A 55,884-nucleotide genomic window follows, 5' to 3' on the forward strand; every position below is an offset into this window, starting at 1 on the left:
TGCAATCGTCTTCTACTGGGGCGGCCTTGCTGTCCTGCAGGCAGCATAGGCGTCCGAAGCGGACTCTCCCGGTCGGGGCGGCCCGCGCCCCGAACGAAATATTACTCGCCAGTACACCCAGTTCCCGCACGCTAAGCAAGCGCTTTGCACTGTGATCCTAGTCGCGCAGCGAGCTGAAGCGGCCCTGGTGGTAGACGAGCGGCCGGCCGGTCCCTGCGTGGTCCCCGACGACGGCTTCGGCGAGCACGAGTCGATGGTCGCCCGCGGGTACGCGCGCGATGACCCGGCACACCATCCAGGCGAGGACACCGTCGAGGACGGGCACCCCCTCCGGACCGTCGTACCAGCGTGTGGGCTCCCCGAAGCGGTCCGCGCCGCTCTTCGCGAACGTCGCGGCGAGATCCTGCTGGTGCTCGCCGAGTATGTGTACGCCGATGTGCTCGGCCTCGGAGACGGCGGGCCAGCTGGAGGCGCCCAGGCCGATGCCGAACGAGATGACGGGCGGTTCGGCCGACACGGAGGTCAGGGAGGTCGCGGTGAAGCCGACAGGGCCCGCGCCCCGGGCCGTGATCACGGCGACTCCGGCCGCGTGCCGCCGGAAGACGGAGCGCAGCAGGTCGGGTGACGCGGTCGTGGCGGTGCGGAGATCGGGGATGGCCGTCATGGAGTTGTCCTTCTGCCAAAGGGGTGCGGGCGGGGTCCGTGGCGCTTCAGGAGCCGGGACAACGCGCACTCGCGCAGCGGGCGAGGTCCACGTGGACACGCTCGTAGAGAAGGAGTTCCGTGGGCATGAGGTCAGGCTGACGATGCGTGGCGGGTGCAGTCAAGTGCGTACCGTCATCTGGGAGATGCGTCACCACGGGGTCACCATCCGTCAGACCGCGTCCCCGAGCGCCGCGATGACGTCCGCCCTGCGCGGCTGACCCGAGGCGCGGCGCACGATGTGTCCGCTCGCGTCGAGGACGAGCACGGCGGGCGTCTTGAGGACGCCGAGTTCGCGGACGAGGTCGAGCCGGTCCTCGGCGTCGATCTCCACGTGTGCGACGCCGGGGACCATGCCGGCCACCTCGCCGAGCACGCGGCGGGTGGCCCGGCACGGGGCGCAGAAGGCGCTGGAGAACTGCACGAGCGTCGCCCGCTCCCCCAGCTCCTCGCCCAACTGCCCCGCCCCGAGCGCCGTTTCGCCCTCGCGCACTTCGTCCTCCCGCTCCGCCACCGCTGCGTCGGCCTGTACGCGCCCGCCACGGTGGGCGCACTTCCGGTCATCGTTCCAGTGCAGCATCCACGAGCCCGCGAAGATTCCCGGAAGGCGGGTCGCGGCACGATTTCGCTGATCAACGGGCCCGCGCGGACCGTGCCGGAGTGACGAGGATCTCGCGCCCTGCGGGAACCAGGACTGGCCACTCAGCCGTTGATGGGGCACGATCTGCGCAGGCCACTAAACCTACGGCTGCGTAACTTCCCGCCGGGAGCCCCCTCCCCAGGCAGAGATGAAGGGTCCTCCCCCTCCATGGCAGAGCTCGTCTACCGTCCGGTCATCGGCGCGGCCCGCACGATGTTCAAGGCGCTCGATCTGAAGATCGACGTCAAGGGCGCGGAGAACATTCCGCGTTCCGGCGGCGCGGTCCTGGTCAGCAACCACATCAGCTACCTGGACTTCATCTTCGACGGGCTCGCTGCGCTGCCGCAGAAGCGCCTGGTGCGTTTCATGGCGAAGGAGTCGGTGTTCCGGCACAAGATCTCCGGCCCGCTGATGCGCAACATGAAGCACATCCCCGTGGACCGCAAGCAGGGCGAGGACGCGTACGCGCTCGCCCTCGACTCGCTGCGGTCCGGTGAGGTCATCGGGGTGTTCCCCGAGGCGACGATCTCCCAGTCGTTCACGCTGAAGAGCTTCAAGTCGGGCGCCGCGCGCCTGGCCCAGGAGGCCGGTGTGCCGCTGATCCCCATGGCACTGTGGGGCACCCAGCGGCTGTGGACGAAGGGCCACCCGAAGAACTTCAGGCGCCAGCACATCCCGGTCACGATCCGGGTGGGCGAGGCCATGGAGGCCCCGCGCGACCAGTACGCCGGCGCCATCACCCGGCGGCTGCGCGAGCGCGTGCAGGAGCTCCTGGAGGCGGCGCAGCGCGCGTACCCCGTGCGCCCCAAGGGTCCGGACGACACGTGGTGGATGCCCGCGCACCTCGGCGGCACCGCGCCGACCGCGGCAGAGGTGAAGGCCGCCGAGGCGAGCTGAATCGGTCCTGCGGGCCGCCGGGTGAGCCCCGGCCCGCCCCGGGCCGCCCCGGCCCGCCCGGCGGGTCAGACCGCGTCGGGCAGGTGTTCCCACAGGTACGGCCGGTCGGGGGCCTCACGCAGGACGCGCAGAACGGCCGGGTGCGGCGCGTCGAAGAGCTGCGGGTAGTCCACCTCGCCGGACTTCTCGTCCACCGGGAAGGCCAGCCGCTCGCCGTCGAGGGAGAAGCGGGCGTCGACCCCGGGCTTGTTGCCCCGGCAGTCCTGCCGGTGCCAGGCCCCGTGGAAGCGCACGGCGACCATGCCGTGCAGCGCGTGCCCGGTCCCCGCGTCGTGCGTCAGCCGCTGGTAGCAGAGCGCGGCGGGGATGTCCTCGGCCCGCAGCAGCGCGGCCAGCGCGTGGGACTTGGCGTGACAGATGCCGGTGCCCTGCTCCAGGACGTCGGAGGCACGCCAGGTGACGCGCATGTCGCCGCTGTCGGCGGAGTGCGGGATGGTGTCGCGCACGAACTCGTAGGCGGCTCGCGCGTATGCATATGAGTCGTCGGCCTGCGCGGCGAGGCGTGCGGCCGTTTTCCGTACGAGCGGGTGGTCATGGTCGATGACCTCGTCAGCCGCCAAGTAGGCGGACAGGTCAGGGGTGTTCTGGATCAGCTCCATGGACCGGGAGCATAGAAACGCGACCGACCGCGAGTCAATAGCTTTACGGTCGACCGCATATCTATGCAGCGATGGAGCGTGGCTGGTCGGTACGGCCTTAGCGGGCCATCTCCTCCTTGAGGGCGGCGACGAAACCGTCGACGTCCTCCTCCCGGGTGTCGAAGGCGCACATCCAGCGGACGTCGCCGGCCGCCTCGTCCCAGAAGTAGAACCGGTAACGCTTCTGCAGGCGCTCGCTGACATCGTGCGGCAGCCGCGCGAAGACGGCGTTGGCCTGCACCGGGTAGAGGATCTCCACGCCGTCGACGTGGCGGACCCCCTCGTAGAGGCGCTGGGCCATCTCGTTGGCGTGGCGCGCGTTGCGCAGCCACAGGTCCTTGGCGAGCAGGGCCTCCAACTGCACCGACACGAAACGCATCTTGGAGGCGAGCTGCATCGACAGCTTGCGCAGATGCTTCATGTGGCTGACGGCGTCCTGGTTGAGGACGACGACGGCCTCGCCGAACAGGGCACCGTTCTTCGTGCCGCCGAGCGACAGGATGTCGACTCCGACCGCGTTCGTGAACGTGCGCATCGGCACGTCGAGGGCGGCGGCCGCGTTGGCTATGCGCGAGCCGTCGAGGTGCACCTTCATGCCGTGCTGGTGCGCGTGGTCGCAGATCGCACGGATCTCGTCGGGCGTGTAGAGCGTGCCCAGTTCGGTGTTCTGCGTGATCGAGACGACCTGCGGCATCGCCCGGTGCTCGTCGTCCCAGCCGAAGGCCTGCCGGTCGATGAGCTCGGGCGTGAGCTTGCCGTCCGGGGTCGGCACGGTGAGCAGCTTGAGGCCGCCCATCCGCTCCGGGGCCCCGCCCTCGTCGACGTTGATGTGCGCGGACTCGGCGCAGATCACCGCACCCCAGCGGTCGGTGACCGCCTGGAGCGCGACGACGTTGGCACCGGTGCCGTTGAACACCGGGAACGCCTCGGCGGTGGGGCCGAAGTGCCCCCGGATGATCTGCTGCAGATTCTCCGTGTACGCGTCCTCGCCGTACGCGATCTGGTGACCGCCGTTGGCGAGGGCGAGCGCCGCGAGGATCTCCGGGTGCGCGCCCGCGTAGTTGTCGCTCGCGAAGCCACGGACGTCCGGGTCGTGGTGCCTGCGGGCGTCGGTCTTCGGAGGGTTCACGGCTTCTCGGTCAGCCACAGACGGGTCCCGTTCAATTCCTTGGCGGGCCGGTCCCAGACGCCGGCGATGGCCTCGGCCAGCTCCTTGACGTCCGTGAAGCCCGCGAACTTCGCGTTGGGTCGCTCGGCGCGCATCGCGTCGTTCACCAGCGCCTTCACCACCAGGATGGCAGCCGCCTGCTGCGGACCCGCGTCACCCCCGGCCTTGCGGAAGGCGTCCGCGAGGGCGAGCGTCCAGGCCTCGGCCGCCGCCTTGGAGGCCGCGTACGCCGCGTTGCCCGCGGTCGGCTTGCTGGCGCCCGCGGCGCTGATCAGCAGGAAGCGGCCGCGGTCGCTGCGCTGCAGGGCCTCCTGGAAGGCGAGGGAGGTGTGCTGGACCGTGCGGATCAGGAGCTTTTCGAGCAGGTCCCAGTCGGCGAGGTCGGTCTCCGCGAAGGTCGCGCTGCCGCGCCAGCCGCCGACGAGGTGGACCACGCCGTCGACGCGTCCGAAGTCCTTCTCCACGCGGTGCGCCCATTCACGGGTCGCGTCGAGGTCGAGCAGGTCGACGGTGTCGCCGACGACGGTGGCGCCGCCGTGCGCGTACCGGGCCGCGTCCACGGCCTCCGCGAGACGCGCGGGGTCCGCGTCCGCTCCGACGACGATCGCGCCCGCCTCGGCGAGCCGCAGCAGGGTCGCGCGGCCGGCGGGGCCGGCCGCGCCCGCCACCGCGATGACCGCTCCGTTCAGCGTGCCGTTCCCGTTGCCTTCGGCCATGGTCGTCGCCTCCTCACAAGCGCTCATGCGGCGGCCCGCTCGGCGCCCGCAGCGGTGATCCCCTTGGTGGAGGCGATCACGTTCTTCAGCTTTTTGGACAGTGCCTCATAGAACATGCTCAGCGGAAACTCGTCCGGAAGCACGTCGTCGACCAGCTTGCGCGGGGGCTGCGTGAGGTCGAGGGCGTCCGGCCCCTTGGCCCAGCGGGACCCGGGGTGCGGGGCCAGGTACTCGGCGACCAGGTCGTACGCGGCGAACCAGTGCACCAGCTTCGGGCGGTCGATGCCGTCGCGGTACAGCTGCTCGATGTCGGCGCACAGCTGGTTGGTGACCTGCGGGGCGCGCTGCCAGTCGATGTGCAGCTTGTTGTCGGTCCAGCGCAGCACGTCGTGCTTGTGCAGGTACGCGAAGAGCAGCTGGCCGCCGAGGCCGTCGTAGTTGCGGTTGCGGTCGCCGGAGACCGGGAAGCGGAACATCCGGTCGAAGAGGACCGCGTACTGCACGTCACGGCCGTGCGCGTTGCCCTCGGCCTCCAGCTTCACGGCCTCCTTGAAGGCGGTGAGGTCGCAGCGCAGCTCCTCGAGGCCGTACATCCAGAACGGCTGGCGCTGCTTGATCATGAACGGGTCGAAGGGCAGGTCGCCGTGGCTGTGGGTACGGTCGTGCACCATGTCCCACAGGACGAAGGCTTGCTGGCAGCGCTCCTGGTCGGAGACCATCTCGCGGATGTCGTCGGGCAGTTCGAGCCCGAGGGTCGCGACGGAGGCCTCGGTGACGGCGCGGAAGCGGGCCGCCTCACGGTCGCAGAAGATGCCACCCCAGGAGAAACGTTCCGGCGCCTCGCGTACGGCGATGGTCTCCGGGAAGAGCACGGCCGAGTGGGTGTCGTAGCCGGAGGTGAAGTCCTCGAAGGTGATCCCGCAGAACAGCGGGTTGTCGTAACGCGTCGCCTCCAGCTCGGCGAGCCACTCGGGCCACACCATGCGCAGGACGACGGCCTCCAGGTTGCGGTCCGGGTTGCCGTTCTGCGTGTACATCGCGAAGACGACCAGGTGCTGCAGCCCGTCCTCGCGGTGCGCGGCCGGCTGGAAGGCGAGCAGTGAGTCGAGGAAGTCCGGGATCCCGAAGCCGTCCTCGGCCCAGCGGCGCAGATCGGCGACGAGCGCCGCGTGGTACGCGGCGTCGTGCGGGAGCAGGGGGGAGAGCTGCTCGACGGCGGATATGGCGCGGTCAAGGGTCAGCTCGACGACGGCCTTCGACGGAGCACCGTCGGCGGCGAAGTCGATGGAGCCGTCCTTCTGCTGCCAGGGACGGATCTCCTCCACGGCGGCCTTGAGCAAGGGCCAGGCCGGGTGGTCCACCACCCTGCCGCCGGGACTCGCCCCGACCGTCTCCGGAGGAACGTTTCCCTCCACGCCCGACTGCACAAGAATTTCCGTCATTACCCATCCTCCACGGGAGAACCTCGCGTAGTCACACCGTAAGCGGGCGAGGTTCTCCACCACAAGGGGAGCTGGGCGGAGATTATCCTGCGTCACCCCCTGCTTCACCGCTGTTTTTCCTGCCGGACCCGGTTGAAACGATGGCCTTCGCCACATCCGCCACGGCAGTACGGGCATCGTCGAGCAGTTCGGGGAAGCCGAAGAAGCCGTGGAACATCCGCGGGAAATGACTCTCGGTGACCTCGGTGCCGCGTGCCCGCAGCTCCGTCGCGTAGGCGCGCCCCTCGTCGCACAGCGGATCGCAGCCCGCGGTCACGATGTGGGCGGGAGGCAGGCCGGTCAGGTCGGCGAGGAGCGGCGAGACGTGCGGGTGGGACCGGTCGCCGTCCGCGCCGAGATACTGCTCGACGAACCAGCGGCAGTGCGCGGCGGTCAGGAAGTAGCGGTCGGCGTTGCGCGCGAACGACTCCGTCGCCTGATGGGCGTCGGTCGCGGGGTAGACGAGGGCCTGGAGCGCGATGCGCGGGCCGCCCCGGTCCCTGGCCAGCAGGGCGACGACGGCCGCGAGGTTGCCGCCCGCGCTGTCACCCGCCACGACCAGGGCCCCCGCGTCGCCGCCCAGTTCGGCGAGATGGCCTTCCGTCCAGCACAGCGCCGCGTACGCGTCGTCGACGGCGGCCGGGAACGGTGCCTCCGGAGCCAGCCGGTAGTCGACGGACACGACCACGGCGCCCGCCTCGCGGCACAGCCCGCGCGCGGTGGAGTCATGGGTGTCCAGGTCGCAGATCACCCACCCTCCCCCGTGGAAGAAGACGACGGTCGGGCACGGGCCCGGCGCGTCGTCGGGGTCCGGGCGGTAGATCCGTACGGGGATCCGGGGCGCCCCGGCGGGTCCGGGGATGTCACGGTCCTCGACCGAGCCGACGACCGGGGGCAGGAACGGTGACGCGGGCGCGGCGGCCAGCACACGGCGGGCCTCCGCCGCGTCGGTCACCGTGCCGCCGAGGTCGGGGAACGACGCGGTCATCGCGTCGACGAGGCCGCGGACGTCGGGCGCGAGACGGTCCTCGCCGGCCGGGCTCACGCGGACCCCGCCGGCTGCTCCTGGGCGCGGAAGTGCGGGATGACCTTCTCGCCCCACTGGCGCAGCGTCTCCAGACAGGCCTCCTGCGGCACCGTGCCCATCTGGACGAGGCACATGATCTCGTCGGCGCCCGCGTCGCGCAGGCGCTCGACGTAGGCGATGGCGTCGTCGGCGGTGCCGTACGCGTGGTCGGCGTTGAAGGTGGCCGTGGCGTTGGGGCGTACCGGGATGTGCTGTTCGTTGAGGCGGGCCACGACCTGTTCGGCGGCCCTGCGCATGTCGGCCGCCTCGTCGGCGCCCTCCACCACGGCCTCGTCGGGGACGCCCGCGCCGCCGTACCAGTGGCCGATGGACTGGGCGAAGAAGCGCTGCCCGCGGATGCCGACGCGCCGGGCCTCCTCGCGGTCGTCGAGGACGATGGTCGGACACAGGACGGAGAAGTGGTCGTTGACGGCGCCGGACACGAAGCGGTCGCCGGTGCGGGCGGCGATCGCCTCGTCGTAGGCCTGCCGCATGCCGGCGATCGACTCGGGGCCCGCGAAGCCCATCACCAGTGCGCCGATGCCGAGTTCGGCGGCCTGGGTGAGCGTCTCGGTGCGGCTGCACGCGAGGAAGAGGGGCGGGTGGGGTGTCTGTTTCGGGCGGGGAAGTATGGGGTGCGGGTCGATGTCGAGGAGATCCCCGTGGTGTTCGAGCTCGTCCTTCACCCAGGCCTTGCCGATGATCCGCAGCGCCTCCTCGACCTCCTGGGTCGTCCGGTCCTTGTCGACCCCGCACAGGGAGGTCTCCTGCGCGGTGCCGCCCCGGCCCGCCCCGAGGTCGAGGCGGCCGCCGGAGAGCAGGTCGAGCATGGCGGCCCGCTCCGCGACGCGCACGGGGTGGTTGAAGTTGAACGGCATGCAGACGACGCCGTGTCCGATCCGGATGGTGCTGGTGCGGGCGGCGACCCAGGTCAGAAAGATCTCCGGGGCCGACATGTGCGCGTACCACTTGAGGGAGTGGTGTTCGACGGCCCAGATGCGGTCGAAGCCCATATCCTCGGCGAGCACCGCCTGTTCGACGCAGTCGTGGATGACCTTGTGCTCGTGTTCGACGGTGGGATCGGCGAGCTGCGCCTCGAAGATGACGGAGAACTTCACATTGCCTCCAGGGAGTCGGGTCACGCCCCGCTATTCCGGTTCGGTATATGACTAACCGTCAGATCCGGAGACGGCAAGGGCCGTGACGCGATTCGCGGACAAGACCGGCCCGGGGTCCCGTGTCGCCCCCTCCCCCGGTCAACCACGGGGGGACTCGCCCACCCACGGGTGATGCTGCGCGCGGCAGGGTGCCGGCGGCGGTAGGACGGAGCGGTCCCCGCACCGCCACCGCGTCTGGAGCCCTGACCGTGAGCATCCGTGCCGTCCTGGTCGCCGCCGTCGTCACCGGACTGCTCCTCGGGGCCGCCGCGACCAGAGCGGACCACTCCACTCCCTCGCGTCGGACCGGTCCCATCGCGGAGGCGGGCCGTTAGGCTTCGGCCGTGCCGCGCGGGCGAGCCCGTCCGCGACCTCGCGCGGGCGCCGAGCCGCCGTCGACGGAAGCGAGACGATCTTGAACTTCCTCACCATCGGGCATCGCGGGGTCATGGGTGTCGAACCCGAGAACACCCTCCGTTCCTTCGTCGCCGCGCAGGAAGCGGGCCTCGACCTCATCGAACTCGATCTGCACCTCAGCAAGGACGGCGCCCTCGTCGTCATGCACGACGCGGACGTCGACCGCACGACGGACGGCCGGGGCCCCATCGCCGACAAGACCCTCACCGAACTGCGCGCCCTGGACGCCGGGCGCGGTGAGCGTGTGCCGGTCTTCGAGGAGGTGCTCGACGCCGTCACCAAGCCGCTCCAGGCCGAGATCAAGACCGTCGCGGCGGCGCGCGCCCTCGCCGAGGTCCTGCTGCGCCGCGACCTGGTGGGCCGGGTCGAGGTGATCTCGTTCCACGACGAGGCGATCGCCGAGATCTCCCGCCTGGTGCCGGGCGTCCGTACGGCGCTGGTCGCCAGCCGCTACGGCACCGACGTGGTGGACCGGGCGACCGCCGTCGGCGCCACCGCCCTCGTCCTCAACATCCGGCGCCTCACGCAGGAGATCGTCGAGCGGGCCCGCAAGGCGGACCTGCGGATCATCGGCTGGGTCGTCAACACGCAGGACGATCTGCGCCTGGTACGGGCGCTCGGCCTGGACGGGGCCACGACCGACTACCCGGAGATCAAACGCACCGGCCGCTTCACCGCGTAGCGGGCGCCCGGAGCGAGCCGGTCAGCCGAGGGGCTTGACCAGCAGCTCGAACCGCAGGTCGTCGCGCTGCGGGATGCCGAAGCGCTCGTCGCCGTACGGGAAGGGGGTCATCTTTCCCGTACGGCGGTAGCCGCGGCGCTCGTACCAGGCGATGAGGTCCTCGCGCACCGAGATCACCGTCATGTGCATCTCGCGCACGCCCCACGCCTCGCGCGCGGTGCGCTCCGCCTCCGCGATGATCACCTTGCCGAGGCCCGCGCCCTGCAGCGCCGGGCTCACGGCGAACATGCCGAAGTACGCGTGGTCCCCGCGGTGCTCCAGCTGGCAGCACGCCACGACCGTGCCGTCGCGCTCGACGGTGAGCAGTCGGCTGTCCGGCGACTCGATGACGTCGACGACGCCCTGCGCGTCGGTGCGCTGCCCCTGAAGGATGTCCGCCTCCGTGGTCCAGCCGGCGCGGCTGGAGTCCCCGCGGTACGCCGACTCGATCAGCCGTACGAGCACGTCGACGTCGGTGGCGGTGGCGTCCCGGAAGGTGAGGCCGCCGGTCGTGGGACGGGGAGCGAGGGTCATGGGTCGGGTCTCCGATCTCGTGCACGGCGTTCGGCGCGGGCGCCGTCGAGCCTAACCCCGGGCCTCTACGCTGCGTTCGCATGGTTCACGTACTGAGCAGCAGGACGCTTCTTCGCCCCACCGACCCTGAGCGGTCGCGGGCCTTCTACGGCGAGGCGCTCGGCCTCGCCGTGTACCGCGAGTTCGGGACGGGCCCCGAGCGCGGCACCGTCTACTTCCTCGGCGGCGGCTTCCTGGAGGTGTCCGGCCGCTCGGAGACCCCGCCGTCGCCCGGGCTCCAGCTGTGGCTCCAGGTCGAGGACGCGGCGGCCGCCCACGAGGAGCTGGCGGCGCGCGGGGTCGAGGTGCTGCGGCCGCCGGTCAAGGAGCCGTGGGGACTGATCGAGTTCTGGATCGCGGATCCCGACGGCGTGCACATCGTCGTCGTCGAAGTACCTGATGACCATCCATTGCGCTACCGGCCCTGAGAGGGCAGGTTCGGGGGTACGCGGGCGGAAGGACCCGTTCGGCGTGCGCAGGCCGTGCGCGCGGAAGAGGATGAGCGGGATGGCCGATGACCGGTCCCCTTCGCGTCCGGATGAGCCCGACCCTGGAGAGACATCACATGGCAGCTCCTCGGATCCTGATCGTCGGCGGCGGATTCGCCGGCATGGAGTGCGCGCACAAGCTGGAGAAGATCCTCAAGCCCGGCGAGGCGCAGCTCAGGCTGGTCAGTCCCTTCGACCACCAGCTGTATCTGCCGCTCCTTCCCCAAGTCGCCTCGGGCGTGCTCACCCCGCAGTCGGTGGCGGTGCCGCTACGGCGCATGCTGCGGCACACCGCGATCATTCCGGGCGGCGCGGTGGGTGTGGACGCCGAGGCGAAGGCGGTCGTCGTACGGAAGATCAACGGCGAGGAGATCGTGGAGTCCTACGACTACCTGGTCCTGACGCCGGGCAGTGTCACGCGGCAGTTCGACATCCCCGGCGTGGACCAGTACGCGGTCGGGGTGAAGACGCTGGCGGAGGCGGCCTGGATCCGCGACCACGTCATCTCCCAGCTCGATCTCGCGGCGGCCAGCACGGATCCCGCCGAGCGGGAGGCCCGGCTGCAGTTCGTGGTGGTGGGCGGTGGTTACGCAGGTACGGAGACGGCCGCGTATCTGCAGCGTCTGACCACCGCCGCCGTCAAGCGCTACAAGGGGCTCGACCCGGCGCTGATCAAGTGGCATCTCGTCGACATCGCACCGAAGTTGATGCCCGAGCTCGGTGACCGGCTCGGCGAGAAGGCCCTGTCGATCGTGGAGCGGCGCGGCCTGCACGTGTCGCTCGGGGTGTCCGTGGCGAAGGCGACCGAGGACACGGTGACGCTGACGGACGGCCGGGTGCTGCCGTGCCACACCCTGATCTGGACGGCCGGTGTCGCGCCGAGTCCGCTGATCGCGACGCTGAGCGCGGAGACGAACCGGGGCCGCCTCGTGGTGGATCCGGAGCTGACGGTGCCGGGGCTCGACGGTGTGTTCGCGCTCGGGGACGCGGCCGCGGTGCCGGACCTGGCGAAGGGCGGCGACGCGATCTGCCCGCCGACCGCGCAGCACGCCATGCGGCAGGGCTGGGCGGCGGCGAAGAACGTGGCCGCCGCGCTGCACGGGCAGCCGCTCGCGCCGTACCGGCACAAGGACCTGGGGCTCGTGGTCGACCTCGGCGGCATCCAGGCCGTGTCCAAGCCGGTCGGCGTGCAGCTGACCGGCCTGCCGGCCCAGATCGTGGCCCGCGCCTACCACTTGGGGGCGCTGCGCACCGGGCCGGCCCGGTTCCGGACGGCGGCGAACTGGGGGCTCAACGCGATCGCCGGCGACGACTTCGTACGCACCGGTTTCCAGGCGAACCGGCCCAGGACCCTCAAGGACTTCGAGAAGACGGACGCGTATCTGACGCCCGAAGAGGTGCACAAGATGGTCGCGGCCCAGGCGGACGGCTCGTCGACGGCGCCGACGGAGCCGGAGTTCCCGTAGGGGGCGGGGCAGGCTCCTAGGCCGGGCCCGGCGGTGTCGAGAGGCGGGCGCGGCAGGCCAGTTGGAGGGCCAGTCTGGTTTCGGGATCGGTGAGGTCGGCGCCCGTGAGGTCCGTGACACGGCGGATGCGGGCGCCGACCGCGTTGCGGTGCAGGTGAAGCTCCTCGGCGGCGTGGGCCGGGGAGTTGTTGTGGTCGAGGTAGGTCTGCAGGGTGCGGAGCAGGGGGTCGGCTCGTTCCGGGCCCAACTCCGTGACGGGTGCGAGGAGTTCGTCGACGGCTTCGCGGGCGGTGTCGGAGGCGTACCACTCCAGGAGCATGCGGTCGAGGCCCGCCGCGTCGTGCGCGGTCACCGGGGTGCCGTCGGCGGGAGCGGACTTGAGGAGGGCGGCCCGGGCCTCGCGGGCCGAGGTACGGATGCCGAGGGGGCCTCGGTGCGGGGCGCCGACGCCGCCGCGCAGGTCCGCCTCGGGGTGCAGGCGGCGCAGCCGGTCGACGGCGCGGCGGGCGAGGGCGAGCGCGGCGCGGCGGCCGGGTGCGCCGGGGTCGGCGGGCCAGGTGCCGAGCAGGACGAGCGCGTCGTCGACGAGGGCGGCGTTCCAGTGGACCCCGTCGGGCAGGTGGCCGTCGGCGGCGTACTGCCGTACGTCGGTCAGGGTCCTCGGCAGCACGGTGTCCAGGAGCCGGTAGCGGTCCGCGGCGGGCAGCGCCGCGGCCTCGATCCGCAGCGCGATGTGCCGGCCGTCGACGGGCAGGCCGATGGTCCGGCCTCGGGCGGCCAGGTGACCGGTCCTGTCCTGCGGGGCGACGAGGAGTTCGGCGAGGAGGTGGCCGCGGGAGCGCACGGGGACGTCGCCGTGGCCGCCGCCGGCCGCGGTGAGGGCGGCGAGCGCCAGGACGGTGCGGACCGCGGTGCCCGCGTGGCCGGGGCGCGCGGGCGCGGCGAGGCGCACCTCGCCGTCGGGTCCGGCGGCCGACGCGCCCTCCTCCCCCGGGCCTGCCGCACGGCGCTCGACGGGTACACCGAGGAGCCGGGCGGCAGTCTCGGCGGCCTGTTCCGGGTCACCCCCGGCGGCGGGCAGGTCCCGGGCGGCGGCCTCGATCCGGGCGAGGGCGTCGGCGGCGTCCCCGGCGACGGCGCGGTCCACGGCCACGACCAGGGCCGCGAGGTCGCCGTCCGTGGTCAGGACCGCGATCCGGCCGCGCTCGGCCAGGGCGCGCAGGGCACGGTCTCCCGCCACGCCCGCCTCACGTCCGGTGAGTACGAGGGCTGCGGCGCCTGCGGAGGCGGCGTCCCGTACGGCCACGTCGAGGAGATGGTCCGGCAGCGGGGTCAGCATGACCGCGACCGTGCCCGCGGGGACGGTCGCCAGCCCGCCGGCGCGGGGTTCGAGGCGGATGCCGGTGACCTCGGTGGCGTCGAGGGGGCCCGCGAGCGGGCGGAGGGTGTCGAGGCCGGGTGCGGTGAGCAGCTGAACGAGGCGCGGCATACGGCCATTGTGCTGGCGGCACAGGGTGATGCCAAGGTATGGGCTGGTGGCCCATTGGACGGCGCGGGCGGGCTCGTACGCTGAGCGGCATGCAGATGGACGCCGGAGTGCTCGCCGACTTCGCGCGGGGCTGCGCCGTCCTGGGTTCGGGAGGCGGCGGAAGCCCCGCCGCCGTGACCCGTCCCCTGGCCGAGCAGGCCATCGAGGAGTGCGGGCCCGTGCCGGTCGTGGCGGCCGGCGAGCTGCCCGAGGACGCGTTCGTCATGCCGGTCGGCCTGATCGGCTCACCGGCCGTCGCCGAGGAGCGCATCGGGAGCCGGGCCGAGCCCGCACGGATGCGGGAGCGGGTCGAGGCGCTGCACGGCAGGCCCGTGGCCGCCGTCCTGTGCTCGGAGATCGGCGGGCTCAACGGCTGTACGGCCGTGGCGTGGGCGGCCCGGCTCGGGCTGCCGCTGCTCGACGCCGACGCCATGGGCCGCGCGTTCCCGCGCATGGACCAGAACGTCCTCGAACTGGCCGGGCTCCGGCCCGGCCCCACGGTGCTCGCCGACGAGTACGGGCGCACCGTCGTCCTCGACCACGTCGACGGCCCCTGGCTGGAGGAGCTGGCCCGGGCCGCCGTCGCGACGTTCGGCGGGCACGCCGCGACCTCCGAGTATCCGCTGACGGCCGGGCAGGCCGCCCGGCACGCCGTCGCCGGTTCGGTGACGCGGGCGGTCGCCGTCGGACGCGGCGAGGGGCCGCCGGCGCTCCTGACCGGCAAGGTGGCGTCGGTGCGGCGGGACGTCGGGGACGCGACGCGCGTGCTCCTGGAGGGCACCGGCACCGATGCGGGGCGACTCGTCAGGATCGAGGCCCGCAGCGAGTTCGTCGCGGCGCTCGAGGACGGCCGGACGCTGGCGCTGGTGCCCGACGTGATCGCTCTCGTGGACGTGCACAGCGGGTGGGCCGTGCCGGTGGAAGAGGTCAGGTACGGGCTGCGGGTGCGCCTGCACGCCCTGCCGTCCGCACCCGTCTGGTACTCGGAGGCCGGCCTGCGCCTCGCCGGCCCCACGGCGTTCGGCCTCCACGGCCTGACCCGGGAGGGGGCGTCGTGATCATCGGCGTGGACGTGGGTCCCACCAACACGGATGCCGTTCTGCTGGACGGGGACGGGCGGGCGTTGTCGGCGGTGAAGGTGCCGTCTCTGGCCGGTGACGCCGTCGGGTCGCTCGTCGCCGCCGTCGCGGCGCTGCCCCGCGAGCCGCGCGCGCGGGTCACGCAGCTCGCCGTGGGACTGCGGGTCGCCGCGCGCGCCGTGGCGGAGCGTACGGGGCTCGCGCAGGTCGGGGTGCTGCGCATCGGGGGCGAGGCCGCCGACGCGGTGCGGCCGCTGTTCGGGTGGCCCGCCGAGCTGCGCGACGCCGTGTGCGCCGGGACCGCGAACGTGGCCGGTGGTGGCGGGCTCGGCCCGTACGACGGGGCGCCGCTCGACCGGGACGCCGTGGCCCGCTTCGGGGCCGGACTCGCGGGCCGGGCCGAGGCGTTCGCCGTCAGCGCCGTGTTCGCGCCCGCCGACGGGACGCAGGAACGGGAGGCCGCGGAGATCCTGCGCGCCGAGGCCGGTGCCGACGTACCCGTGGTCCTGTCCGGCGAGATCGGCGCGCTCGGGCTGCTCCGGCGCGAGAACGCCACGGTGCTCGACGCCGCGCTGTGTCTCCTGGTGGCTCGGGTCGCCGACGAACTGACCGCCGCGCTCCCCCGGCTCGGCCTCGCGCCGGGTGCCGCCGTGCTCGTGACCCGGCACGACGGCACGCTGATGAGCCTCGACCACCTGCGCCGCCAGCCCGGTCTGAGCCTCGGTTCGGGCCCGGCGTGCACGATCCGTGGCGCGGGACTGCTCAGCGGCGTACGGGACGCCGTCGTCGCGGACATCGGCGAACGCCGGGCCCGCGTGGGCACACTGACCGCCGGCTATCCCCAGGAGGCCGGACCCGGCGGACGCATCGGCGGCGTACCCGTCAGCCTGCGCGTCCCCGAACTGCTCACCGTCGACGCCGCGGCACACCGCGACCTCGCGGAAGCGGTGGACCGGATGCAGACCGCCGCCGGCGGGCTTCCCGTCGTCCTGGTCGGCGGTGGCGCGGAGGCGGTGCCCGACCGGGCGCTGCCCGGCTGCGAGGTCGTACGGCCCGAACACGGCGGGGTGGCGGGCGCGTTCGGCGCGGCCGCGAGCCCGGTGGGCGGCCACCACGAGCGCATCGTGCGGGTCGGTCCCGGCCGGCGCCTGGACGCCGTACGCGACGAGGTGCGCGATCTCGCGCGGGCCTGGGCGGTGCGTGCCGGGGCGGATCCCCGCCGCGTACGCACGCTGCTCGAACCCGATCTCACGGTGCCCTACCTGCCGGGCGCGCTGCTCCTGCGCGCCCGGGCCTTCGGACCACCTCTACCGCTCTGACCTCATCAAAGCCTCACCAACGCCTCATCAACACCCTTTCCCCGCACGGCAGTTCAGCTTCGCCCTGCCGTGACTCCACCCATCCCCTTCGATGCGAGGACCGTCCCCATGACCAAGCCGTCCGGCGCGCCGACAGCTGACCACACCGACGAGGACTACCCCCTGGAGAGAGTGCCGCGCGCGGCCCGATACTCCTGGTTCAACGTCGCCGTGCAGCGCTTCGGCCAGCTCTCCGACCTGACCCAGTTCCTCCTCGGCGCGACGCTCGGCGCCGGGCTCTCCTTCTGGGGCGCCTTCTGGGCGTTCACACTCGGCTCCGTGATCCTGGAGGTCGTCTGCATCTTCGTCGGCGTCGCCGGCATGCGGGAGGGCCTGGCGACCTCGATGCTGGTGCGCTGGACCGGCTTCGGGCGGTTCGGCTCGACGCTGATCGGGCTCGTCATCGCGGTCAGCCTGTTCGGCTGGTTCGGGGTGCAGACCGCCGTGTTCGCGGCCGGACTCCAGTCGATCGTGCCGTCGATACCGCTGTGGGCCTGGTGCCTGATCTGCGGGCTCGGCGTCACGGCCCTGGTGCTGCGCGGGTTCCGGGCCATGGGCTGGACCGCGTTCGTGACCGTGCCCGCGTTCCTGGGCCTGGCCGGCTGGGCGATGACCGTGCAGATCTCGCGGCACAGCTTCACCGACCTCGTCGCGTCGCCGCCGTTCGGTGCGCACATCTCCATCGCGACGGGCGCGACGATCGTCGCGGGCTCGTACATCGTCGGCGCCGTCACGACGCCCGACATGACGCGCTTCAACCGCACCACCGGCGACGTCGTCAAGCAGACCCTCGTCGGCATCTCCCTCGGCGAGTACGTCCTGGGCCTGGCCGGGGTGCTCCTCGCGTACGCCGTGAAGTCCTCCGACCTGATCGCGATCATCACGTCCAGCTCCGGAATCGTCGGCGTGATCGTCCTGGTGTCGGCGACCGTGAAGATCAACAACTGGAATCTCTACTCGTCCTCGCTCGGCCTCATCAGCGCCGTCGAGTCCGTGTTCAAGGTGCGCCTCGGCCGGGTCGGCACCACCGTCGTCATCGGTGTCCTCGGCAGCCTCGCCGCGGCGGCCGGGATCCTGGAGCACTTCACGGACTTCCTGACGGTCCTCGGCGTCCTCACCCCGCCGGTCGCCGGGATCATGGTCGCCGAGTACTTCGTGGTGAAGCAGTGGCGGCCGCAGCTCGACGCCTCGCGCGCCGTGGGCCGGCTCCCGGAGAGCGAGCCGGGCTGGGTGCCCGCCACGCTCGCCACGTGGGCCGTCGCCTCACTGGTGGGCTGGCTCGGCGACCACTACGCCTGGTGGGGCATCCCGGCCCTCAACTCCCTGATCCTCGCGGGCCTCGGCTACATCGTCCTCGGCAAGCTCGGCCTTGTGCGCGCCGTCCGTGAACTGCCCTTCACCCAGCCGGAGCGCCCCGCCGCCCAGATCGAGGCCGAGGTGGGCACGGCGGACCCCGCGCCCGCATCCACGCCCGCGTCCGCCCACTGAACTCCCGTACCGATCCACGTACGCACATCCACGTACGCACAAAGGAAGTCACCACATGCGCATCGGCATCGACGTCGGAGGAACCAATACCGACGCCGCCCTCCTCGGGGACGACGACCGGGTCCTGGCGGCGGCCAAGTCGCCGACGACACCGGACATCACGTCCGGGGTCACGGCCGCGATCCGGGCCCTCGACCCGCCCGTCGAGTCCATCACCGCGGTGATGATCGGCACGACCCACTTCCTCAACGCCCTCATCGAGGGCGCCCGGCTCGCGCCCGTCGCCGCCGTGCGCCTGGGGCTGCCCGCGACGGCGGCCTTGCCGCCGATGACGGACTGGCCCGAGCGGCAGCGCGCCGCCGTCGGCGGGCACGGCTATCTGTGCCACGGCGGCCGCGAGTTCGACGGCCGGGTCCTGTCCCCGCTCGACCCGGACGAGCTGAAGCGGACGGCCGCGGACATCGCGGCGCGGGGGATCCGTTCGGTGGCCGTGTCGTCGGTGTTCTCGCCGGTCGCGGAGGACGACGAGCGGCGCGCGGCGGAAATCCTGCGCGGCGAGCTGGGCGACCACGTGCACTTCTCGCTGTCGCACGAGCTCGGCCGGATCGGCCTCCTTGCCCGCGAGAACGCCACGATCATCAACGCGGCGCTGCGCGACCTCGCGACGGTGATCGTCGAGTCGTTCGGCAAGGCGCTCGCGGAGGTGTCGATCACGGCGCCGTTCTTCCTGTCGCAGAACGACGGGACGCTGATGGACGTGGACTTCGCCCGGACGTATCCGGTGGCGACGTTCGCGTCGGGGCCCACCAACTCGATGCGCGGGGCGGCCTTCCTGTCCGGGCTAGGGGACTGCGCGGTGGTCGACGTGGGCGGCACGACCGCCGACGTGGGCATCCTCGCGGGCGGCTTCCCGCGTGAGGCGGCCGGCGAGAGCGAGGCCGCGGGCATCCGCACCAACTTCCGTATCCCTGACGTCCTTTCGCTCGGGATCGGCGGCGGTTCGCTGGTGTCGGACGACGGGGAGACGGGGCCGCGTTCGGTCGGCTACCGGCTCACCGAGGAGGCGCTCGTCTTCGGCGGCACGACGCTGACCGCGACGGACCTGGCGGTGGCGGCGGGGCAGGCCGACGTGGGGGACGCGGCACGGGTCGCGCACCTCGACCCCGCCTTCGTGACGCGCGCCCTGGGCCGGATCGCGGAGCGGCTCGCGGAGAGCGTCGACCGGATGCGTACCTCGGCGGCGCCGCTGCCGGTAGTAGCCGTGGGCGGCGGTTCGATTCTGGTTCCCGAGGCGCTGCCCGGCTTCGACGACGTGCGGCGGCCCGGCAACTTCGGGGTCGCGAACGCGGTCGGCGCGGCCATCGCGCAGGTCGGCGGCGAGGTCGACCGCGTCTTCCACGTCCCGGAGGGGCGCCGCGACGCGGTGCTCGCCGAGGCCCGCGACGAGGCCGTGGGGCGCGCCGAGGACGCGGGCGCGCGGCCCGGCACGGTACGCGTCGTGGACATCGAGGAGGTGCCGCTCGCGTATCTGCCGGGCGGCGCGACCCGGATCCGCGTCAAGGCGGTCGGCGACCTCGACCTGAACCGCATCGGAAGCAAGCAGCACACCCAGCGGCACGGAGCGACGGCACATGCGTGAGATCACCCTGGACAACCTCGACGACATCGCCCGCGGCGCCGGCATCCTCGGCACCGGCGGGGGCGGCGACCCGTACATCGGCAAGCTGCTTGCGCGCGAGGCGATCCGCAGGCACGGGCCGGTGCGGGTCGTGGACATCGACGAGGTGGCGCCGGACGCGATGGTCGTGCCGGTCTCCGGGATGGGGGCGCCGACGGTGCTCCTGGAACGGGTCCCCAACGGCGGCGAGGAACTGGCGGCGCTGCGTGCGCTGGAGAAGCACCTCGGGCGGCGGGCCACGCACATCGCGCCGATCGAGGTGGGCGGCGTCAACTCGATGCTGCCCATCGCGTGCGCCGCGGAGGCGGGGCTGCCGATCGTGGACGGCGACGCGATGGGGCGGGCCTTTCCCGAGGCGCAGATGGTGCTCCCTGGTCTGATCGGCGTGACCAACTCGCCGATGGCGCTCGCCGACGACAAGGGCAACACGATCATCGTGGAGGCCGTCGACAACCACGCCGCCGAGCGGATCGCCCGTGCCGTGTGCGTGGAGCTCGGGTGCCAGATCTCGGCCGCGGACACCGTGCTGCGGGGTGACCAGCTCGCCGACGGGCTCGTGCCGGCGACCCTGACCCTGGCCGAGCGGCTGGGCGCGGCGGTGCGCGAGGCGCGGGCCGCGCACGGCGATCCGGTGGCCGCGGCCCGCGCGATGCTCGACGGAGTCCCGCTGCTGACCGGCAAGGTCGTCGACGTGAGCCGCCGTACCGAGGGCGGTTTCGCGCGCGGCCGGGCCCGCATCGAGGGCATCGCCGACGAGGCGGGGCGGGTACTCGAACTCGACTTCCAGAACGAGCACTTGCTCGCCACACGTGATGGCGCGGTGGTCGCCACCACACCCGACCTGATCTGCGTCCTGGACAGCGAGACGGGCGACCCGGTCACCACCGAGGGCCTGCGCTACGGGCTGCGGGTGAGCGTGCTCGCGGCGCGCTGCGACCCCCGGTGGACCTCGCCGGGCGGCCTGGCGCTCGCCGGGCCGCGGTACTTCGGGTACGACGTGGACTATCTGCCGTTCGGGTCCTGAGAACCGGCCGGCGCGGGCGGTCGCAGAGTGATCGTCCGCGCCGTGTGCTTCTCGACCTGTTCGCGGCTGTAGAGCAGCGGGAAGGCGCCGTCAGCAGCCCAGGTCGTGAACAGGTCGCTGTAGTGCTCGCTGTCCGGATTCCCGGACTGGCCCGGCGAGTTCATGGCCACCGAGTCGTCCCAGGAGCCGACGTCGACGACCAGCCGGAAGGTGGCCCCCGTCGTCTGCCGGAAGTCGGGTCCGTACGGGGCGACGCCCACCGTGTCGCCGCTGCCGCCGCGCGGGGCGGGGCCGACCGACGCCCACGGTGGCTGCGGTCCGTCGTGCAGGGCGGTCACCGGGTGGTACACGCGGGCATGGTGGAGCGCGCCCCAGGTCCAGGCGGCCGGGTCAGGGCCGAGGAGTCCGGAGAGTTCGGAGACGGCGGCGGTCAGAGTGGTGAGCAGGGTGCCGGGGTCGAGACCCGTCTCCGGTCCGGTGAGCAGGTCGAGGTCGACGCGCGGGTCGGCGGTGGGGTCGTCGGGCGGCAGGATCCGGGCGAGGGCCGCCACCGTCTCGGTCTCGGGGACGAGGTCCCGCAGTGCCGCCGTGAACACGGCGGGGCGCAGGTGGCGGCGGTACCAGAGCTCGAAGAGCGCGGCGGCCGCCGAGTCCGCCGTCAGGTCGTGGTCCCAGTCCCGCAGGAGGGCGAGCGCCTCCTGCACGGCCGCGTCGTCGCTGGTCAGCCCGGCAAGAAGCGGCACGATGCGCCGCGCCGGCAGGCTGACCGTGTCGGTCTGGAGCCGTACGCAGTCCTCCACGGTCCAGTCCGTGCGGGCGCCCAGTTCCCCGGCGATGCGGTGGTGCCGGGTCGGGGCGTACCAGTCGTAGGTGACGGTGTCGCGGTCGTTGGGGTAGCCGGGCGGCAGGTTCATCTGGTTGGCGGTGGCGAACCAGCCCTGGTCCGGGTCGCGTTCGGACGGCAGCGCGTCCGGGTCGAGGAAGCCGGCCCACTCGTAGCGGCCGTCGCCGGGGACCGGCAGTGTGCCGTCCCAGTTCGGGCGGACCGGGACGCGGCCGGCGGGGCGCCAGCCCACGGTGCCGTCGGGCGCCGCGTACACCTGGTTCTCGCCGGGTGCGCCCCAGCGGCGCAGGGCGGCGAGGAAGGCGTCGGGGCCTTCGGCGCGCATGTAACCGGTGCTGCCGAGGTAGGGCGCCATGCCAGGGCCGAGCCAGGCGGCGCGCACGGCGAACGCGGCGCTGCGGGTGGGGTGTTCATGGACGACGGGGCCGTGCCGGGTGAACCAGAGCTCGGTCTCGACCGGGTCGCCGTCCTTGACCGGGATGGTCTCGGTGACGCGGGTCATGGGCTCCCAGCGGTCCTGGTAGCGGTAGGCGCGGGGGTCGTCGGGGTGGGTCTCGTAGACGTAGAGGTCCTCCTGGTCGATCGGGAAGATCGTGAAGCCGAAGGCGATGTTCCCGTTGTGGCCGATGGAGAGGCCGGGGAGCGCGGGTTCGCCGGCGCCGATGACGTCGATGCCAGGAGCGGTCAGGTGGGCGATGTAGCGCAGGGCGGGCAGGGTGACGGCGCGGTGCGGGTCGTTGGCGAGGATCGGGCGGCCGGTGGCGGTGCGGTCGGGGGCGATGACCCAGTTGTTGGAGCCGTCGATGCCCTGGAGGGCGGCGGCGTCGGGCCAGGGCGGGACCGTCGCGAGGTCGTAGACGCGCAGCACGTCGTCGGGGATGACGCTCAGGTCGAGGCCGTCGGGGACGGTGAGGTGGTGCGGGGCGGGTTCGCGGCGGCGGCGCAGGTCCTCGACGCCGGTGCCGTGGTCGCGCAGGGTGAGGGCGCGGGCGACCTCGTCGTGGAGGTTGTACTGGAGTCCATGACTGCGGATCCGGGCGACGTCGGAGGGGTCCCAGTACGCGGGCTCATATCCCAACGTCCCGAATTCCGGCGGTAGTTGGGACGGATCGCTGCGACACAGGGACACGTAGGCGTTGATGCCGTGCACGAACGCCGTGGTGATCCGCTCGGTGTCCTCGCCGTACGCGCTCCACTCCTCGGCCATGTCGCCGCGGTAGAGGAACAGGCGGGCGGCGCGGTCGTGTTCGACGTAGCGCGCGCCGAACACCTCGGACAGGAGGCCGAGTCCGCGGCGGCGCCACAGGTCGAGCTGGAAGAGGCGGTCGCGGGCGGCGTTGAAGCCCTGCGCGAGGAACAGGTCGTCCTGGGATTCCGCGTAGAGGTGGGGGACGCCCCACTGGTCGACGAGGATCTCGACGGGTTCGGCGAGACCGGGGACCTCGAAGTCCGTGACAGTACGTGCGTTCACCACTGCATCACTCCCCCTTCGCCGCGTACACCAGGTCGCCGCCCACATACGTCGCCCGGACCGGGATGGACGCGATGGCGTGCGGGTCGGCGGTCAGCGGATTCTCGCCCAGGACCACGAAGTCCGCCAACTGGCCCGCCGCCAGACGGCCCTTGTACGTCTCCGTGCCCTCGGCCTCCGCCGAGCCGAGGGTGAAGATCCGCAGCGCCTCCTCGGCCGTGACGCGCTGCTCCGGTCCGGCGGCGACCCCGTCGTCCATGCCCTGCCGCGTGACCATCGACTGGAGGCCGACGAGCGGTTCGTAGGGGCCGCACGGGTAGTCGGAGGAGCCGGCGACGGTGACGCCCGCGTCGAGGAACGAGCGGTGCGCGAACATGCGGCCGACCCGCTCGGGGCCGTACCAGTCGTTGAGTGCCCCGCCGTGGTAGGCCGCGTATCCCGCGAACGGGACGGCGATGGCGTCGAGGGCCTTCATCCGGGCGAGGATCCCGTCGTCGACGACGCTGCAGTGCTCGATGCGGTGGCGCAGGCCGGGGCGCGGCAGGTCGCGGGCCGCCTGCTCGAACGCGTCGAGGACGAGCCGGATCGCGGCATCCCCGTTGGCGTGCACGCCGACGCGGTTGCCGTCGGCGTGCACGGCGCGGACGTGGGCGAACAGTTCCTCGGTGGGAGTGGTCTGGAGGCCGTGCCCGCCGTGGTCGGTGAACGGCTCGCTGAGCAGGCAGGTACGGCCGCCGACGGCGCCGTCGAGGAACGCCTTGACGCCGACGAGGCGCAGCAGGTCGTCGCCGAAGCCGCTGCCGACGCCGAGTGCGCGCGCCTTCTCGTAGTGATCGATGGACAGGAGCATTCCGACCCGCAGGCTCAACTTCCCCTCGGATCGGGCCCGTTGGAGCAGCGCGATGTCCTCGGGGGCGATGAGCGCGTCGCAGACCGAGGTGAGCCCGGCGGCGTGCCACAGCTCCTGGGCGCGCACGAGTCCGCGCAACTTGTCGTCCTGCCCGCTGGCCTCCAGGGTGGTGGCGCCGCGGGCGGTGGCCGGGTAGACGACGTTCATCAGGGCGCGTTCGACAAGCCGCCCGTCGAGCCGTCCGTCGGGGCCTCGCCCGTATTCACCGCCGTCCGGATCGGGCGTGTCCTCGTCGATGCCGAGGGCGTGCAGGGCCGCGGAGTTGACGACACCCCAGTGCCCGGCGACGTGTACGACGAGTGCCGGGTGGCCGGGGGCCGCCCGGTCGAGTTCGGTGCGGGTGAGGCGGCCGGTCTTGACGTCGTCGTAGCGGCTGCCGCGCACCCAGGCGCCGTGCGGTGTCCGCGCGGCCTCGGCGGTGACGGTGGCCAGGAGGTCGTCCACATCGCGTACCGCCGCGGCGGACAGGTCGAGGTGCAGCAGGTCCTCGGCCGTCATCACCAGGTGGATGTGGGCGTCGTTCAGGCCGGGGACGAGGGTGGCGTCACCGTGGTCGGTCTCGGCGGCGCCGGGGAAGCGGTCCCGGAGCTCGGCGACGGTGCCGGTGGCACGGATCCGGCCTTCGGCGACGGCGATCATCTGGGGCTCGGGGCCCGCGCCGCTCTGGCTGACGACGTGGGCGGCGCGGTGGAGGACGGGTGCGCTCTCGTCGGTCATCGGGACTCCTCTGCGCGGGCCGCCGCAGTGGCGGCGGGAGACTGCCGGACAGGGACGCGCGGGGCCGCCGCCTCGCCCGGTGCGAGTCGCGTGACCGCGAACGTCACCGCGAGGTTCGCGGCCAGGGCGATGATGCCGCCGTTGACCCCGTGGAACGGGTCGTTGTCGGTGGCCCACAGCGCCGTCATCACAGCGAGTCCGACGACCATGCCGCAGATCCCGGCGCGTGCGGTCATCCGCCGCCAGAACAGGGCGAGCAGCACCACGGGCACGAGCTGCGCCAGGCCCTCGTACGACAGGACGGACAGCTGGACGAGCGTGTTGGGGTAGAAGAGGCTGCCGCCGAGCGCGACCAGGCCTGCGAGGACGCAGACGGCCTGTGAGAGGCGCTTGGTGCGCAGGTCGTGCTCGTGGGTGGTGTCCGGGCGCGGGCGGCGCGGGTCCGAGCCGTTGCCGCCGCCGAGGACGGTCCTGCCCCACAGGGTGCCGATGGACAGCATGAAGACGCTCATCGGCACGATCGCCGACAGGGCGCCCGCGACACCGATGACCGCCACGACGGGTGACGGCAGCGAGTCGGTGACGAGGCTGAACAGCGCGAGGTCGGGGTTGCCGAGGCTGGGCAGGACGAACAGGGCGGTGGCGCCGACCATCATCGGCACGAACAGGAGCAGCTGGTACCAGGGCAGCAGCAGGGCGTTGCGCCGCAGCGCGTTGGGGCTCTTGGCGCTGAGGTAACCGGCCACGGTGGTCGGGAAGATGGTGATGGTGACGGCGTTCAGGACGACGGTGCTCAGGAACCACGCGGCGTTCCGCCCGCCGGACTCGTGTCCGGGGAACGTGAGCCACTCGGGCTTCTCGGTGACCATGCGCTGCATGAAGTCGGAGAACCCGCCGAGGTAGTGCATGGGGATGTAGACGGCCAGGAAGACGACCGCGAGGATCACCAGCACGTCCTTGAGCGCGCTCACCCAGGCGGAGCCGCGCAGCCCCGACACGAGGATGAACACCTCGGCGACGACGAACGAGATCACGGCGGCGACGTGCAGGTCGACGCTCCCGTACGTCATCGCGTTGACGACGACGCCCATGCCCTGGATCTGCACCTGGATGTACGGCACGAGGAAGACCGTGCCGACGACGGCGACGAGGATCCCCAACGGCCGTGAGCGGAACCGGAATTCGGCGATGTCGGCGATCGATATGAGACCGTGCCGCGAGGCGTACGTCCACAGGGCGGGGCCCACGACGTAGGCGACGGCGAAGCCGACCGTGAGGTAGGCGACGAGGTAGAGGATGGGCGCGCCGAAGGAGTACGACCAGCCGGCCGTGCCGAGGAACGAGAAGCTGGTGTACGTCTCTCCGGCCATCAGGAGCCAGATGAACATGACGCCGAGGCCACGGCTGGACACGGACCACTCGGCGAGGCCCTTGGACCGGCCGCGCGCGCTGAGCAGGCCGATCAGGACCGTGGCGACCATGGCCAGGCCGAACACCGTCGTCGCGACGGCCGCGGAGCCGGTCATCGGGCGCCTCCCTCGTCGGCGGGTACGGGTTCGACGGCGCCGGTGCGGTACGCCGGGTCGAGGCGGGCGACGAGCCAGATGGCCACGGGGCTGATCACGGTGGCCGCTATGACCCAGGCAAGGAGGAACGGGACGCCCAGGACGCGGGGTTCGATGCGGTTGGCGACCAGGGGCGCGGCGGCGTAGAGGACGACGGGCACGAGCAGTATCCAGAGGGAGCGGCGGGACGCGCCGCCGAGCGTGGGGAGTCCTTCGAGGGGGTCGGACTCGTGCGGCTCCGGCTCCGGGGAGCGGCCGGCGGGTTCGCCTTGGGGGGACATGGGGTTCCTTGGGGAGGGGGAGGCAGGAAGGGCGAGGGGACGTTCAGAGTGCGGGGTCGAAGCGGCCGTCGACCGCCGTCCAGCCGCCGTCGACGGTCAGGACGCTCCCGGTGACGTAGGTCGAGGCGTCGGAGACCAAGTAGGCGACGGCACCGGCGAGTTCGTCGGCGCGGGCCCAGCGCTTGAGGGCGGAGGCCTGGGCGTAGGCGTCGTACCAGGCGGGGTCCGCGGCGATCTGGTCGGTGAGGGGGGTGCGGACGACGCCGGGGGCGACGGCGTTGAACCGCACGCCCCGCGGGCCCCATTCGGCGGCGGCCGTCCGCAGGAACTGGACGAGGCCGGCCTTCGACGCGGCGTACACGCTCTGGCCGGGTTCCACCTGGAAGGCGCGCATCGAGGCGAAGCCGACGACGCTGCCCCGGCCGCGCTCCGCCATGCCGGGGGCGAACGTCTGGACGAGGCTGAGGTAGGCCCGCAGGTTCAGGGCGATGACACGGTCGAACTCGTCGAGCGTGTAGTCGGCGACGCGCTTGCGGACGTTGGCCCCGACGGTGACGACGAGCCCGTCGAGCGGGCCCCAGGCGTCGGCGGCGGCGCGGATCGCGTCGGGGTCCAGGACGTCGAGGGCGCACGCGGAGGCGGTGCCGGACCGGTCCGTGCCGCCGCCGGACAGTGCCACGGTCTCCTCGGCGCCCTTCTCGTCCCGGTCGGCGACCACGACATCGGCGCCCTGGGCGACGAGCGCGCGGACGGCCTCGCGGCCGATGCCGCCGGCGCCGCCGACGACCGCGACGCGCCTGCCGTCGAGCCGGAACAGGTTGGCGTAGTCCATCTCGGGGTGCTCCCTCTTCTCGCGCTGTGGGGGGGTCTGTCAGGGCCGGATGACGGCCATGCGCGTCACCGTCAGCTCCTCGATGGCGAAGCGCGGCCCCTCGCGTCCGGTCCCGGAGTCCTTCACACCGCCGTACGGGGCGATGTCGCTGCGGTAACCGGGGACTTCGTTGATGACGACGCCGCCGACGTCGAGTGCCTCGACCGCGCGGAACGCGGCGCCGAGGTCCCGCGTGTACACGGCGGCGTGGAGCCCGTACCGGCTTGCGTTGACCAGGTCGTACGCCGTCTCGATGTCGGGGACCGCGCGCAGGCACACGACGGGCCCGAACACCTCCTCGTCCCAGGCGGGTTCGCCGTCGGGGACGTCCGCGAGCAGGGTCGGGGCGAGGCACCTCGCGCCGGTGCGGGTGCCGCCCGCGACGATCCGGGCGCCGGCCGCCCTGGCCCTTTCGACCCAGTCGAGGACCCGCTCGGTGGCGGCTTCGTCGATGAGGGCCGAGACGCGGGTGTCCGTGGAGCGCGGGTCGCCGACGACGACGTCCCGCAGCCGCTCGGCGATCTTCTTCTCCAGGGCGCCGGCGATCTCCTCGACGGCGATGACGCGCTGGACCGAGATGCAGGCCTGCCCGGACGCGTAGGTGCCGCCGCGGGCGACGGCGTCGGCGGCCGCGTCGAGATCGGCGTCGGCGGCGACGACGAGCGCCGCGTTGGAGCCGAGTTCCAGGACGACCTTGCGGGGCGCCGCGTCGCGCGCGATGCGGTGGCCGACGGCGGCGGAGCCGGTGAAGGAGATCGCGGCGACGTCGGGGTGCGTGGTGAGGGCGCGGCCGACTTCCGTGTCGCCGGTGACGAGTTGGACGGCGCCGGGCGGCGCCCCGGCCGCGGCGAGGCGCTCGCGCACGAGGTGGGTGAGCCAGAGCGTGGCGAGCGGGGTCGCCGGCGCGGGCTTCACCATCACGGGGCAGCCGGCGGCCAGCGCCGGGGCGATCTTGTGGGAGGCGAGAAGTACGGGGTAGTTGAAGCCGGCGATGCCGACGACGACCCCGATGGGCCTTCGCGTCCAGAACCCGAACATGCCGTCGCCGGAGGCCTGGAGGTCCAGCGGGACCGTCTCGCCGTGCAGGTGGGCCACCTCGTCGGAGGCTGCCTGCCAGGTCGCGACGGCCCGCTGCATCTCGATGTCGCAGTCGACGCGCGGCTTCCCGGTCTCCAGGACGAGCAGCTCCGCCATCCGGGACGCGATCTGCGCCAGGTCCGCCGCGACACCGGCGAGCACGTCGCGCCGCACCCGAGCGGGCAGCCCCGCGACCTCCTTGCGGAGCCCGGCGGCATGCTCGACGGCGCGCCGCGCGAGGCCCACGTCACCGACGGGCGCGGTGGCGAACTCGCCGCCGTCGTAAGGGAAGACGACGGGCTGCCGGGTGGGCGCGGGCACCCAGGTGTCCCCGACGGGCAGCCCCTCCGGGAACTCTCGCGGATACGTCATCGCGCTTCTCCCCCGTCCGTACGGCCCGTCAGGAACGCCTGCGCCGCCGCCGCGTACACGCGTGTGTACTCCTCGATCTCGCGCACCTCGACGTACTCGTCGGCCTGGTGGGCGATCCACTTGCCGCCGGGGCCGTACACGACGGTGGGGAGGCCGGCGTCGCGGGTGAGGATCGTGCCGTCGGTGGTGCCGGGGACCGCGCCGAACGGCGGTGCCTCGCCGTGCACTTGGCGGTGTCCTTCGACGAGTGCGGCGACCACGGGGTGGTCCTCGGGGATCTCGATGGCGGGCCGGTCGTCGACGACGGTGACGGCGACGGTCACCCCGACACCGGCGGCCGCCCGCTCCGCGGACTCCCGCACCCGGGCGATGAGTTCGGCGTGGTCGGTGCCGGGGATCGTGCGGACGTCGATGCCGACGACTCCGTGCGCGGGGATGACGTTGAGCTGGTCGGGGTCGCCGCCGAGCAGCACGGTCGGGGTGACGGTGACGCGGCCGGCGTGCGGGTGCTCGCCGTAGCGCTCCTCGGCCCACTCCTGGACCCCGGCGAGCGCCTCGACGATGCGGGCGCCGGCGACGATCGGGCTTCTGCCCTCCTGCGGCATGGCGCCGTGGGCCATCACGCCGTGCAGGTCGAGACGAAGCCGGATCCCGCCGCGCGCCGAGGTGCACACCTCGTAGCCCTCGGGTTCGCAGACGATGACGCCGTCCACCTCGCCCGCGAGCGGTGACGCGGCGAACGCCTTCGCGCCGAGCATGAGCCCCTCCTCGTCGCAGAGCACGCCGACGACGATGCGGCCGGGGAAGGGCCCGGCCAGCTGGAGGGCGCGGACGCCGTAGATCATGGCGGCGACGCCGGACTTCATGTCGGCGGATCCCCGGCCCCAGAGCTTTCCGTCGCGGATCTCGGCGCCGTAGGGGTCGACGGTCCAGTCGGCGGTGTCGCCCTCGGTGACGACGTCGATGTGCCCCTCGAACATCAGGGTGGGGCCGTCCCCGCCGCCGCCCTCGATCACCGCGACGGTGTTGGGCCGGCCCGGGGCGACCGCCACCACCTCGTACTTCCAGCCGAACTCGTCGAAGAGGCCCTGGACGAGTTCGGCGGCGGGCCGCTCGACCTCGGTGGCCCCCGCGGTGTTGACGGTGCGCAGACGCACGAGTGCGCGGGTGAAGGCGACCGCGGCGTCGGTCTCGGGCAGGGCTGTTGAGCCGGAACGCATGGAACCTCCAAGTCGGCCGGTGACAAGGCCAGTCGACTGGTCAGACCAGTTGATTTCCCGTACTCTGCCCCCACGTTGATGCCCGGGTCAATGGTCGGCTCATCCATTTGCCACGGCGTCACGGCGTAACTGCTCGACATGGAGGGGCACATGGCGCCCGACGACGATCTCTTCCAGCCGGTGAAGCCGGTCCGCGCCTACCAGCGGGTGGCTCAGCAGATCGAGGAGCGCATCCTCAGCGGCGACCTGCCGCCCGGCTCGCGGCTCCCCGCGGAACGCGAACTCGTCGTGCGGTTCGCCGTGGGGCGCTCCACCGTCCGCGAGGCGCTGCGCGTGCTGCAGTCGGCGGGCCTGATCCGTTCGCGGCCGGGCGACCCGCTGGGCGCCGAGGTCCTCGGTGTCTCACCCGACAACCTCAGCCAGGCCCTGAGCCGTCTCACCCGTTCGCGCATCGCCTCACTCGGAGAGCTCGTGCAGTTCCGCATGGTGCTCGACGCGGAGAGCAACCGGCTCGCCGCGCGCCTCCACGACGCGGACGACCTGGCCCGCATGCAGGAACAGATCGACCGGATGGAGCGTCTGAGCGCCTCGTCGAGCGGGAACCTGCACGCCTTCAGTGAGGCGGACGCCCTCTTCCACCGGGCCGTCGCCGAGGCGAGCGGCAACTCCCTGCTCGGCCTGTGCGCCCGCGCGGTGCACGAGGCGGTGGTCGACGTCATCGAGAAGAAGATCGCCGGCGCCGCGGACGCCACCGCCTGGAGGGAACGCTCCATAGCCCACCACCGCCAGGTGCTCGACGCGATCCGCACGGGCGACGCCCCGCGCGCCGCCCGTCTCGCCCGCGAGGCGCTGTACACGTACTACGCCGACCACGTCGAGCCGGAGACGCGGAGGCTGCTGGCCGCGGCGGCGCAGACCGAGGACGCGGCCCGGACCCCGTGACGTCCGGGCCCGTTCGAGCCCGGCTCAGGGCCCGTACTAGGGCGTGCTTCGAAAGTAGCGTCGTCCGCCCGCGGGGCAGGCGGGACTTTCGAAACACGCCCTAGCCCGGCTCAGGGCCTCGCCCCGCCGAGGCGTCCTTCCAGTTGGCCGAGCAACTCTGCCAGTAGTGCGCTGAGTTGTTGCTGCCCGGTGGCTTCGAGGCCGGACAGTACGGTCGTCTCGTAGGCGAGTTGGTCGGGCAGCAGCGCGTCGACCAGTTCGCGGCCCGCGTCCGTCAGGCTCAGATGCGAGACGCGGCGGTCACGGGTGTCGCCGCGCCGGTCGACCAGGCCGCGCTCCTGGAGCTGCTTGAGGCGCTTGGTGACCGCCGCGCCCGAGGAGAACGTCTCCCGGGCGAGGTCGCCCGGGGTGAGCTCGTGGCCCGTGCGGCGGAGCGCCCCGAGCAGGTCGAACTCGGCGCGGGTCAGTCCGGCGTGGCGCAGCGGGGCGTCCTCGGCCTGCTGGAGGAGGGCGGCGCAGCGGTTGATCCGCCCGATGACCTCCATGGGCCCGGTGTCGATGTCGGGCCGCACCGTCTGCCACTGGCGCACCACCGCGGCGACCGTGTCGCCCGTCGCCGCCCTGCCGTTCCGTGTCGTCATGCTCGCGTGTTCTCCCGGGCGTTCGTGCCGCCCCTGTGCTCGTGGGTGTCCTGGACGGACCGCCGCGCCTAGGGCCTCTCGTTTGGATCATGCCGGGCTCGCGGGGTCTGGCACCGCACCTCGCGGCGTTGTCGTCGGTCGCCGACGTCCCCCAGCTACCGCTGGGAGGTGCCCCCACCGCGTCGACTCCCTCCTCCGCCTTGCGATGCACGGCACCAGACCCCGCTCCCTGATCCGGCCTGATCCAAACGAAAGACCCTAGCGTCGGACCGTCGCCGCGAGCGTACGGTGTCCGGCCTGCTCGACGGCGACCACACGCTCCTCGGGCAGCGCGCGCTGCCACCATTCGCCCGCCGCGGTGTCGTCCGCCGCGCGCAGTTCGACGAGCGCCGCGGCGAGCCGGCGGCGCGCGCCCTCCAGGTCGCCGGGGCCCGGACGGGCGGCGGCGAGGGTGCGCTCGGCGTGCTCGCGGGCCCGTTCGGCCGCGTCGAGGGCGACCTCGATGTGGTCGGCGGCCCGCCGGTTGGTGACGATCACCGCGGCGACCACGCCGAGCAGCGCTCCGACAAGGGTGTCGACGACCCGGTCGGCGATCAGCTCACCGGCGTCCTGGGTCCTGGCGAACTCGGTGATCAGCAGCGCCATGGGCGTGACGGAGACGGTGCCGAGCCAGTAGTTGCGGGCGATGAACGCCTCGGCGCCGAAGCTGAAGAGCAGGCAGAGCAGGACCACGAAGACCGGACCGACGTGGGCGAGCGGGGCCACGGCGGCGAAGACGAGCACTCCGAGGAGGTTGCCGGCCACGCGCTGCACGGTGCGGTTCCAGGTGAGGGTGACGTTGGCCTGGTAGAGGGAGGCGGCGGTGACCAGGGCCCAGTAGGGACGGCCCATGCCGAGGGCGAGGGACCCGTATCCGGCGAGGGCGCAGCCGACGGCGGTGCGCAGGGCGACCGGCAGGTGCGGTGATCCGGGGGCGAGCCTGCGCCACAGCGACGGCCTGCCGGCGGCGCGTTCGACCTCGATGCCCAGGAGTTCGTCGTCGATCCCGTCGAGGTGGGCCGGACGCGGGACCGGGCCGGTGCCGCTGAGACCGGCCGCCCAGTCGCGCAGCTGTGCGGGGTCCGTGTCCGCCGGGGCGGCGAGGGCGACCTCGGCGCGGACGACAAGGCGTTCGAGGGCGCGTCGGGCGGCGCCCCGGCCGCCGGTGGCGAGGAGGGACTGCCAGGCGGCGTGCACGGCGCCGGCCGCGGCGGCGCGGGCCCGCGAGCGTGCGGCGTCCGGGGCCTCGCCGTCCGGCATCTCGACGTACGCGGCGGCCGCGTTCAGGGCGCGGGCGGTGGCGCGCCGCTCCGGGCCGTGCGGGCGCACGAGCGCGGGGGCCATGCAGACGAGCCACGCCACGGCGCCCGCGCCGGCGGTCAGGGCGAGGTGGCCGGGTATCTGCCCCGGGCTCTGCGGCGCGAAAAGACTGGCGGAACTGATGAACGTCAGGATCAGGTGCCCCGGCGGGCCGATGCGGGTGGCGTCGCACAGGGTCTTCTGGGCGGCGGCGAGCAGCGCCCCGACCGCGACGAGCACGACGGCGGAGGTCGTGAACGAGGCGGTGAGCAGGGCCACGGCGAGACTCGCGAGCATGCCGAGGACCACCCAGGCGACGGCGCGGGCGCGCGCCGCGTACGGCAGGTTGTGGGCGTAGAGGGCGCACAGCGACCCGGCCATCGTGTACATGGCGAGGTCGAGGCGGCCGAGGGCGAGCAGCGTGAGGTTGGGCACCGCGGCGGACACGACGACGCTCGTCGCGGCCTTGAACCAGATGTCGGACGCCTTGTTCAGACGCAGCGCCCCCGCGATCGGGAGCCGGCGGACGGGGCGAGGTCTGGAGGTGGGTGCGGAGCTGGTCATACAGAGAAGCTTAACAAGTGTTTTACTCGAAAACTAATTCCGCAGGCCAATCCCTCTCCGCCGCCCGAGCCGCGCACCACCCGCGCACGGTGGCACCGCGCGCCGGTCCGGATGCTCCCCTGCGCTCGATTGCGCCCCGCCGTGCCCGGGCATCTCGTCCCCGACGCCGTCCGGCGTCCACGGTGCGGCGCCCACTTCCGGCGCTCGACGGGGAGGTTCGCGTGCACGGACCGGGCTCGGCCGCCTGGCTGCTCGTCGCGCTGTGTGCGGCGACCGGGGCGTACTGCGTGCTGCGGATGCGCAGCGGGGTCGAGGAACAACGTCGCGCGGCGGGCAGCGAGGCGCTCATGGGGTTCGGGATGGCCTTGATGGCGCTCCCCGCGGCGGTGGTCACGCCACCACGTGCCGCCTGGGTGGTGTACGCGCTCGTGTTCGGGGCCGCGGCACTGCGTGCCCTGTGGGCGGCCCGCTCGGGGGCGCACCATCTGCACCACCTGGTCGGCGCGTTCGCCATGGCGTACATGGCGGTGGCGATGGCCGTGACGCCGGGCGCGCACGCCGGCCACGCGGGCGCGGGCGCACCGCTCGTGACCGGCCTGCTCCTGCTCTATTTCGCGGGGTACGTCCTGTGGTCGGGGGCGCGCCTCGTCCCGGTCCCGGCGGCCGGGGGTGCGCCGCCGGCGACCGGCTGGGGCGACCGTCCGGAACTGGCCCGGGCCTGCCGCCTCTCGATGGGCATCGGCATGGTCGCGATGCTCCTGACCATGTAGGGAGAAGCGCCAAGTTCATGCAGGGGACGGGGAGAAGCCCCCTGGCAGGGAGAAGCGCCTGGGGAAACTGCTCCATTTCGGACAACTGCCCGCGCAAAACCGTGTCGTGCGTCACTTGACGCGACAGCCCATACCCTCCGGTAGTACCCGGCTCATAGGCTGAGGTCATGACGGTCCCCGTAGCACTGTTGCTGCTCGGCACCCTCGCCGCCGTCCTCGCTCCGCGCCTTCTCGCGCGGGCCGACTGGACGGAGCGCGAGCCGGTGGTCGCCCTGTGGGTGTGGCAGTGCGTGGTGGCCGGTGTCCTCCTGTGCTGCGCGCTCTCGATGACCCTGAGTGCGGCCGCAGCCTGGCAGGCCGTCCGCGGCCATGTGTTCGCTCCCGCGCCGCACGCCGTCGTCGACGCGTACGCGCTCCGGGCTGCCGGCGGATGGGCGGCGACCGTGGCCGTGGCGCTCGCCCTCGGCGGACTGTGGACGGCGGCGATGCTCGCCCGGGAGATCTTCCGGTCGGGGTCCGGGCGACGGCAGCGGCGGGCCGAACTCCTGGTGCGCTCCCCGCTGTTGCCGGGCGAGGAGCCGGGCGGTGACCGGCTCGTCGTGCTTGAGGGTGAGCGGCCCGACGCCTGGTGGCTGCCGGGCGCGGCGCCCCGACTGGTCATCACCACGGCCGCTCTGCGCCGTCTCAAAGGCCGTCAGCTGGACGCCGTGCTCGCGCACGAGATGGGGCACGCGCGGTGGCGGCACGACTGGCTGCTGCACTGTTCGGGGGCGCTGGCCTCCGGCTTCCCGCAGGTTCCGGTCTTCGCCGCGTTCCGTGACGAGATGCACCGGCTCGTCGAACTGGCCGCCGACGACGTGGCGTCGCGCCGCTTCGGGCGGCTGACCATCGCCCTCGCCCTGGTCGAACTCAACGAGGACCGCGGGGTGTTCGGCCCCTGCCCCACCACCACGCAGGCCCATCTGCCGCAGCGCGTGCACCGGTTGCTGACTCCCCCGCGCCGGCTGACCGCGGGCCGGCGGCTGCGCCTGACCGCCGCGGCCGCACTCGTCCCGGTGGTGCCGCTCCTGGTGACGTTCGTACCGGCTCTGCGCGCACTGGGGTAGACGCGCACTCGTACAGGACGCGTCCGGTCCCGCCGATGGCCACCAGGGCCTCCCCTGGGTGAGGATCCTCCCCATGCACCCGGCACCGGTCGACTCCCCGCCCCGCCCACGAGATCCCCGGACCGCACGCGCGTCGGCGGTGCTCGCCGCCCTGTTCGGGGTGCTGCTGGTCGCGGTGGCGGTGCGCTGGGGTCCGCTCATGACCCTGGACCGCACACTGGCGCGCACCGCCCACCGCTGGGCCGTCGCCGATCCCGGACCGACGCACGTCAACCGGGTGCTGACGGACTGGGTCTGGGACCCGTGGACGATGCGTGGCCTGTGCGCCGTGGCCGTCCTCTGGGTCGTGTGGCGCCATCACGCCTGGCGGCTCGGGTTGTGGGCGGCCGCCACATGTGCGCTCGGCACACTGATCCAGCAGGGCCTGAAGGCGGCCGTCGACCGCGCCCGCCCGGTGTGGCCCGACCCCGTGGACTCCGCGCACTACGCGGCCTTCCCCTCGGGGCACGCCATGACGGCGACGGTCGTGTGCGGCCTCGTCCTCTGGCTGCTGCACCGCTTCGGCGCCCGCCCGTTCCTGTGGCGTACGGCGTGTGCGCTCGTGGCCATGTCGGTCGTCGGCGTCGGCCTCACCCGCCTGTGGCTCGGGGTGCACTGGCCCTCGGACGTGCTCGGCGGCTGGCTGCTCGGGGCACTGACGGTGACCGTGGCCGTGACGGCGTACGGGCGCCTCGCCGGCCCGTCACATGGTTGACCCGGTCCTGTCCGGCCGCGTTGGATCGGGCGCATGACCATCAATGGCGACACCGAAGGCGACATCAACGGCATCAGCAACGGCATCAACAAGGGCGTCATCAAAGGCCTGCTCTTCGATTTCTCGGGGACGTTGTTCCGCATCGAGTCCACCGAGTCCTGGCTGCGGGCCGTGCTCGACGAGGCCGGACTGGCGCTCCCCGACAGCGAGTTCACCGCGACGGCCGCCGCCCTGCACACGGTGGGCGCCCTGCCCGGCGGCCCCACCGCCCACGTCGAGGTCCCCGCGCACCTGGCCGAACTCGTCGCCGTACGCGACATGGACGCGGACCGGCACCGCGCCGCGTACACCGGTCTGGCCCGTCAGGTGCCGCTGCCCGACGAGCGGCTCTACGACGCCCTGTACGACCGGCAGCTGCGGCCCGAGGCCTGGCTCCCCTACCCGGACGCCGCCGATGTCCTGTCAGGTCTGCGCGAGCGCGGCATTCCCGTCGCCGTGGTCAGCAACATCGGCTGGGACCCGCGCCCCGTCTTCGTCGCCCACGGCCTGGACGCGTACGTCGACGCGTATGTGCTCTCCTACCGGCACGGCGTCCAGAAGCCCGATCCCCGCCTGTTCGCCGCCGCGTGCGAGGCGCTCGGCGTGGCACCGGGCGACGCGCTCATGGTCGGCGACGACCGCCGTGCCGACGGCGGGGCGAGCGCCCTCGGGTGCGCCGTGCACTTCGTGGACCATCTCCCGGTGGACGCCCGGCCCGACGCGCTGCGCCCGGTGCTCCGGCTCGTCGGCTGACGCGGGGATCCGCTCAGGATCCGGCGCCGCACCGCCCCGAGTGGTCGCAGTACGGCTGATGTCCGCTCGCGCCGCAGCCGCACAGCGTCACCCGCGTCTCGCGCACGTCCTCGGCTCCCTCGCGCCCCACCCGCAGGTCCCCGCGCATCACGAGCCGGCCGTCGTCGGTGCGCACGACCGTGGTGACCGCGGCCGGCTTCTCCTCGGGGCCGTCGGCGAGCTGGTACTGGAGTGCGCCGGACGGGCAACGCCTGATGACCTCGGCGACCTCCGCGGCGGGCGCGCCGTCGGGGTCGATCCAGGGGCGGCGCGCGGTGTCGAACACGCGGGGCAGACCGCGGACGCACTCCGCCGAGTGCAGGCAGCGCTCGCCGTCGAAGGTGACGGTGACGTCCTTGCCCTCGTACGGCTTGGCGGTCATGACTGATAGTCCTCGACCTGCGACGAGGGCCTGACCCGCGCGTCGTCGGGGTTCTCGCCGAACTCGGTCTTGGCCCGCCGCTGGCGCAGCAGGTCCCAGCACTGGTCGAGCTGGCGTTCCACGGCGGCGAGCCGCTCGTGTTCGGTCACACCGTCGATCTCACCGGAGGCGAGGGAGGCGCGGAGCCTCTTCTCGTCGTCGACCATCGCCGTGATCCGGGCCAGGATCTCGTCTTGATCCATCTCGGTACGCCTCCCAGGTGCGTGACCTCTTACTCCTTGCCCACTGTAGGGAGGGTTCGCCCGGTGTGCGATCCGTGTGCCGTGGGCGCCCGGTAGCGCAGCACCCCGTCGTCCCCGGCCGCGTCGTCCCGCACTCCGCCGCAGGCCTCGATGACCCGGCGGGAGGCGGTGTTGCCGGTGTCGCAGGTGATCAGGGCCGGGTCGACGCCCAGGCGCGCCGCGAGCGGGAGCGCCGCGCGGAGCATGGCGGTGGCGTGTCCTCGGCGGCGGGCGCCGGGCCTTACGTCGTAGCCGATGTGACCGTCGCGCAGCCAGGCCTCGGTGAGGGTGTGGCGGATGGCGAGGCGGCCGAGGTAGGTGTCCCCGTCGACGTACCAGAGGGTCGTGCACGGGACGTCGTAGTCCAGGATGCTGCGGGGCCCGTGGGTGAGGCGCAGGCGGGCGACGTACTCGGCGAAGACGGCCGGGTCCTGCCAGGTGTCCCCGTACGCGCGCAGGCTGAGCCCCGCGGTGGAGTCGTCGGGTCCGCCGTGGCCCTCGGCGCGTGCCTCGTCCATGGCGGCGAGGAAGGAGCTGTGGACGCGGACGTCGGGTGCGATCAGCTGCGGCATCGGGTCAGTGTGCCGTGCACGGCGTCCGTCCGGCCGGGAATTTCCGGGCACCCGTCACCGACCCACCGACGCGTCTCGATCCGCCGGGTAGAGCGCCCGCCCTTGTATCAAGAGGGGGCGGGCGTTGCGCTGCGGCCGGTCATGCAGGCCTGGTGTCGTCCACCCGCTCACCCTCGGCCTGGGACGGCTCGGTCCTGGGGACGTCCGGGTGCTGTTCCTCGCCCGACTCGTCGCGCTCGCCTTCGGCCTGGGAGGGGGTGCGCGAGTACAGGGCGTCGTAATCCGAGGCTCCGGTCTTCATGTGGGCCTCCCCTGATCGCTCATCTTCCATACTCCTCCACGGACCGCAGCAGCGCGAGGCCCTGCGCCGAGGGGCGAGAAGACGGACGCCGGGTCGGATTCCCTGTTGGCCTGCCGGGCCGGTGGCCGGGCAGCGCCGACGCCGCCCGGTCACCGGCCCGGCAGGCCGTACGCATCCGACGATCCCCCGCGTCGCCGGATGCGTACGGCAGTCCTGGCCAAAGGCCTGGAAAAGCCCTGCGAACAGGACGATCCGAGTATACTGGCTCTGAGCCAGTCAACGCAGGAGTTACAGAATGTCCCCGCGCAGCGCATCGGTCAATGAGGAGTTGCGCCGGCGATCCCGCGAGCGGCTTCTGCAGGCGACGGTGGAGCTCGTCGGGGAGCGCGGGTACGAGGCGACGACCCTCGGCGACATCGCCGACCGCGCCGGTTCGGCACGAGGTCTGGTCTCGTACTACTTCCCCGGCAAGCGGCAGCTGCTCCAGTCCGCGGTGCACCGGCTGATGCACCGCACGCTCGAAGAGGCCCTGGAGCGCGAGCCGCGCACGGAGGACGGGCGGGAGCGTCTGGCGCGGGCCGTCGACGCGATCCTCGGCCTCGCCGTCGAGCACCCCGTCCTGATGCGGACGCACATGGCGGGGATCCTCCAGGCGGAGGGCTTCGTGCAGTGCCCGGAGCAGCAGCGGCTCGCCGAGCTGCTGCGTGACACGGTGCGGCGGCACGGCTCGCTCAGCGTCGACCGTGACTATCCGCTGCTGCGCTCCCAGTTGATGGGCGCCGTCTTCACTGCGCTCGTCCCGGGGGCGCCGATGCCGCTGCGGGCCCTGCGGGCGGAGCTGTTCACCCGGTACGGGCTCGCGTGGGAGCTCGGTTTCCCGCCGGACGACGCGGCGCCCGGCGGGAGAAGCCCGGGCGGAACCCCGGACTTCTCCCAGTTCTTCGAACCCGGCCGGGCGGATTCAAGCCGGGCGGATCCTCAGACCGATTCTCAGACCGACCCTCAGTCGAAGTAGTCCGGCTGCGTCTGGACGTTCAGCTCGTCGACGTGGACCTTCTCGGCGGGGTCGGTGAGCCGGTCACTGACCTTCAGGACGTCGAAGCCCTTGGCGATGTCGTTCGAGTAGATGTGGCCGTTGTAGTAGTACGCGGACCAGGAGCCGCCGACGCGGAGCGTGTCCGTGGTGAGCGGGCCGCGCTCGAAGTAGCCGATCTCCCGGGGCTTCGTGGAGTCCGTGAAGTCCCAGACCGAGACGCCGCCCTGGTACCAGGCCTGGACCATGATGTCCTTGCCCTTGACGGGGATGAGCGAGCCGTTGTGGGCCACGCAGTTCTCGGTTGCCGCCTGGTGGCGGGGGATCTTGAAGTAGCTGCGGAAGACGAGCTTGCGGTGGTCTCCCTTGCCGGTGATGTCGTAGATGCCGTCCGCACCGCGGTTCGGACCGACGGCCTCGTTGCAGGTGGCCGCTCCGCCGCCGCCCAGCTCGTCCGTGAAGACGACCTTGTCGGCCTTCTGGTTGAAGGTCGCCGAGTGCCAGAACGCGAAGTTCTTGTTGTCCTGGACCCGGTCGATGACCTTGGGGTTCTCGGGGTCCTCGATGGAGAACAGGATGCCGTCACCCATGCACGCGCCGGCGGCCAGGTCCTTGGACGGCAGCACGGTGAGGTCGTGGCAGCCGGTGGTCTTGGAGACACCCGGGTTGGTCGGAGCGCCCGGGTTGCCGCCGCCGTCGGGGCCCTCGCCCGGGAACAGGACGGGGAAGCCGACGACCGCCGCCTTCTCGGGGGCGTTGCGCGGCACCTTGATGACGGAGATCCCGTCGTGCGGGGGCTGGCAGTCCGGGAACGTGGCGCTCGGCGAGTACGAGGACACGTACACGTAGACGTTCTTCTTCTCGGGCACCAGCGTGTGGGTGTGCGAGCCGCAGGCGGTCTCGACGGCGGCGACGTACTTCGGGTTCTTCTTGTCGCTGATGTCGAAGACCTTCATGCCCTCCCAGGACGACTTCTCCGTGGCCGGCTGGGTGGTGCTGGCACAGGAGTTGTCGCTGCGCGACGAGTCGGTCGACAGGAAGAGCAGGTTCCCGGAGACGGAGATGTCGTTCTGCGATCCGGGGCACAGGACCTGCGCGACCGTCTTCGGGGCCTTGGGGTCGCTGATGTCGAAGATGCGGAAGCCGTCGTAGTTGCCGGCGAAGGCGTACTGGCCCTGGAACGCGAGGTCCGAGTTGGTACCGGGCAGCGCGTCCTTGGGGATGTTGGCGAGATGTTCGATGTTGTCGGAGTGGACGACCTCGTCCTGGGCGGGTATCTCGCCGCTCGCGATGGCCGCCTCGGTGTCGGCCGCCGCGCTCCTGGAAAGCTGCTTGCCCGCGGCCGGGGAGTCGCCCGGGTCGGGTGTCGCGGCCGCCGGGCCGCCCATGAGCAGCGCGGCGAGCAGACCGGCCGCGGTCGCGCCGACTCCCAGGCGTCTGCGGCGTGTTCGGGACTCGTTCAACAGGGTCACTGCTGTCTCCCTCGTCGATGACATTCCCGCGGCTCCCGTTCGAAGTTGAACGGTGCACGCATCCCCCGAGTATCGTCTTCCTCATGCACAGATCAACAGATGGCAACGTACTCGTAATGAAAGTTGCTCTTCCTTTGGTGATCGCGGTCGGCGCGCTCGCCCTCGGCGGCTGTGACGCGGCGCCGGACGGGGGCGGTGGCGACGCCAACTCCCGGTCGAGGCCCGGCCCTTCGGTGATCGCGCCGGGCAAGCCGGGCGAGGGCGCCGAGACGCTCTCCGCGAAGGACGCGCAGAAGCGGAGGCCGGACGACAGCCCCAACTCCGCCGACTACGCGTACGCGCAGATGATGATCACGCACCATACGCAGGCTCTGCTGATGACCGAACTCGCCCCGAAACGGGCCGAGTCGGGCCAGGTCAAGCGGCTGGCGGAACGCATCGCCGCGGCCCAGGGGCCGGAGATCGGCGCCATGGAGGGCTGGCTCAACTCCCACGGCAGGGAACGCGAGAGCGGCGGGCACCAGCACGAGGCGATGCCGGGGATGGCGACCGAGGCCCAGCTGCGGACGCTGCGCGCGGCACGCGGCGCGGCCTTCGACGAGCTGTTCCTGAAGCTGATGATCACGCATCACCAGGGGGCGGTCACCATGGCGACGGATGTCCTCTCCGAGGGGAACAACGTGCAGGTCGAGGAGATGGCGAACGACGTCGTCGCGCAGCAGACGAGCGAGATCGGACGGATGCGGAAGATGTCATGACGCCCGCCCGATGAGCCCCGCGCGCTCCGCACCCTCCCGGCCTCGCCCCCGCGGTGTCATGCTGGAAGTCCGTCGGACCTGCGGAAGGAGTCCGCCGTGCTGCGCGTCGCCGTCGTGGGGTCGGGGCCGAGCGGGGTGTACACCGCGCAGAGCCTGGTCCAGCAGGAGCGGGTGCCGGACGTCCACGTGGACGTCCTCGACCGGCTCCCCTGCCCGTACGGCCTGGTGCGCTACGGCGTGGCACCGGACCACGAGAAGATCAAGTCGCTGCAGAACAATCTGCGCGCGGTCCTGGAGCACGAGCGGGTGCGTTTCGTGGGCGGGGTCGAGGTGGGGACAGGGCTGCCGCCCGGCCGGCTCCTGGAGCTGTACCACGCGGTCGTGTACTGCGTGGGCGCCGCCACCGACCGCCATCTGGGCGTACCCGGCGAGAACCTGCCGGGCAGCTGGTCGGCGACCGACTTCGTGTCCTGGTACAGCGCGCACCCGGACGCGGTGGCGGAGGCGTTCGTCCAGGGCGTGGACTCGGCCGTCGTCATCGGCGTGGGGAACGTCGCGGTGGACGTGACCCGGATCCTGGCCCGTGGCGCGGCCGAGCTCGCGCCCACGGACATGCCGCAGGGAGCGCTCGGCGCGCTGGCCGACAGCCGGGTGCGGGACGTGTACATGGTGGGGCGCCGCGGCCCCTCGCAGGCCCGGTTCACGACCAAGGAACTGCGGGAGCTCGGCGCGCTCGCGGGGGTCGAAGTGATCGTGGACCAGGACGAGCTGGCGCTGGATCCCGCCTACCTCGACCCGTCGGCGCTCCCGGCGGCGAACCGGCGGAACGTCGAGGTGCTGCGCACCTGGGCCGCGCAGCCGTCGCCGGGCCTGCCCCGCCGTATCCACCTGCGGTTCTTCCTGCGTCCCGTGGCGCTTGCGGAGGGGCCGACGGGCCGGGTGTCGGGGGTGCGGTTCGAGCGCACCTCGCCGGACGGCGCGGGCGGGGTGACCGGCACCGGCCGCTACGAGGACATCGACGCGCAGCTCGTCCTGCGCTCGGTCGGCTACCGCGGAGTACCCCTGGAGGGGCTGCCGTTCGACGCGCCCACCGGGACGGTGCCGCACCGCGCGGGCCGGATCCTGCGGGCCGGCGAGGCCTCGCCCGGCGAGTACGTCGCGGGCTGGATCAAGCGCGGGCCGTCCGGGGTGATCGGCACCAACCGCCCCTGCGCCAAGGAGACCGCCCAGTCGCTGCTCGACGACGCCCCCGCGCTGGCCGCCAGGGACGTTCCCGATGACGCGCTTCCCGGGCTGCGGGCGGCGGGCGCGGCGGCGGTCGAGTGGCCCGGGTGGCTCGCGATCGAGCGCGCGGAGGCCGCTCTCGGCCGCTCCCTGGGGCGCGGACCGGTGAAGATCCCGGACTGGGCCGGCCTGCTGGCGGCGGCGCGCGACGGGACGCCGTAGCACTGCCGCCCGGATGATCCTGCCGCTCTTCTCGCCCGGGGCGCAGCGCTTCGACCGTGACCTCCTCCCGTCCCGCCCCGCTCACCGGCGGACGGCATGCGCGGGGTCGGCTTGCGCGCGGACGGCTTCGCCACGATCCACGGTCGGCTTCTCCACGATCCGCGGTCGGCTTCTCCACGATCCGCGGTCGGCTCTCCACGATCCGCGGTCGGCTCTCCACGATCCGCGGTCGGCTCTCCACGATCCGCGGTCGGCTTCTCGACGATCCGCGGTCGGCTTCTCGACGATCCTCGGTGGCGCCCCCGCCCTTCAACCACCCTCCTGATGAGGAGAGTTCAGCCTCCGAGACCGTCGTCGCCGAGCCGGCCCTCCTGCCGGGCGGCCGCCGCGAGGACGCTGTCGAGCAGTCCGGGGAAGAGCGCGTCCAGGTCGGCGCGGCGCAGCACGCTCATCTTGGCGGTGCCGCGGTAGATCTGCCGGATCACACCGCTCTCCCGCAGGACGCGGAAGTGGTGCGTGGTGGTGGACTTCGTGACGGGGAGGACGAAGTACGAGCAGGACAGCTCGATGTCCTCCTCGGCCGCGAGCTCCCGCACCACGCGCAGCCGCATCGGGTCGGCGAGCGCGTGCAGCACCGACTCCAGGCGGATCTCGTCACGCTCGGGGTGAGCAAGCGCCCTGCTGCTCGCTGCGGCGGTCGTCACGGTGACTCCACTTCGTTCGGCCCGGTGTGCGGACGCGGGTACGGCGGACGCGGCTACGTCACGCACCATTGTACGAGACCCTTCGTAGTTTGACAGGTGCCGTACTACGATGCCTATCGTACGAGGGCCCGCCACGCCCGTCGTGAACGTATTGGAGTCTGCCGTGAGCGCGTTGTTCGAGCCCTACACCCTGCGGTCCCTGACCATCCCGAACCGGGTCTGGATGCCGCCGATGTGCCAGTACAGCGCCGCGCCCGAGGGCCCCGACACCGGCGCCCCGAACGACTGGCACTTCGCGCACTACGGCGCCCGCGCCACCGGCGGCACGGGCCTCGTCATCGTCGAGGCCACCGCCGTCAGCCCCGAGGGCCGCATCAGCCCGTACGACCTCGGGATCTGGAACGACACGCAGGTCGAGGCGTTCCGCCGGATCACCGCGTTCCTCAAGGAGCACGGCACCGTCCCCGGGATCCAGCTCGGACACGCGGGCCGCAAGGCATCCACCGAGCGGCCCTGGGTGGGCGGCGCGCCCGTCGGGCCCGAGGGGCACGGCTGGGACGCCGTCGCGCCGAGCCCGCTCGCCTTCGACGACAAGCACCCCGTGCCCGCCGAACTCTCCGTGGAGCAGATCCGCGAGATCGTCGGCCAGTTCGCCGACGCGGCCCGCCGCGCGCTCGACGCGGGCTTCGAGGTCGCCGAGATCCACGGCGCGCACGGCTACCTGATCGGCCAGTTCCTCTCGCCGCACTCCAACGTCCGTGACGACGAGTACGGCGGCTCCTTCGACAACCGCGTGCGCTTCGCCCTCGAGGTCGTCGACGCCGTGCGCGCGGTGTGGCCGGACGACAAGCCGCTGTTCTTCCGCGTCTCCGCCACCGACTGGCTGCCGGAGAACGGCTGGACGCCCGAGGAAACCGTGCGCCTGGCCACGCTCCTCAAGGAGCACGGCGTCGACCTGCTCGACGTCTCGACCGGCGGCAACGCGGCCGGCGTCCGCATCCCCGTCGGCCCCGGCTACCAGGTCCCCTTCGCCGCGCGGGTCAAGGCCGAGACGGAGCTGCCGGTGGCCGCCGTCGGCCTCATCACCGACGTGGAGCAGGCCGAGAAGATCCTCGCCAACGGCGAGGCCGACGCCGTCCTGCTCGGCCGCGAACTGCTGCGCAGCCCGTCGTGGGCGCGCACGGCGGCCCGCGAACTCGGCGGGGACGTGCACGTGCCGAACCAGTACCAGCGCTCGGTCTGAGCGCCGCTCACGGGCGGCGGTACGACGGTCGGGCAGTCAGCCCTTGTCCTGCTCGCCGTACCGCTTCTCGAACTTGGCGACCTGTCCCTCGGAGTCGACCACCCGCGCCTTGCCGGTGAAGAACGGGTGGGACTCCGAGGAGATCTCCACGTCGACGACGGGGTAGGTCTCGCCGTCGTCCCACTGGATCGTCTCGTCGCTGACCGCGGTGGAGCGGGTGAGGAAGGCGTAGCCCGCCGACTTGTCGCGGAACACCACCGGGCCGTAGGAGGGCTGCTTGTCCTTCTGCATCGTGTCTCCATGAGTGCGTGAGTAGCGTGGCCGATACGCCGGTACGCCAGTACGAATCGCGGTACGGATCGCCGTACGGGCCTTTCAAGCCTCACCCGGAAGCGGCCGCTCCGCGACTCCGTTCCCGGGGTGCGGGGGCCGAGCGGCAAGTATGGTCGGAGCCGACACTGGCGGGAGGACTCCATGACGGTCACGGTGCTGGGCGCCACCGGCGGGCAGGGCGGCGCGGTGGTCACCGCGCTGCTCGAGTCCGGGTACGACGTGCGGGCCGTGGCGCGCGACCCCGGCGAGGCGCGGGCCCGGGTTCTGGCGGGCCAGGGCGTCGACGTCGTACGCGGGGACCTGGCGGACGCGGACTCGCTGGCCGACGCGTTCCGCGGTGCGTCGGCCGCGTTCGCCGTGACCACGCCGTTCGAGGCGGGCCTGGACGCGGAGGACGCGCAGGGGCTGGCCATCGTGGAGGCGGCCCGGCGCACGGATCTGCCGCATCTGGTGTTCGCGTCCGTGGCGAGCGCGGACCGGCACACCGGCATCCCGCACTTCGAGACCAAGGCGCGCGCGGAGCGGATCCTCGCCGACTCCGGCGTTCCCGCGACCGTGGTGGCGCCGAGCTATTTCTACGACAACGTCTTCGGGGAGCGCGACGAGATCGCGGCCGGGGTGTTCGCGATGCCGCTGCCGCCGGACATGCCTCTTCAGCAGGTGTCACGCCGGGACCTGGGCCTCGTGGTGGCGGCCGTGATCGCGGACCGGGAGCGCTTCACCGGGCGCCGGATCGAGGTCGCGGGCGACGATCCGACGCCGGTGCAGATGGCCGCCGCGATCGGCCGCAGTGCGGGCCGGTCCCTCACCTACCGGCAGATCCCCCTGGAGGAGGTGCGGGCGGCCGGCGCCGACATGGGCGCGATGTACACGTTCCTCGCCGAGACCGGCTACCAGGTCGATCTGCCCGCGCTGCGGGCCGAGTTCCCGCAGATCGCGTGGACTTCGTTCGAGGAGTGGGCCGCGGCCCAGCACTGGCCCGGGCCGCGGCCGTGAGCGGTTCCACGTGAACGGTTCTACGTGAGCGGTTCTACGTGAGCGGTCCCGGTCCTAAAGGAGCGTGGCGGTGAGGTCGGGGCCCGGCCCGTCCTCGTAGGCGTCGTCGAACGGGTACAGCGGACGCTCGACCCGGTGGTGGCCCAGGCGCAGGAGGTCCTGGTCGACTCCGCCCGGGGTGAGGGCGAGCAGCCAGTCGGCGGCCATGTCGTGGAGTTCGGGCTCCAGGTAGCCGATCTTCACGACGACCAGGTCGTACGTGCGCGGGTCGACGCCGAGGCCGCCCTCGGCCGGGCCCATGAAGTCGGCGAGCGTGTGGAACGGCTTGCGGCGCTCCACGAGGACGACGGTGAGGCCGCCGGCACGCACGGCCGCCATGTCGACACCGCGGTCGTAGGCGCCGCCCTCGGCCCGGTCCTTCCGCTCGGTGGCGCGCTGCAACGCCGTGACGGTGGCGGTGAGTTCGTAGGGTCCGCCGTGGTTCGCGTCGACCTTGCCGCCGACATCGAGGGTGACCTCGGCGCCGACCCCGGCCTCGAAGCAGCGGGCGACGGCGACCGGGTCGGTGATGCCGGGGTGCACGGCCGTGACCTCGCCCGTGCGGATCGCGTCGTTCTCCAGGAGCTTGCCGAGCATGTACGCGAGGTCGCCCGCGCCGCCCGCGGTCGGGTTGTCCCCGGAGTCACTGATGAGGAAGGGGCGCTGGTCGGAGGCGACGGCCTTCTCGATGCACTCCTCGGCGCTGCCGGTCGGGCCGGCGAAGACGAAGTCCCGGCGGGCGTCCCAGTAGCGGCGGGCGAGTTTCTCGGCCTCGGCGGCGGCGAGTCGGGGGTCGTCGCCGGTGATGACGATGGCGGCCTTGCAGCGCGGTTCGTCGGCCCAGGCGTAGCCGACCCACATCGCGGCGTCGAGGATGCCGTCCTTCTTCTCGATGTCGGCGAGCGACGCGTAGAGGGACTTGGCGGGTTCGAGGCGTGTGCTGGTCTTCTCGCCGGGCAGCAGGACGGGGACCTGGATCCAGGCGCGGTGCGGACGCGTGCCGGTGCGCAGGCAGCGGACGAGGTTGCGGGCGGCGCGCTCGCGGGTGTCCCAGGCGTCCTCGTGCGGGGCGAGCCGGTGGGCGGTGAGCAGGTCGCAGGGCTCGGCGAAGCGGCGCGAGACGTTGCCGTGCAGGTCCATGGCGGCGGACAGCAGGGGGCGGGTGCCGTACGAGTCGAGCGCGGCACGGACCGCGTCCGTCAGGTCGCCCTCGGCGTCGGTGAGGCCGACGACGCTCATCGCGCCGTGGATGTCGTAGACCATGCCGTCGAGGGGGCCCGACTCGCGTATGCGGGTGACGAGTTCGTCCTTGAGGGTCAGATACGACTCGGCCTCGACGGGGCCGCCGGGGAGTGAGGTGGCGTGCAGCAGCGGTACCCACTCGACCAGCGCGGCGAGGTCGGAGTCGGGCCGGGTCCAGGTGTAGCGGTCGAGGAGTTCCTGGCCGCGGGTCTGCCGGAAGTCGTCCGTGGTGCTGCGGTGCGGGCAGAACGTGGAGGACTCGATGCCGATGCCGCCGATGCCGATGCGCAGGCGGCGTGCGGGGGCCGTGCTGATCATGCTGAGGCGCTCTCTTCCTGGGGTGCCTGGGGTTTCCTTGGGGGCGGGTGCGGTCAAGAGGTGGCGGCCGCCGAGGAGACCAGCTGCAGTTGAACTCTAGACCTGACCGAACTCGCCGGTCTGGTCAAGGAGTTCCCGCTCGAGGGCGGGCCGTTCTCGCGCGGCCGGAGCACGGTCAGCGCGGTGGCCGGGGGCGCTGACCCTCCGGAGGGGCGAGACGTTCGGCATGGCTTCGGGAGGTGGCCGCCAAGCCGGTGTGACCTGCGACGACGCCGTCTCCGGGGGTGACTGTCAGTGGTCGGGTGCAGACTGGCCCGTACCTGAGACAACGACGTCCTCGGAGGTGTCCGGCATGACGGAAGTGCTGCTGACGGTAGGCACGCGCAAGGGGCTTTTCATCGGCCGCAGGCGGGGCCGCGGCCCATGGGAGTTCGACGACGGGCCGTACTTCAACGCGCAGGCCGTGTACTCGGTGGCGATCGACACGCGGGGCGCCGTCCCACGGCTGCTGGCCGGCGGCGACAGCTCCCACTTCGGCCCGTCCGTCTTCCACTCCGACGACCTGGGCCGCACGTGGACGGAGCCCGCGCGGCCCGCCGTCAAGTTCCCCAAGGACACCGGGGCCTCCCTGGAGCGCGTGTGGCAGCTGCATCCGGCCGCCGCCGAGCCCGACGTGGTGTACGCGGGCACGGAGCCCGCGGCGCTGTACCGCTCGCAGGACCGGGGCGAGACCTTCGAGCTCGTGCGTCCCCTGTGGGAGCATCCGACCAGGTCGCAGTGGGTGCCGGGCGGTGGCGGGGAGGGTCTGCACACCGTGCTCACCGATCCGCGCGACCCGGGCGCGCTGACGGTCGCGGTGTCCACGGCCGGGGTGTTCCGCTCGCGGGACGGCGGACAGAGCTGGGATCCGTCCAACTCCGGCGTCTCGGCCGTCTTCCTTCCCGACCCGAACCCCGAGTTCGGCCAGTGCGTTCACAAGGTCGCGCGGGACGCGGCCGACCCGGACCGGCTGTACCTCCAGAACCACTGGGGGGTGTACCGCAGCGACGACGGCGGGTCCCGGTGGACCGACATCGGGGCGGGTCTCCCCTCCACGTTCGGCTTCGCCGCGGTCGCGCATCCGCACCGCGGGGACACGGCGTACGTCTTCCCGATCAACGCGGACGCGGACCGGGTGCCCGCCGACCGGCGCTGCCGCGTCTTCCGCACGACGGACGCGGGCGCCACGTGGGAGCCGCTGACGGCGGGGCTTCCCGAGGGCGATCACTACGGGACGGTCCTGCGCGACGCGATGTGCGCGGACGACGCCGACCCGGCGGGCGTGTACTTCGGCAATCGCAACGGCGAGTTGTACGCGTCGGACGACGAAGGGGACAGCTGGCGGCAGTTGGCCTCACATCTGCCGGACGTGCTGTGCGTCCGCGCCGCCGTGGTCGGTTGATCGGCCCGCCGGTTACGGCAGTAGGGTGACGCCGTGGCACCACGACCCTTGCACGAAATCGTCGAAGCCGGCTGGGCGAAGGCCCTCGAGCCCGTCGCGGGACAGATCACCGCGATGGGCGAGTTCCTGCGCGCGGAGATCGCCGCGGGACGCACCTATCTCCCGGCGGGGGCGAACGTGCTGCGCGCGTTCCAGCAGCCGTTCGACGAGGTGCGGGTCCTGATCGTCGGCCAGGATCCCTACCCGACACCGGGACACGCCGTCGGGCTCTCGTTCTCGGTCGCGCCCGAGGTGCGGCCGCTGCCGGGCAGCCTCATCAACATCTACCGCGAGCTGAACACCGACCTGGGCCTGCCCCAGCCGTCGAACGGTGACCTGACGCCGTGGACGCGGCAGGGCGTGCTCCTCCTGAACAGGGCGCTGACCACCGCCCCGCGCCGCCCCGCCGCGCATCGCGGCAAGGGCTGGGAGGAGGTCACCGAGCAGGCGATCAAGGCGCTGGCCGCGCGCGGGCGTCCGCTGGTCTCCGTCCTGTGGGGCCGCGACGCCCGCAATCTGCGTCCGCTCCTCGGCGACCTTCCGTCGGTGGAGTCGGCGCACCCCTCCCCCATGTCGGCGGACCGGGGCTTCTTCGGCTCGCGCCCGTTCAGCCGCGCCAACGAACTGCTGACGCGGCAGGGAGCGCAGCCGGTGGACTGGCGCCTCCCGTGACCCGGGAGTCGGGCGAGCCGGGGCGTGGGGGGTCTGACGAGCTGGGCGGGCCGGTCGTGCCGGGGCCCGGGCCTAGGGCGCCGGCCGAGCCCGGTGGGCCGGTCGTCTCGGGGGCCGGAGTGTCCGACGGGCTGGGCGGGCCGGTCGCGTCGGGGCCGGGACCGAGGGCGTCGGCCGAGCCTGGTGGGCCGGTCGCCTCGGGGGCCGGAGTGTCCGACGGGCTGGGCGGGCCGGTCGTGCCGGGGCCGGGACCGAGGGCGTCGGCCGAGCCTGGTGGGCCGGTCGCCTCGGGGGCCGGAGTGTCCGACGGGCTGGGCGGGCCGGTCGTGCCGGGGCCGGGACCGAGGGCATCGGCTGAGCCTGGTGGGGTGTCCGGCGGGCTGGGTGAGCCGGTCGTGCCGGGGCCGGGGCCCGGGCCGAGGGCGCCGGCCGAGCCCGGTGGGCCGGTCGTCTCGGGCGCCGGGGTGTCCGACAGGCTGGGTGAGCGCGCCGCCACGGGGCCTGGCGCGTCCAGTGAGCCTGGGGGGCCGACCGTCTCGGCGGCCCGGGCGTCCGGTGAGCCCGGCAGGCCTACCGTCTCGGCGGCTCGGGCGGCCAGGGAGCCCGCCGCCTCGGAGCTTGGAGGGTCTGATGAGCCGGGAGAGCCCGTCTGGGTTCTCGGGGTCGACTCCGGGGGTTCCGGGCTGCGGGTCGCGCTCGCCAGGGGCGGGGATCTCGCGCGGCCCGAGGCGACCGTGTCACGCGAGCCGGTGCGGACGGGCGCCTCGGGTATCGACGCGGACCATCTGCTCCAGCAGCTGCTGCCGATGGCCCGCGAACTGCTCGGCCGCGTAGTCGGCGGCCCGACCGGCGTCCCCGCGCTGCACGCGGTCGTCGTCGGAGCGGCCGGCATGGCCACGCTCGGCGACGGACTGCGGGCCGCCCTCCCGGACGCGCTCGTAGCCGAACTGGGCGTACGGCGGCTCGCGTTGGCCGCGGACGGGGTGACCGCCTACGCGGGCGCGCTCGGCCAGCGGCCCGGCGCGGTCGTCGCCGCGGGCACCGGCATGATCGCGCTCGGCACGGCCCTCGACACCTGGCGCAGGGCCGACGGCTGGGGCCATCTCCTCGGCGACAGCGGTGGCGGCGCCTGGATCGGCCGCGCGGGGCTCGACGCGGCGATGCGGGCGTACGACGGGCGGCGCGGGGGCTCGGCCGCGCTCCTCGCCCTCGCCGAGGAACGGTTCGGTCCCGCGGCCGGACTGCCCGCCCGGATCTATCCGCGCACCGACCGTCCCGCCGTCCTCGCCTCCTTCGCGCCGGACGTGGCCCGCGCCGCGCTCGACGATCCGGTCGCCGCGGGCGTCCTGCGCGAGGCGGCCCGGCACATCGCCGAGGCGGCCGCCGCGGTGTGCCCGCCGGGGACCGGCAGTGAAGTGGCGCTCACCGGCGGTCTGTTCAAGATGGGCGAGCCGCTGCTCGCCCCGCTCCGGGCCGAGCTCGCGGAGCAACTCCCGTACGCCACCGTGGTGTCGGCGACCGGCGACCCCCTGCACGGTGCGCTGGTGATCGCCGCCGCCCTCGCACAGGACCGCCTGCGCCTGCCGCGGGACGACCGGCTCCTCCACGTCCCGGGGGAGGCGGACGCGTCCTGAGGGGGCCTTCGCGCCCCTTCCCACCTGGACAGTTGAGCCATTCGTCACTGAACGGATAAATCCGGACGGATACCGCTCAGCTACCCCCTCCCCGAGCAGCGGAGACCGGCGAGCCAGTAGCATGCGGCGGCATGAGCTCCCCCACTGGGCCCGCATCCGGCCTGCCTGTACGAATGCCGCGACCCCGTCAGCCCGGTCGGCACCGCCGTCCGGAACCTGTGGCCGCACCCGAGGGCGCACCCGCACTCGTCCTCGCGGTGCCCGGCACGCCCAGCACCGCCTCGCGCAGCCTCGCCGAAGAGGTCGTGAGCATCGCCCGCTCCGAGCTGCCGGGCCTCGACGCCCGCATCGGATACCTCGACGGTGACGACTCGGCAGCCGCCGAGGCCTCGGCGTTCGCCGAGTTCCCGTCCCTCCGGGCCGTGCTCGCGCGCGCCGCGAAGGAGCGCACCGCCCGTTTCGAGCAGGCCCGTGCCGCGGGTGCCGACGTCGCGGAGCCCGACGGACCGGTCGCCGTGGTCGTGCCCCTGCTCGCGGGCCCGGACAGCGCGCTCACGCGCCGCATCCGGCAGGCCGTGATCGACAGCCGGACGGCCGCCGAGCTGACGGACGTCCTCGGCCCGCACCCGCTGCTCGCGGAGGGCCTGCACGTGCGCCTGTCGGAGGCGGGCCTGGCCCGTGCCGACCGCGCCCGTCTGTTCACCGTGGCGACCGCCGCGGACGGCATCATCCTCGCCTCGGTCGGTGGCGACGAGGCCGTCCAGGCGGCGGGGATCACCGGCATGCTCCTGGCCGCGCGCCTCGCGGTGCCGGTCATGGCCGCCGCGCTCGACGAGGAGGGCGCCATCGCGGCGACCGCCGAGCAGCTGCGCGGCTCGGGCTCGCAGCAGCTGGCGCTCGCCCCGTACCTGATCGGTCCGGAGATAGATGCCGGTCTCCTCGATGCGGCGGCGAACGAGGCCGGCTGCGCCTCCGCCGAGTCGCTGGGCGCGTACCCGGCGATCGGCAAGCTGGCCCTGTCGAAGTACGCGACGGCGCTCGGCATCGCGCCGCAGCAGAACCAGGGCGCGCCGGTCCGCTGACGCCCCTGCGCACGCACCGATGACGGGTCCGGCCCCAGCGGGGTCGGACCCGTCGGCGTACCGTCACGCAGAAGTCGGCAGGCGCCACACCGTCCGGGCTCACCCGAAGACCACACACGACGCGGCCGGCGTGCGCAAGGGAGCCGGCACGCCGCGCGAGGCCGGCCTCACAGTCAGTGGCCCGTCGCCGCACCGGCCGGGCTCAGCCGAGGAGCACACACAGGACGCGGCCTGCCTCGCGAGGGAACCGACACGGCCGGCCACACAGTCAATGCCCCGTCGCCGCACCGGCCCCGGGCTCACCCGAAAACGGCGGCAGCCGCAGACGCAGGCGCCGCACCAGCCGGGCTCACCCGAAGACCACGCACGACGCGGCCGGTGTCGGGAGGGAGCCGGCGCGGCGTGGGAGGCCCGTGTCGCGGTCCACGGAGAACCAGGTCACGTCGCCGGACCGCTCGTTCGCCGCGTACAGGAAGCGGCCCGAGGGGTGCAGGGCGAGGTCGCGCGGCCAGTCGCCCCCGCAGGACACGGTGGCCCGCAGCGTCGGCCGGTCGCCCGCGGCGTCGAGGGCGAGGACGGAGATGACGTTCTCCCCGCGTGTGGCCGTCCACAGAAAGCGTCCGTCGGGCGCGACGACCACCTCCGACGGGAACGCGTCGCCGTGCGGGGCGTCCGGCAGCACGGCGATCTCGCCGATCGGCTGCAGGCCCCCGTCGGCGGCGTCCCAGCGGCAGACGGTGACGGTCGGCGTGAGCTCGTTCACGATGTACGCGCGGTCGCCGCGCGGGTGGAAGGCGAGATGCCGGGGGCCGGAGCCGGGCCGCAGCGCGACCTCCCTGTGCACGTCCGGGCGCCCGTCCGCCAGCGAGAACACCCGTACGGAGTCGGTGCCGAGGTCCACGCTGACGGCCCAGCGGCCGGTGGTGTCGGGCAGGACCTGGTGGGCGTGCGGGGCCTGCTGACGCTTGGGGTGCGGGCCCGAACCCTCGTGGCGCAGCACCTCGACACGGTCCCCGTCGAGCGTGCCGTCCGGGCGCAGCCGTACCGAACTGACGCTGCCCGAGCCGTAGTTGGCGGTGAGGACGTGACCGTCGTACAGGGCGAGATGGGTGGGGCCCGAGCCGTGGACGAGCACCCCGCGCCCCGCGAGTTCCGGCTTGCCGTCCCCCGTGCGGAACGCGGCGACGGCCCCCTCGGAGGTCTCGCTCACCGCGTAGAGCATGTCGCGCGTGGGTGAGAGCGCGAGGTACGAGGGGTCCGGCAGCGTGTCGACGGCACTGAGCACGGTCAGCGCGCCGCTCTCCGCGTCGACGGACGCCGCCACGATCCCGGAGCCGCCCGCGGCGGTGAAGGATCCGATGTACGCCCGTCCGTTCTTCGTGTCGCCCACGCGAATCCCCTTGCGCCGGAGTACGGCGAAGCCGGGTGCTCGCCGTTCGTGCGGCCGACGGTAGCAGCGGGTCTAGACCAGAAGGCGTCCGGACGCCCTGGCGGCGCCCTCGGGATGCTGGACGTACGCCGGCGTGCGCTCCGTGGTGTCGTAGGTGCGGTGGAACACGGGTGTCGCCGAGCCGGAGATCGGAGGCACGATCCAGGACCAGTCGGCGCTCACGGTGCGGCCCTTGCGTTCCTCGCGAGCCAGGTGGGTGAGGAAGCGCCGGGACTCGGTGTGGTGGTCCGTGACGGTGACACCTGCGCGGTCGAAGGAGTACAGGACGGCGCGGTTCAGCTCGACGAGGGCGCGGTCCTTCCACAGGGAACGGTCGTCGGTGGTGTCGAGGCCGAGGCGTCGCGCGATGCGGGGCAGGAGGTCGTAGCGGTCCGTGTCGGCGAGGTTGCGGGCGCCTATCTCGGTGCCCATGTACCAGCCGTTGAAGGGCGCCGCGGGGTAGCAGATCCCGCCTATCTCCAGGCACATCGTTGCCATCGCGGGCACGGCGTGCCAGCGCAGCCGCAACCCGGCCCACCAGTCGTGCTCCTCGTGCTCGATGGGGACTTCGAGGACCGCGTCGGGCGGCAGGTCGAAACAGCGCGGCTTGTCGTCGGTGCCCTCGACGATCAGGGGCAGTACGTCGAAGGGGGTGCCGTCGCCGCCGCGCCAGCCGAGACGCCGGGCGAGCGCGGTGATGCCCTCGTTGCGCGGGTCGCCGACGACGCGGCCGTCGCGCTGTGCGTAACCCGCGTACCGGATGAGCTGTTCGTTCCAGATGCGCGGTCCGGGGCGGCCCGGTGCGTCGGGTGCGAACACGGTGATCAGGGGGCGGATGCGGCCGTCGCGGGACGCCTCGCGCAGGTGGTCGGCGCAGGCGGCGGCGATGTCCTCGGCGGCGGTGAGGTGCCGGCGGTCACGGACGTGCAGGGAGTTCCAGTAGAGGCGGCCGATGCAGCGGTTGGCGTTCCGCCAGGCGACGCGGGCGCCGAAGGTGAGCTCGCGCGCGGTGTGGCGGTACGTCCCGGTGCCGGCGATCTCGTCGTACACCTCCGCGAGACGGCGGGCCGGGTCGCCGAGCCGCTCCTCGGCGTGGTGGGCGCGGATGAAGTCGGAGGCGGCGTGCCACGGCCCGGCCGACAGGGGGATCCGCGGGCGTACGACTCGGGCGGCAACGGCGGCGCGGTACGGGCCACCACTTTCTACGCCGGCGGCGCGGTACAGGCCCCCACCTTCTACGCGGGCGGCGCGATGCGGGCGACCACCATCTCCGTCGGCCCGGTGCGGGCCACCACCATCTCCGCCGGCGCCGTGCGGCCCGCCACCTTCTCCGCCAGCGCGGTGCGGCCCATCTCCCTCCGCCCCGTCACACCGCCCGCTGGCGGCCCCCTCCCGCCCCGCGGCTGCGTCCCGCGCGTCGGCTCGGTCCAGCCAGCCGGCGGGGCCGTCGGTTCTCTGCGGTGTTTCGGGCATGGCGCGCTCCCAGGCGGTCCCCGGCCGCACGGATCCTCCCGCCGGCCCGCGCACCCCGTGCGTCCACATGATGCCGCCGGGTCACCCGTCCGGGGGCCGATCTGTCGCTTACGTGACGGGCTGCGCGTCGTGCAGATCCGCCATGCCGGTGCCGGGCCTCACGGCCTCCCCCTGCGTCACCGCAGGTGGGAGGGGAAGCGCGGGACCACGACCGCGCTTGCGGGCGGGCCCCGACGCAAGAGGGGCGCGGAGAGCTGCGCGGGGGCGCGGGCTGAACGGCGTGCGCCCCCTGCATCCCGCCCGCCTGGCTACACACCCCGCCGGGCTACACACCGCCGAGCTGCACCCCGCCGAGCGCTCAGGCTCCGATGGCTC

At 73.0% G+C, this 55,884-nt stretch carries 54 protein-coding genes (1 of these 54 only partly in view); 24 read left to right on the forward strand and 30 right to left on the reverse strand.

Annotated elements, in window-relative coordinates; translation table 11 throughout:
* Positions 1-157 precede the first annotated feature (157 nt).
* Complete coding sequence (locus EOT10_RS39060; protein WP_127833131.1) at positions 158-664, reverse strand: flavin reductase family protein; 507 nt, start codon at positions 662-664, stop codon at positions 158-160.
* Between the two features lie 210 nt (positions 665-874).
* On the reverse strand, positions 875-1,195 hold the full coding sequence (locus tag EOT10_RS39065; protein ID WP_431313369.1) for a TlpA family protein disulfide reductase: 321 nt from the start codon (positions 1,193-1,195) through the stop codon (positions 875-877).
* Between the two features lie 315 nt (positions 1,196-1,510).
* On the opposite strand from EOT10_RS39065, the gene EOT10_RS39070 reads away from it, so the two are divergent.
* On the forward strand, positions 1,511-2,239 hold the full coding sequence (locus EOT10_RS39070; RefSeq protein WP_127833132.1) for a lysophospholipid acyltransferase family protein: 729 nt from the start codon (positions 1,511-1,513) through the stop codon (positions 2,237-2,239).
* Positions 2,240-2,304: 65 nt separating this feature from the next.
* Here the strand turns inward: EOT10_RS39070 and EOT10_RS39075 are convergent, their stop codons facing one another.
* The 6 genes from EOT10_RS39075 to EOT10_RS39100 all read right to left on the reverse strand — a co-directional run bounded on the left by EOT10_RS39075 (position 2,305) and on the right by EOT10_RS39100 (position 8,486).
* Positions 2,305-2,898, reverse strand: a complete 594-nt coding sequence (locus EOT10_RS39075) for a transglutaminase-like domain-containing protein (protein ID WP_127833133.1) — start codon at positions 2,896-2,898, stop codon at positions 2,305-2,307.
* Between the two features lie 97 nt (positions 2,899-2,995).
* Positions 2,996-4,066, reverse strand: coding sequence for a threonine aldolase family protein (locus EOT10_RS39080; RefSeq protein WP_127833134.1), 1,071 nt, complete (start codon positions 4,064-4,066; stop codon positions 2,996-2,998).
* Positions 4,063-4,848, reverse strand: coding sequence for an SDR family NAD(P)-dependent oxidoreductase (locus EOT10_RS39085; RefSeq protein WP_189492684.1), 786 nt, complete (start codon positions 4,846-4,848; stop codon positions 4,063-4,065). The genes EOT10_RS39080 and EOT10_RS39085 overlap by 4 nt, the downstream gene beginning before the upstream one ends.
* Positions 4,845-6,263 carry a DUF6421 family protein gene (locus EOT10_RS39090; protein WP_127833136.1) on the reverse strand — a complete coding sequence of 473 codons (1,419 nt, stop codon included), beginning with the start codon at positions 6,261-6,263 and terminating at the stop codon, positions 4,845-4,847. Before EOT10_RS39090 ends, EOT10_RS39085 begins: the two co-directional genes overlap by 4 nt.
* An 82-nt stretch (positions 6,264-6,345) precedes the next feature.
* Entirely contained in the window at positions 6,346-7,290 is a 945-nt protein-coding gene (locus tag EOT10_RS39095) for an alpha/beta hydrolase (protein ID WP_127833191.1), read from the reverse strand.
* Between the two features lie 53 nt (positions 7,291-7,343).
* Complete coding sequence (locus EOT10_RS39100) at positions 7,344-8,486, reverse strand: LLM class flavin-dependent oxidoreductase (RefSeq protein WP_127833137.1); 1,143 nt, start codon at positions 8,484-8,486, stop codon at positions 7,344-7,346.
* 248 nt (positions 8,487-8,734) lie between these two features.
* Here EOT10_RS39100 and EOT10_RS42755 point away from each other — a divergent pair, with 248 nt between their 5' ends.
* Together EOT10_RS42755 and EOT10_RS39105 are read left to right on the forward strand one after the other, a co-directional pair.
* Positions 8,735-8,860, forward strand: coding sequence for a hypothetical protein (locus EOT10_RS42755; RefSeq protein ID WP_262985474.1), 126 nt, complete (start codon positions 8,735-8,737; stop codon positions 8,858-8,860).
* Positions 8,861-8,940: 80 nt separating this feature from the next.
* A complete protein-coding gene (locus EOT10_RS39105) occupies positions 8,941-9,624 on the forward strand; it encodes a glycerophosphodiester phosphodiesterase (protein WP_127833138.1) in 684 nt (227 codons plus the stop codon).
* 21 nt (positions 9,625-9,645) lie between these two features.
* On the opposite strand, the gene EOT10_RS39110 is transcribed toward EOT10_RS39105, so the two are convergent.
* Positions 9,646-10,197 carry a GNAT family N-acetyltransferase gene (locus EOT10_RS39110; RefSeq protein WP_127833139.1) on the reverse strand — a complete coding sequence of 184 codons (552 nt, stop codon included), beginning with the start codon at positions 10,195-10,197 and terminating at the stop codon, positions 9,646-9,648.
* Positions 10,198-10,277: 80 nt separating this feature from the next.
* Between EOT10_RS39110 and EOT10_RS39115 the strand changes: the two genes are divergently transcribed.
* Both EOT10_RS39115 and EOT10_RS39120 read left to right on the forward strand, forming a co-directional pair.
* On the forward strand, positions 10,278-10,664 hold the full coding sequence (locus tag EOT10_RS39115; protein ID WP_127833140.1) for a VOC family protein: 387 nt from the start codon (positions 10,278-10,280) through the stop codon (positions 10,662-10,664).
* 137 nt (positions 10,665-10,801) lie between these two features.
* Complete coding sequence (locus tag EOT10_RS39120) at positions 10,802-12,190, forward strand: NAD(P)/FAD-dependent oxidoreductase (RefSeq protein ID WP_127833141.1); 1,389 nt, start codon at positions 10,802-10,804, stop codon at positions 12,188-12,190.
* A gap of 16 nt (positions 12,191-12,206) precedes the next feature.
* Here EOT10_RS39120 and EOT10_RS39125 read toward each other — a convergent pair whose 3' ends face one another.
* Entirely contained in the window at positions 12,207-13,679 is a 1,473-nt protein-coding gene (locus EOT10_RS39125) for a PucR family transcriptional regulator (protein WP_127833142.1), read from the reverse strand.
* A gap of 89 nt (positions 13,680-13,768) precedes the next feature.
* Here EOT10_RS39125 and EOT10_RS39130 point away from each other — a divergent pair, with 89 nt between their 5' ends.
* The 5 genes from EOT10_RS39130 (at position 13,769) to EOT10_RS39150 (ending at position 20,345) form a co-directional block, all read left to right on the forward strand.
* Entirely contained in the window at positions 13,769-14,776 is a 1,008-nt protein-coding gene (locus EOT10_RS39130; protein ID WP_189492687.1) for an S-methyl thiohydantoin desulfurase family protein, read from the forward strand.
* Positions 14,773-16,116 (forward strand): hydantoinase/oxoprolinase N-terminal domain-containing protein, encoded by a 1,344-nt coding sequence (locus EOT10_RS39135; RefSeq protein WP_127833144.1) that lies wholly within the window; start codon positions 14,773-14,775, stop codon positions 16,114-16,116. The genes EOT10_RS39130 and EOT10_RS39135 overlap by 4 nt, the downstream gene beginning before the upstream one ends.
* Before the next feature lie 108 nt (positions 16,117-16,224).
* Complete coding sequence (locus EOT10_RS39140) at positions 16,225-17,643, forward strand: purine-cytosine permease family protein (RefSeq protein ID WP_127833145.1); 1,419 nt, start codon at positions 16,225-16,227, stop codon at positions 17,641-17,643.
* 55 nt (positions 17,644-17,698) lie between these two features.
* Positions 17,699-19,282 (forward strand): hydantoinase/oxoprolinase N-terminal domain-containing protein, encoded by a 1,584-nt coding sequence (locus tag EOT10_RS39145; RefSeq protein WP_127833146.1) that lies wholly within the window; start codon positions 17,699-17,701, stop codon positions 19,280-19,282.
* On the forward strand, positions 19,275-20,345 hold the full coding sequence (locus tag EOT10_RS39150) for an S-methyl thiohydantoin desulfurase family protein (protein ID WP_127833147.1): 1,071 nt from the start codon (positions 19,275-19,277) through the stop codon (positions 20,343-20,345). Before EOT10_RS39145 ends, EOT10_RS39150 begins: the two co-directional genes overlap by 8 nt.
* On the opposite strand, the gene EOT10_RS39155 is transcribed toward EOT10_RS39150, so the two are convergent.
* From EOT10_RS39155 to EOT10_RS39185, 7 genes are read right to left on the reverse strand one after another with little or no spacing between them, the layout of a single operon-like run.
* Positions 20,324-22,660, reverse strand: a complete 2,337-nt coding sequence (locus EOT10_RS39155) for a penicillin acylase family protein (protein WP_223281478.1) — start codon at positions 22,658-22,660, stop codon at positions 20,324-20,326. The two genes, EOT10_RS39150 and EOT10_RS39155, sit on opposite strands and share 22 nt — an antisense overlap.
* Before the next feature lie 7 nt (positions 22,661-22,667).
* Positions 22,668-24,287: an amidohydrolase gene (locus EOT10_RS39160; RefSeq protein ID WP_127833149.1), complete on the reverse strand. Its 1,620-nt coding sequence runs from the start codon at positions 24,285-24,287 to the stop codon at positions 22,668-22,670.
* Positions 24,284-25,813 carry a sodium:solute symporter family protein gene (locus EOT10_RS39165; RefSeq protein ID WP_127833150.1) on the reverse strand — a complete coding sequence of 510 codons (1,530 nt, stop codon included), beginning with the start codon at positions 25,811-25,813 and terminating at the stop codon, positions 24,284-24,286. Before EOT10_RS39165 ends, EOT10_RS39160 begins: the two co-directional genes overlap by 4 nt.
* Positions 25,810-26,133, reverse strand: coding sequence for a DUF3311 domain-containing protein (locus EOT10_RS39170; protein WP_127833151.1), 324 nt, complete (start codon positions 26,131-26,133; stop codon positions 25,810-25,812). The genes EOT10_RS39165 and EOT10_RS39170 overlap by 4 nt, the downstream gene beginning before the upstream one ends.
* Positions 26,134-26,176: 43 nt before the next feature.
* Positions 26,177-26,965: an SDR family NAD(P)-dependent oxidoreductase gene (locus EOT10_RS39175; protein ID WP_127833152.1), complete on the reverse strand. Its 789-nt coding sequence runs from the start codon at positions 26,963-26,965 to the stop codon at positions 26,177-26,179.
* 39 nt (positions 26,966-27,004) lie between these two features.
* Complete coding sequence (locus EOT10_RS39180; RefSeq protein WP_127833153.1) at positions 27,005-28,453, reverse strand: aldehyde dehydrogenase family protein; 1,449 nt, start codon at positions 28,451-28,453, stop codon at positions 27,005-27,007.
* Positions 28,450-29,673 carry a M20 family metallopeptidase gene (locus tag EOT10_RS39185; RefSeq protein ID WP_127833154.1) on the reverse strand — a complete coding sequence of 408 codons (1,224 nt, stop codon included), beginning with the start codon at positions 29,671-29,673 and terminating at the stop codon, positions 28,450-28,452. The genes EOT10_RS39180 and EOT10_RS39185 overlap by 4 nt, the downstream gene beginning before the upstream one ends.
* Before the next feature lie 150 nt (positions 29,674-29,823).
* On the opposite strand from EOT10_RS39185, the gene EOT10_RS39190 reads away from it, so the two are divergent.
* Positions 29,824-30,615, forward strand: a complete 792-nt coding sequence (locus EOT10_RS39190) for a FadR/GntR family transcriptional regulator (RefSeq protein ID WP_127833155.1) — start codon at positions 29,824-29,826, stop codon at positions 30,613-30,615.
* 110 nt (positions 30,616-30,725) lie between these two features.
* On the opposite strand, the gene EOT10_RS39195 is transcribed toward EOT10_RS39190, so the two are convergent.
* Together EOT10_RS39195 and EOT10_RS39200 are read right to left on the reverse strand one after the other, a co-directional pair.
* Entirely contained in the window at positions 30,726-31,256 is a 531-nt protein-coding gene (locus tag EOT10_RS39195) for a MarR family winged helix-turn-helix transcriptional regulator (protein WP_127833156.1), read from the reverse strand.
* A 258-nt stretch (positions 31,257-31,514) separates the two neighbouring features.
* Positions 31,515-33,158 (reverse strand): FUSC family protein, encoded by a 1,644-nt coding sequence (locus EOT10_RS39200; protein WP_127833157.1) that lies wholly within the window; start codon positions 33,156-33,158, stop codon positions 31,515-31,517.
* Between the two features lie 221 nt (positions 33,159-33,379).
* Here EOT10_RS39200 and EOT10_RS39205 point away from each other — a divergent pair, with 221 nt between their 5' ends.
* The 4 genes from EOT10_RS39205 (at position 33,380) to EOT10_RS39220 (ending at position 36,580) form a co-directional block, all read left to right on the forward strand.
* Positions 33,380-33,928, forward strand: coding sequence for a DUF5134 domain-containing protein (locus tag EOT10_RS39205; protein ID WP_127833158.1), 549 nt, complete (start codon positions 33,380-33,382; stop codon positions 33,926-33,928).
* 167 nt (positions 33,929-34,095) lie between these two features.
* On the forward strand, positions 34,096-35,034 hold the full coding sequence (locus tag EOT10_RS39210) for a M56 family metallopeptidase (RefSeq protein ID WP_127833159.1): 939 nt from the start codon (positions 34,096-34,098) through the stop codon (positions 35,032-35,034).
* Between the two features lie 73 nt (positions 35,035-35,107).
* Positions 35,108-35,788, forward strand: coding sequence for a phosphatase PAP2 family protein (locus EOT10_RS39215; protein WP_127833160.1), 681 nt, complete (start codon positions 35,108-35,110; stop codon positions 35,786-35,788).
* A gap of 99 nt (positions 35,789-35,887) precedes the next feature.
* Positions 35,888-36,580 (forward strand): HAD family hydrolase, encoded by a 693-nt coding sequence (locus tag EOT10_RS39220; protein WP_223281480.1) that lies wholly within the window; start codon positions 35,888-35,890, stop codon positions 36,578-36,580.
* A gap of 13 nt (positions 36,581-36,593) precedes the next feature.
* Here the strand turns inward: EOT10_RS39220 and EOT10_RS39225 are convergent, their stop codons facing one another.
* From EOT10_RS39225 to EOT10_RS41590, 4 genes are all read right to left on the reverse strand, one after another.
* Positions 36,594-37,001, reverse strand: coding sequence for a (4Fe-4S)-binding protein (locus tag EOT10_RS39225; protein WP_127833162.1), 408 nt, complete (start codon positions 36,999-37,001; stop codon positions 36,594-36,596).
* Complete coding sequence (locus EOT10_RS39230; RefSeq protein WP_127833163.1) at positions 36,998-37,243, reverse strand: DUF2630 family protein; 246 nt, start codon at positions 37,241-37,243, stop codon at positions 36,998-37,000. The genes EOT10_RS39225 and EOT10_RS39230 overlap by 4 nt, the downstream gene beginning before the upstream one ends.
* 29 nt (positions 37,244-37,272) lie before the next feature.
* Entirely contained in the window at positions 37,273-37,854 is a 582-nt protein-coding gene (locus tag EOT10_RS39235) for a GNAT family N-acetyltransferase (protein ID WP_127833164.1), read from the reverse strand.
* Positions 37,855-37,993: 139 nt separating this feature from the next.
* Complete coding sequence (locus EOT10_RS41590; protein ID WP_189492691.1) at positions 37,994-38,155, reverse strand: hypothetical protein; 162 nt, start codon at positions 38,153-38,155, stop codon at positions 37,994-37,996.
* 295 nt (positions 38,156-38,450) lie between these two features.
* Between EOT10_RS41590 and EOT10_RS39240 the strand changes: the two genes are divergently transcribed.
* Entirely contained in the window at positions 38,451-39,170 is a 720-nt protein-coding gene (locus EOT10_RS39240; protein WP_127833165.1) for a TetR/AcrR family transcriptional regulator, read from the forward strand.
* Here the strand turns inward: EOT10_RS39240 and EOT10_RS39245 are convergent.
* Entirely contained in the window at positions 39,158-40,660 is a 1,503-nt protein-coding gene (locus EOT10_RS39245) for an LVIVD repeat-containing protein (RefSeq protein WP_127833166.1), read from the reverse strand. The two genes, EOT10_RS39240 and EOT10_RS39245, sit on opposite strands and share 13 nt — an antisense overlap.
* Positions 40,661-40,776: 116 nt before the next feature.
* On the opposite strand from EOT10_RS39245, the gene EOT10_RS39250 reads away from it, so the two are divergent.
* Positions 40,777-41,418 carry a DUF305 domain-containing protein gene (locus EOT10_RS39250; RefSeq protein ID WP_223281479.1) on the forward strand — a complete coding sequence of 214 codons (642 nt, stop codon included), beginning with the start codon at positions 40,777-40,779 and terminating at the stop codon, positions 41,416-41,418.
* A gap of 96 nt (positions 41,419-41,514) precedes the next feature.
* Positions 41,515-42,864, forward strand: a complete 1,350-nt coding sequence (locus EOT10_RS39255) for an FAD-dependent oxidoreductase (protein ID WP_127833168.1) — start codon at positions 41,515-41,517, stop codon at positions 42,862-42,864.
* Positions 42,865-43,199: 335 nt separating this feature from the next.
* Here EOT10_RS39255 and EOT10_RS39260 read toward each other — a convergent pair whose 3' ends face one another.
* Positions 43,200-43,568 carry an ArsR/SmtB family transcription factor gene (locus EOT10_RS39260; RefSeq protein ID WP_127833169.1) on the reverse strand — a complete coding sequence of 123 codons (369 nt, stop codon included), beginning with the start codon at positions 43,566-43,568 and terminating at the stop codon, positions 43,200-43,202.
* Positions 43,569-43,731: 163 nt separating this feature from the next.
* Here EOT10_RS39260 and EOT10_RS39265 point away from each other — a divergent pair, with 163 nt between their 5' ends.
* Complete coding sequence (locus EOT10_RS39265; protein ID WP_127833170.1) at positions 43,732-44,811, forward strand: NADH:flavin oxidoreductase/NADH oxidase; 1,080 nt, start codon at positions 43,732-43,734, stop codon at positions 44,809-44,811.
* Positions 44,812-44,847: 36 nt separating this feature from the next.
* Here EOT10_RS39265 and EOT10_RS39270 read toward each other — a convergent pair whose 3' ends face one another.
* On the reverse strand, positions 44,848-45,102 hold the full coding sequence (locus tag EOT10_RS39270; RefSeq protein ID WP_127833171.1) for a type B 50S ribosomal protein L31: 255 nt from the start codon (positions 45,100-45,102) through the stop codon (positions 44,848-44,850).
* 183 nt (positions 45,103-45,285) lie between these two features.
* On the opposite strand from EOT10_RS39270, the gene EOT10_RS39275 reads away from it, so the two are divergent.
* Complete coding sequence (locus EOT10_RS39275; protein WP_127833172.1) at positions 45,286-46,140, forward strand: NmrA/HSCARG family protein; 855 nt, start codon at positions 45,286-45,288, stop codon at positions 46,138-46,140.
* A gap of 54 nt (positions 46,141-46,194) precedes the next feature.
* Here EOT10_RS39275 and EOT10_RS39280 read toward each other — a convergent pair whose 3' ends face one another.
* Positions 46,195-47,739, reverse strand: coding sequence for a M81 family metallopeptidase (locus tag EOT10_RS39280; protein ID WP_127833173.1), 1,545 nt, complete (start codon positions 47,737-47,739; stop codon positions 46,195-46,197).
* Between the two features lie 352 nt (positions 47,740-48,091).
* Here EOT10_RS39280 and EOT10_RS39285 point away from each other — a divergent pair, with 352 nt between their 5' ends.
* From EOT10_RS39285 to EOT10_RS39300, 4 genes are all read left to right on the forward strand, one after another.
* The gene (locus EOT10_RS39285; RefSeq protein ID WP_127833174.1) at positions 48,092-49,180 is read left to right on the forward strand and encodes a WD40/YVTN/BNR-like repeat-containing protein; all 1,089 of its coding nucleotides are present in this window, start codon (positions 48,092-48,094) and stop codon (positions 49,178-49,180) included.
* Between the two features lie 33 nt (positions 49,181-49,213).
* The gene (locus EOT10_RS39290; protein ID WP_127833175.1) at positions 49,214-49,891 is read left to right on the forward strand and encodes a uracil-DNA glycosylase; all 678 of its coding nucleotides are present in this window, start codon (positions 49,214-49,216) and stop codon (positions 49,889-49,891) included.
* A 683-nt stretch (positions 49,892-50,574) separates the two neighbouring features.
* A complete protein-coding gene (locus tag EOT10_RS39295) occupies positions 50,575-51,525 on the forward strand; it encodes an N-acetylglucosamine kinase (RefSeq protein ID WP_223281481.1) in 951 nt (316 codons plus the stop codon).
* 131 nt (positions 51,526-51,656) lie between these two features.
* Positions 51,657-52,607, forward strand: coding sequence for a sirohydrochlorin chelatase (locus EOT10_RS39300; protein WP_127833176.1), 951 nt, complete (start codon positions 51,657-51,659; stop codon positions 52,605-52,607).
* Positions 52,608-52,956: 349 nt separating this feature from the next.
* Here EOT10_RS39300 and EOT10_RS39305 read toward each other — a convergent pair whose 3' ends face one another.
* From EOT10_RS39305 to EOT10_RS39315, 3 genes are all read right to left on the reverse strand, one after another.
* Positions 52,957-53,997, reverse strand: a complete 1,041-nt coding sequence (locus EOT10_RS39305) for a lactonase family protein (RefSeq protein WP_431313370.1) — start codon at positions 53,995-53,997, stop codon at positions 52,957-52,959.
* A 72-nt stretch (positions 53,998-54,069) separates the two neighbouring features.
* Positions 54,070-55,185, reverse strand: coding sequence for a nitric oxide synthase oxygenase (locus tag EOT10_RS39310; protein WP_223281482.1), 1,116 nt, complete (start codon positions 55,183-55,185; stop codon positions 54,070-54,072).
* 682 nt (positions 55,186-55,867) lie between these two features.
* Positions 55,868-55,884: the end of an FUSC family protein gene (locus tag EOT10_RS39315; RefSeq protein ID WP_127833179.1), read on the reverse strand. The gene runs 1,513 nt beyond the window's last position; only the last 17 of its 1,530 coding nucleotides appear in the window; its start codon lies off the right edge, out of view; the stop codon is at positions 55,868-55,870.

The organism is Streptomyces antnestii (assembly GCF_004005495.1).
GTDB classification, from domain to species: domain Bacteria; phylum Actinomycetota; class Actinomycetes; order Streptomycetales; family Streptomycetaceae; genus Streptomyces; species Streptomyces antnestii.

Bases quoted from the DNA above. Each gene is read 5' to 3' on its own strand.
- EOT10_RS39070 (WP_127833132.1), top strand. From the start codon at position 1,511: ATGGCAGAGCTCGTCTACCGTCCGGTCATCGGCGCGGCCCGCACGATG.
- EOT10_RS41590 (WP_189492691.1), bottom strand. From the start codon at position 38,155: ATGAAGACCGGAGCCTCGGATTACGACGCCCTGTACTCGCGCACCCCC.
- EOT10_RS39060 (WP_127833131.1), bottom strand. From the start codon at position 664: ATGACGGCCATCCCCGATCTCCGCACCGCCACGACCGCGTCACCCGAC.
- EOT10_RS39140 (WP_127833145.1), top strand. From the start codon at position 16,225: ATGACCAAGCCGTCCGGCGCGCCGACAGCTGACCACACCGACGAGGAC.
- EOT10_RS39240 (WP_127833165.1), top strand. From the start codon at position 38,451: ATGTCCCCGCGCAGCGCATCGGTCAATGAGGAGTTGCGCCGGCGATCC.
- EOT10_RS39190 (WP_127833155.1), top strand. From the start codon at position 29,824: ATGGCGCCCGACGACGATCTCTTCCAGCCGGTGAAGCCGGTCCGCGCC.
- EOT10_RS39090 (WP_127833136.1), bottom strand. From the start codon at position 6,263: ATGACGGAAATTCTTGTGCAGTCGGGCGTGGAGGGAAACGTTCCTCCG.
- EOT10_RS39145 (WP_127833146.1), top strand. From the start codon at position 17,699: ATGCGCATCGGCATCGACGTCGGAGGAACCAATACCGACGCCGCCCTC.
- EOT10_RS39110 (WP_127833139.1), bottom strand. From the start codon at position 10,197: ATGACCCTCGCTCCCCGTCCCACGACCGGCGGCCTCACCTTCCGGGAC.
- EOT10_RS39280 (WP_127833173.1), bottom strand. From the start codon at position 47,739: ATGATCAGCACGGCCCCCGCACGCCGCCTGCGCATCGGCATCGGCGGC.
- EOT10_RS39195 (WP_127833156.1), bottom strand. From the start codon at position 31,256: ATGACGACACGGAACGGCAGGGCGGCGACGGGCGACACGGTCGCCGCG.
- EOT10_RS39225 (WP_127833162.1), bottom strand. From the start codon at position 37,001: ATGACCGCCAAGCCGTACGAGGGCAAGGACGTCACCGTCACCTTCGAC.
- EOT10_RS39160 (WP_127833149.1), bottom strand. From the start codon at position 24,287: ATGACCGACGAGAGCGCACCCGTCCTCCACCGCGCCGCCCACGTCGTC.
- EOT10_RS39215 (WP_127833160.1), top strand. From the start codon at position 35,108: ATGCACCCGGCACCGGTCGACTCCCCGCCCCGCCCACGAGATCCCCGG.
- EOT10_RS39275 (WP_127833172.1), top strand. From the start codon at position 45,286: ATGACGGTCACGGTGCTGGGCGCCACCGGCGGGCAGGGCGGCGCGGTG.
- EOT10_RS39300 (WP_127833176.1), top strand. From the start codon at position 51,657: ATGAGCTCCCCCACTGGGCCCGCATCCGGCCTGCCTGTACGAATGCCG.
- EOT10_RS39150 (WP_127833147.1), top strand. From the start codon at position 19,275: ATGCGTGAGATCACCCTGGACAACCTCGACGACATCGCCCGCGGCGCC.
- EOT10_RS39130 (WP_189492687.1), top strand. From the start codon at position 13,769: ATGCAGATGGACGCCGGAGTGCTCGCCGACTTCGCGCGGGGCTGCGCC.
- EOT10_RS39125 (WP_127833142.1), bottom strand. From the start codon at position 13,679: ATGCCGCGCCTCGTTCAGCTGCTCACCGCACCCGGCCTCGACACCCTC.
- EOT10_RS39170 (WP_127833151.1), bottom strand. From the start codon at position 26,133: ATGTCCCCCCAAGGCGAACCCGCCGGCCGCTCCCCGGAGCCGGAGCCG.
- EOT10_RS39235 (WP_127833164.1), bottom strand. From the start codon at position 37,854: ATGCCGCAGCTGATCGCACCCGACGTCCGCGTCCACAGCTCCTTCCTC.
- EOT10_RS39180 (WP_127833153.1), bottom strand. From the start codon at position 28,453: ATGACGTATCCGCGAGAGTTCCCGGAGGGGCTGCCCGTCGGGGACACC.
- EOT10_RS39230 (WP_127833163.1), bottom strand. From the start codon at position 37,243: ATGGATCAAGACGAGATCCTGGCCCGGATCACGGCGATGGTCGACGAC.
- EOT10_RS39095 (WP_127833191.1), bottom strand. From the start codon at position 7,290: ATGACCGCGTCGTTCCCCGACCTCGGCGGCACGGTGACCGACGCGGCG.
- EOT10_RS39250 (WP_223281479.1), top strand. From the start codon at position 40,777: ATGAAAGTTGCTCTTCCTTTGGTGATCGCGGTCGGCGCGCTCGCCCTC.
- EOT10_RS39200 (WP_127833157.1), bottom strand. From the start codon at position 33,158: ATGACCAGCTCCGCACCCACCTCCAGACCTCGCCCCGTCCGCCGGCTC.
- EOT10_RS39075 (WP_127833133.1), bottom strand. From the start codon at position 2,898: ATGGAGCTGATCCAGAACACCCCTGACCTGTCCGCCTACTTGGCGGCT.
- EOT10_RS39210 (WP_127833159.1), top strand. From the start codon at position 34,096: ATGACGGTCCCCGTAGCACTGTTGCTGCTCGGCACCCTCGCCGCCGTC.
- EOT10_RS39185 (WP_127833154.1), bottom strand. From the start codon at position 29,673: ATGCGTTCCGGCTCAACAGCCCTGCCCGAGACCGACGCCGCGGTCGCC.
- EOT10_RS39175 (WP_127833152.1), bottom strand. From the start codon at position 26,965: ATGGACTACGCCAACCTGTTCCGGCTCGACGGCAGGCGCGTCGCGGTC.
- EOT10_RS39120 (WP_127833141.1), top strand. From the start codon at position 10,802: ATGGCAGCTCCTCGGATCCTGATCGTCGGCGGCGGATTCGCCGGCATG.
- EOT10_RS39285 (WP_127833174.1), top strand. From the start codon at position 48,092: ATGACGGAAGTGCTGCTGACGGTAGGCACGCGCAAGGGGCTTTTCATC.
- EOT10_RS39270 (WP_127833171.1), bottom strand. From the start codon at position 45,102: ATGCAGAAGGACAAGCAGCCCTCCTACGGCCCGGTGGTGTTCCGCGAC.
- EOT10_RS39165 (WP_127833150.1), bottom strand. From the start codon at position 25,813: ATGACCGGCTCCGCGGCCGTCGCGACGACGGTGTTCGGCCTGGCCATG.
- EOT10_RS39085 (WP_189492684.1), bottom strand. From the start codon at position 4,848: ATGAGCGCTTGTGAGGAGGCGACGACCATGGCCGAAGGCAACGGGAAC.
- EOT10_RS39115 (WP_127833140.1), top strand. From the start codon at position 10,278: ATGGTTCACGTACTGAGCAGCAGGACGCTTCTTCGCCCCACCGACCCT.